The organism is Mesorhizobium sp. WSM4823, assembly GCF_055811195.1.
Map to the genome: position 1 here is coordinate 1 of NZ_JBVVQL010000002.1, position 56,566 is coordinate 56,566.

Here is a 56,566-nt window from a genome sequence, read left to right on the forward strand (position 1 = left end):
GGGGGGGGGGGGCGGCGCGCCCGGCCCTCCCCCCTGTGGGGTTTGTTCCCCCCCCTCTGCCCCCCCCCCCCCCCCCCCCCCCGCGCCCCCCCCCCCCCCCCCCCGCGGTGGCGACAAGCGCGTCCAAATCGGCTATGATGCCGCCTATTCTTGAAGTGGCAGCTGCGGGCGGCCATCCTGGCGGTGACCGCCCCGACACACGGGAGAATGGTCATGGCCAGTTTTCATGTCATGTCGGACGCGCGCGGAATGCACGTGCAGCCCACGGTGCGCCGCATCACCACGGCGGACCTGATGGATGTGCTGCGGCTCGGCGTCGAGGACTTCTGGGCAAAGCCATCGCATTACGTGTTCCTGTGCCTGATCTATCCGGTGGTCGGGTTGATCCTGGCGCAGTGGACGACATCCGGTTCCTATGCCATCCAGCTCCTCTACCCGCTGATGTCCGGCTTCGCCCTGCTTGGACCCTTCGCCGCGATCGGTCTCTACGAGATCAGCCGCCGACGTGAGCTCGGCATGGACACGTCCTGGTGGCACGCGCTCGACGTGCGCCACTCCAAGGCGCTGCCGGCGATCGCGGTCATCGGCGTCATGCTCGTCGCACTGTTCCTGCTCTGGCTGTACACCGCGCAATCCATCTACACCGGCCTGTTCGGCAGTCAGCCGCCGGCTTCGATCGGCGGCTTTGTGCGCGAGGTGCTGACGACGCCCAAAGGTTGGGCGCTGATCCTGCTCGGCAATGCGGCTGGGTTCGTCTTCGCCGCGATCGTGCTGGCGACGACCGTCGTCGCTTTCCCGCTGCTGCTCGACCGCGATGTCGGTGCTGTTTCGGCAATCGAGACATCGGCGCGGGCGGTGATGGCTAACCCGCTGCAGATGGCGCTGTGGGGCCTGATGGTCGCCGTGCTGCTGGTCATCGGCTCGATCCCGCTGTTTGCCGGGCTCGCTGTCGTCATGCCGGTGCTTGGCCATGCGACGTGGCATCTCTATCGCAGGGTGGTCGAGCCGGAGCGGGTGCAGCAGGACCGGCGGCCGATGTAGGCAGGCGCAGGGCTAGCGCTGCGCGTCGGTCGCCATCTTCAGGGCTAGCGCGGTCAGCACCGTGCCCATCATCCAGCGCTGGATCACCAGCCACAGCGGCCGGCCGGCGAAGAAGACGGCGATCGAGCCGGCCGTCACTGCGATGATCGCGTTGACGGTGAGACTGATCGCGATCTGCGTGGTGCCGAGCACCAGAAGCTGCGACAGCACATGGCCCTTGCCGGGGCTGATGAACTGCGGCAGCAGCGACAGATAAAGCACCGCCACCTTCGGGTTGAGCAGATTGGTCATCAGGCCCATGGCGAACAATTTGCGCGGCCCGTCCTTCGGCAGTTCCCGGACCTGGAACGGCGAGCGTCCGCCGGGCCTCACTGCTTGCCAGGCAAGCCATAACAGGTAGAGCGCGCCGGCAAAGCGCAGCACATCATAGGCGTAAGGCACGGCAAGCAGCAGCGCAGTGATGCCGAATGCCGCCGACAACACGTAGAAGACAAAGCCGAGCGCCACACCACCGAGCGAAATCAGGCCGGCCTTCGGCCCTTGTGACAGCGACCGCGAGATCAAATAGATCATGTTCGGGCCAGGCGTCAGCACCATGCCGAGGCAGACCAGCGCGAAAGCGAGATGGTTGGCGGCGTCGGGCACAGGCGCATCTCCGATGGTGGAGGACACTCACCATGTCCGTTCGACCGCCGCAAGGGCAAGGTGACGATAGCCTTTGCGCCAGGCCCGCTATCAGCCGGAAGAACGGTTAGTCAGCGATCCCTTCGCGCCCTCCGCTGCCGGCGATCGCCGGCAGGCCAGAGCGGCGCTGTCCCGCCAGCCTGTGGCTTCTGGGCAATGGCGCGCCGCTCAGCCGACGATGCGCAGGTTCGACAATTCGTTGGCGATTTCCTTGAAATTGTCGGACAGCGTCGCTCCGGTCGCATTCCAGAACAGCTTGGCCGGCTTGGTCGGATCGGCGGGATCCTTGCGAAAGCGCGAGTTCGAGGAACAGGCCTTCAGTGCGTCGAGTGCTTTCTTGTCGCCGGTATCGGTGGTCGACAGGTCGAGCGCAACGGTCATGACGAGAATGTTCGAACGCTTGGCGTTGGCGCAAAGCGTCTGCATCTGCTCGTCCAGCGCGGCCGTGTAGTTGGTGCCGGTGTAGGTGGTCTTGCCGATGTCGCCGCTTGTGTTCATGAACAGGCGCGTCACGCTTCCCGACCCCGGATATGTCAGGCCGGTGTAACCGTAAGCGGCGTAGGTCGACCTGCTATTGGCATAGCCGCTGTCGCTGACGGCGCTGTAGGTATTGGCGCCGTCGGTCAGCACGATGACGACTTTGTCGTTGCCCTTTTCGGTGTTCGGTCGGCCTTCGGTGAAAGGTTCGTTGCTCGACACCGTCCGCCAGCCCCAGGCAAGGCCTTCCGGCACGTTGGTGTTGCCGTTCGGTGCCATGGCGTCGATGGCGTCGTTGATTTCCTTCTTCTGGGCAAGCTGGCTCACGTCCTTGAGCGGCGTGATCGGGTTGGTCGTGCAGGACGAATTCGGGCCGTCGCCCGAGGCAGCCGACCTCGAGCCATAAGGCTTGACCAGAAAATATTTGCGCATGTCCGACTGCCGCTCGGAGGCGGTCGGATTTGCGATGTAGGGCCAGTCGGCCCACCAGTTGTTGCCGTAATTATACGACGTGCTGTTGACGTCGTTGACACCGTCGCGGTTGAAATCGAGCCATAGGGTGCCAGCCTCGTCCGGTGCGAACATCGGCACGAACAGCGTGGCCGGCGTGGCGGCAACAGGCGTCGTGTCGTCGTTATTATACGGGTACGGCCTCGCCTCCACGCAGCCCTGCCAGCTCGCATAGCGGCTGGTGGTGTAGATATATTCCGGGGTGGTCCAATGGCCGCTGCTGCAGTTGCCTTTTTTGTTATAGGTGTCACAGATGTACTGTTTCGTGTTCGGCACTTCTTCGCGGCCTGACTCGACCGTGATGTCGGCGTACAGGCTGAAGCGGGTCAGAGGCTGGTCCTCGGTGTCTCCCCAGCCGGTGCCGCGCTTGTACCAGACGCCGTTGAGCTTCTCGGCATATCTGTTCGGGTCGTTGGCCGCGGTCATCGTCGTCCAGTCGAAATCCTCATGCTGGATCGGGGAGATGCCGTCCTGATCCATCCAGCCATCCTGGTCATGGGTCGGGCCGACATTGACCGACGCGGCGAACGGCACGAGAGAGAACTGCACCGGCTTGTTGACCTGCCTCATCTGCTGTGCCTGCAGCGCCAGCGTATCGACAAGCTGCTTGGCGGCGGTTTTCAACAGGTCTATTCGCTTCGCACCGGTGCCGGAACCAAGGTCGTTCATCGAGCCGGAATTGTCCAGCACAAGGGCTACTTCCAACGTGTTCTTGAGGCGGATCTCCGAGCAGGCCGTGAAGGTTGTATCGCTGGCGGTCCCGCCCGTCAGCATGGCGGCAGCCGGTAGAAAATAGGGGCTATACGTCACGGCGCTGCAAAGCTTCAACGTGCCGCCACCCGCATTGCTGTTGGGCAGGGTGACGGTAAGCGACGTATTCGCCGGATTGACGCGGCCAAGATTGGCTTCGAAGAAGGTCTTGGCATAGGCCTTGGCGTCGTCGTCGCTTGCGCCGGCGACGATCTGCTGAGCGGTGGCGATGCCGGCGGCATCCAGGGCGTTCAGGGTATTGTGCTTCTGGCGAAGCAGTTCCGAGTAGTCGACGCCGAGCGCCAATCCGCCCATCAGCGGCACCATTGTGATGACCGTCATCAGCGCATAGTTGCCACGCCGGTCTCTACCGAATTTCCGGATCATTGCCTTCAGCACCCGCCAGAACCCCTTTGTCGGCGAACGATGCCATGAATGTTTAAATTTCGGATTGCTAAAATGCGTCCAAGATCAGCACACTTTTTCAAAACCTGTTAACCACGCGGTAGTCGGCGACGAACTGGATCGCCGCGAAGCCTCCAGAACGGCCAAGGCTCCGGAAAATGAGGGACTTTTGTGCTTGCGATCCTGCCTTTATCGCTGGCGGCACTCCTGAACGTTTGCAAAAGCTGGTGACAGGCTGAAGAGCTTCGGTTAATGCGGGCATGCCGCGGCGGACCGTCGGCGGCGGCGCTCGCTACCATCATGATTTGGGAAACGATATGGCGGATTCGCCCGATATCATCGGCTCGCTCGCGGCTTTGTCGGGAGCCTATTCTGCCATCCTGTGCGATGTCTGGGGCGTGGTCCACAATGGCGAACGGCATTTTCCGGCCGCGGCTCTGGCGCTGGCCACCGCGCGCGAAGCGAAGATAGCTGTGGTCCTGATCACCAATTCGCCGCGCCGAAGCGCCGATGTGGTGGCGCAGATGGATGCGATCGGCGTTCCCGCGGCGGCCTACGACCGCGTCGTCACCTCCGGCGACGTGACACGCGACCTGATCGCCGAAGGGCCGCGAAAAATCTTCCACATCGGCGCCGATCGCGATTTCACGCTCTATGGCGGTCTCGATGTCGAGCTGGTCGAGGAGTTCGAAGCATCCGGCGTCGTCTGCACCGGGTTGTTCGACGACGAGGTGGAAAAGCCGGAGGACTATGCCGATCTTCTGCGGCGGCTACGCGCCAGGAACCTGCCGTTCATCTGCGCCAATCCCGATATCGTGGTCGAGCGCGGCGAGCGGATGATCTGGTGCGCCGGGGCGCTGGCTCGCGACTATGCCCAGCTCGGCGGGCGCACGCTGATCGCCGGAAAACCTTATGCGCCGGTCTACGACGTCGCGATGAAGGAGGTCGCCGACCTGCTCGGCCGTCCGGTCGAGCGTTCGGATGTGCTGGCCATTGGCGATGGCATGATGACTGACATCAAAGGTGCTGCCGACAACGGCTTCGACGTGCTCTACGTGTCGGGCGGCATCCATGCCCGCGACTACGGCAATCCGCTGCAACCGGATCCGGCCAGGCTAACAGCCTTTCTTGAAAAGCACGGCTATCGGCCGGTCGCGGTCATTCCAAAACTGCAATAGGGCCAAAACTGCAATAGGGCCAAAACTGCAATAGGGCCAAAACTGCAATAGGGCCAAAACTGCAATAGGGCCAAGACTGCAATAGGGTCGCTCGATGACGGAAGCCTCTAAATGACGGAAGCCTTCGAACACGTTTCTGCAATCTCGCCGCTGCCGGCCCCTTTGCGGGGCGGCGTGGTGGCGATCGGCAATTTCGATGGCGTTCACCGCGGTCATCAGGCCGTGCTCGAGCGCGCGCTTGCCGAGGCCCGCCGGCGTGGTGTACCGGCTCTGGTGCTGACGTTCGAGCCGCATCCGAGAAAGGTGTTCCGGCCTGATATGCCGCTGTTCGTGCTGACGCCGCCGCCGATGAAGGCACGGCTGCTGTCGTATCTGGGCTTTGCCGCACTCGTCGAACAGCCGTTCACGCGCGACTTCGCTTCGCTATCGGCGGAAGCATTCGTGACCGACGTGCTGGACAGGAATCTCGGCATCATTCACGCCGTGACCGGCTTCGATTTTCACTTCGGCAAGGACCGACAGGGCGGCCCGGCCTATCTGATGGCGGCCGGCGAGCGCCACGGCTTCGGCGTTACGCTGGTCGACGCGTTTCGCGACGAGGGCGCCGAGGTGGTGTCGTCGAGCCGGATCCGCGCGCAGCTCGGCGAGGGCGCGGTGGCTGAAGCAGCCGGCCTGCTCGGCTATCGCTTCACGGTCGAGAGCGAGGTGATCGGCGGCCAACGGCTTGGCCGGACGCTCGGCTTTCCAACCGCCAATATGAGGCTTTCGCCGGAAGCCTCTCTGAAGGAAGGGATTTATGCCGTCCGCTTCCGTCGCGCCGACGGCACGCTTCATGACGGTGTTGCCAGCTTCGGCCGCCGCCCGACCGTCGACGACAACGGCGCGCCGCTTCTTGAAACCTTCGTTTTCGACTTTTCCGGCGATCTCTACGGTGAGATATGCGCGGTGTCCTTCTTCGGTTTCCTGCGCGCCGAGGTGAAGTTCGAGGGGCTTGATGCGCTGGTCGCGCAGATGAAGCGCGACGAAGCCGAGGCGAGGGCGCTGCTGGCCGGCGTCAGCCCGCTTTCCGAGCTCGACGCAGCCGTTGCTTTCTAAGCATGATCCCGAAAAGTGGGAACCGGTTTTCGGACAAGATCATGCTTAAACAAGACCCTACTTCTTCAGCGCCAGGCCGACCGCAATGAAGGCCCAGCCCTGGAAGATCAGGTCGATGGCGAGAAACAGCCCCAGCACCCATACGCTGTTGACTGGCCAGCCCATGGCGATGACCAGGCCTGCCAGCGCGCTGATCACCCCGGCCGCAACAAGCCAGCCCCAGCCTTTGTCCGGCCTGTGCTTGTACCCGACCCAGGCCCTGAGCGCACCTGAAGCGAGCAGGGCGACTGCCAGCAGGAAGGTCAGCACCGCCGAGGCCAGCAACGGGTTATAGAAGGCGAAGAACCCGGCGACGGCATAGAGAAGACCGCTGAGCAGCCAGTAGAAGAACCGGCTCCATGTCTTCACGCCGAAGGCATGCATGATCTCGATGATGCCGGCCATCAGCATCAGCCAGCCGACGACATAGACCGAGGCGACCGTGGCGATGAACAGATTGCCGAAGGCAATGCCGCCGAGGATCAGCAGCAGCACCCCGAGCCCAACGAACCATCCCCATTTCGCCCGCGTCTGGCCAATCGCATCCTTTAAAGCATCGCCTTGCAGGGTCATTGCCGCCATCTCCACCGAAGTTGCCTGGCATCTTGCCAATTGGAGGGTAGCGCCGAAGGCGTTGCCCGTCCAGCGAGCAGCTTGCGCCGGATCCACGCCAAAAAAGCTAGCCAGCGTTTCGAACTTAAATCAAATTTTACCGAACCGGCCCCATGACTTTTGGCAAAGCCGGTTGTTCTTGCCGGTGTTCCGTGCGTATGGAGTGACGATGCGTTCCGTCAGGGTATTTCAGGCGGCCTTGGCCACCTTCATGCTGGGCGCGCCCGGTGCCGCGGAAGCCGGCGAGGGCGCCTTGGGCTGGCTGTCCGGCGACTGGTATCTGACGGTCGGCGCCACCGGCATGGTCGCGCCGGATTTCGAGGGCAGCAAAAAGTACCTGCTCAGTGCCTCGCCGATCATCTCGCTCGGCAAGGCCGGTCCCGCGGCGCGCTTCACCTCGCGCAACGACAACATCTCGCTGGCGCTGATCGACGGCGGCGGCCTCCGCGCCGGTCTGGCCGGAAAAATCCTGTTTTCGCGCGATGGCGGCGACGCCGACGAGCTGAAGGGCCTAGACCCGGTGCGCTGGGGCGGCGAAGCCGGCGGCTTCTTCGAATTCTATCCTCTTGACTGGTTGCGCGCCCGCGCCGAATTGCGCCACGGCATTCGTGCCCATAGCGGCTTTGTCGCCGACATCGCCGCCGACGCCTTCTACGATGTGACGCCTGAGATCAGGATCTCGGGCGGGCCGCGCGTTTCGTTCGCCTCATCGGACTATTTCGACGCCTATTATGGCGTCAACGCCGAGGAAGCCGTGGCTTCGGGCCTCAGCGAATACCATCCGGGCGGCGGAGTGAAGTCGGCGGGCCTTGGCGGCGCGGTGACCTGGAAGGTGACCGAGCCGATGACAGCCAGCCTGTTTGGCGAATATTCGCGCCTGATGGGCCCGGCGGCCGATTCCAGCCTGGTCAAGGAGCGCGGCGACCGCAATCAGTTCACGATCGGTATTTTAACGACCTATCGGTTTGATTTCTCGATGTGACGTTGCAGGTTGAGCGCTGCGCGCAGCCGCCTAGTTCAGGCGAATATGCCGTAGCCGATGAGGTTCGTCTTCCACGCAATTGGTACACGCTTCTAGGGCAAGCGTCAGAGTTCGGGCTTTTCAATATCGGCCGTCTCGGTTAAAAGCCCTGCGATGACGAGCTTTTCGCGCCTTCTCGCGCTGACGATACGAATTACAAGCCCGGTGTTCCGGGCGGCCTGACCGCCGCCGGAGCAGCCGGGAATTTTGCGCGCGGCCTCTCGCGCTTTTTCCAGATCATGATAGTTCAACACCCGGGCTCTTTTGCCGCCGGGCAATGCGTATGGCAGACCAATGACCGACACCCCAATGACCGACACTGGCGAAACGATCGACTATTCCACGACGCTTTATCTGCCGCAGACGGATTTCCCGATGCGCGCCGGCTTGCCCGAGAAGGAGCCGCTGCTGGTCAAGCGCTGGCAGGACATGGACCTTTACCGCAAGCTGCGCGAAAACGCTGCCGGCCGCGAAAAATACATCCTGCACGACGGCCCGCCCTACGCCAACGGCAACATCCATATCGGCCATGCGCTGAACAAGATCCTCAAGGACGTCATCACCCGCTCGTTCCAGATGCGCGGCTATGATTCCAACTACGTGCCCGGCTGGGATTGCCACGGCCTGCCGATCGAATGGAAGATCGAGGAGCAATATCGCGCCAAGGGCAAGAACAAGGACGAGGTGCCGGTCAACGAGTTCCGCAAGGAATGCCGCGAGTTCGCCGCGCACTGGATCAAGGTGCAGGGCGCAGAATTTCAACGGCTGGGCGTCGTCGGCGATTTCGACAACCCCTACATGACGATGGCGTTCCATGCCGAGGCGCGGATCGCCGGCGAGTTGCTGAAATTCGCCATGTCGGGCCAACTCTATCGCGGCTCCAAGCCGGTGATGTGGAGTGTGGTCGAGCGCACCGCGCTGGCTGAGGCCGAGGTCGAGTACCAGGACTATGAGAGCGACACGATCTGGGCGAAGTTTCCGGTCGTCAGCCTCGCTCGGCAGGTCACCAACATCGAAGACGGGCAGCCAGCCCTGGATCCGAAGCTGACGGAGACGTCACTGGACTTGCTGGAGGCCCATGTCGTCATCTGGACGACGACGCCCTGGACCATCCCCGGCAACCGGGCCGTCAACTATTCGCCACGCATCAACTATGGCCTCTACGAGGTGACGGCGGCCGAGAATGCCTTCGGCCCGCAGCCCGGCGAAAAGCTGATCTTCGCCGACGCGCTAGCCGAGGATGCCGCTGCCAAGGCAAAAGTCACCTTGAATCGTCTCCATAGCGTTTCGGCGGAACAGCTTGGAAGCCTTACGCTTTCCCATCCCTTCAAGGGCTTGAACGGTGGTTATGAATTCCCTGTGCCGATGCTCGCCGGCGACCACGTCACCGACGAGGCCGGCACCGGCTTCGTCCACACCTCGCCAAGCCACGGCCGTGAGGACTTTGACGCCTGGACGGATGCCGTATCGGATCTGCAGGCACGTGGCATCGACACGGCGATCCCGTTCCCCGTTGACGATGCCGGCTTCTTCACCAAGGACGCGCCGGGCTTTGGTCCGGATCGCGAGGGCGGTGCGGCGCGCGTCATCGACGACAATGGCAAGAAAGGCGACGCTAATCAGGCGGTCATCGACGAATTGATCAAGCGCAATGCGCTCTTCGCGCGCGGGCGGTTGAAGCATTCCTATCCGCATTCGTGGCGCTCGAAGAAGCCGATCATCTTCCGCAACACGCCGCAATGGTTCGTCTATATGGACAAGGAGCTGGGCGACGGCACGACCCTGCGCAGCCGTGCCTTGAAGGCGATCGACGACACCCGCTTCGTGCCGGCCGCCGGCCAGAACCGCATCCGCGCCATGATCGAGGAGCGTCCCGATTGGGTGCTGTCGCGCCAGCGCGCCTGGGGCGTGCCGATCGCCGTCTTCGCCGATGAGGACGGAAATGTCCTCCGCGACGAGGCGGTCAACCAGCGCATCATGGACGCCTTCGAGAAGGAAGGCGCCGACGCATGGTTCGCGGCCGGCGCCAAGGAGCGTTTCCTCGGTAATCACGATGCCTCGAAATGGCAGCAGGTGATGGACATCCTTGACGTCTGGTTCGATTCGGGCTCGACCCATGTCTTTACGCTCGAGGATCGTCCGGACCTGAAGTGGCCGGCCGACGTCTACCTGGAAGGCTCCGACCAGCATCGCGGCTGGTTCCATTCCTCGCTGCTAGAAAGCTGCGGCACCAGGGGCAGGGCGCCTTACGACACCGTCGTCACCCATGGTTTCACCATGGACGAAGAGGGACGGAAAATGTCGAAGTCGCTCGGCAACACCGTGGTGCCGCAGGACGTCATCAAGCAGTCGGGCGCGGATATTCTGCGGCTCTGGGTGGTAACGACCGATTATTGGGAAGACCAGCGGCTCGGCAAGAATGTGCTGCAAACCAACATCGACGCCTATCGCAAGCTGCGCAACACCATCCGCTGGATACTGGGCACGCTTGCCCATGACGATGGCGAGGAAGTGCCGCTGGACAAGATGCCGGAACTGGAACGGCTGATGCTGCACCGGCTCTCCGAACTCGATGAAGTCGTTCGCGCGGGCTACGACGCTTTCGAGTTCAAACGCATCACCCGCATGCTGCTCGATTTCATGGTGGTCGAGCTGTCGGCCTTCTATTTCGACATCCGCAAGGACGCGCTCTACTGCGAAGCCCCGTCCAGCGTGAAGCGCAAGGCCTCCGTGCAGGTGGTGCGCCATCTGTTCGACTGCCTGGTGAAATGGCTGGCGCCGATGCTGCCCTTCACCATGGAGGAGGCCTGGCTTGACCGTCATCCGGACGCCGTGTCGGTGCATCTCGACCAGTTTCCGCAGATCCCGGCCGACTGGAAGAACGAGGTGCTGGCGGAAAAATGGCGCAAGGTCCGGCAGGTTCGTCGTGTCGTCACCGGCGCACTGGAGATCGCACGTGCGCAGAAGGTCATCGGCTCGTCGCTGGAGGCGGTGCCGGTCGTCACGCTCGACGATGCGGCGCTAGAAGCGGCGATTTCAGATGTCGACATGGCCGAGATGGCGATCACCAGCGATCTGGTCATTGTCCACGGCAGCGCGCCTTCCGGCGCCTTTACGCTGGATGACGTCAAGGGCGTCGCCGTCGTGGTCGAGAAGGCCGAGGCGAGGGGCCTGGTCAAATGTGCGCGCTCGTGGCGCTATACCGCCGATGTCGGCAGCGACGCGGAATTCCCCGATGTTTCGGCCCGGGATGCCGCTGTGCTGCAGGAGTTGAAGTCGCTTGGTCGTATCTGATGCCTGTCGCCCAAAAGCATGCCCCCGGGCCTGACCCGGGGGTGTGAAGCGGTTTTGGGATAACGACATGCACCAGCCGTCATATCGGTGCACAAATGCCACGGCGGACCGCTGATCGGCCCCCGCGCGTTGCCCTTAACGAGTGGTTGAGATAAACACGCGAAACTCCGGACGACAAATTGTCGCCGGATTTCCGTCGGAAGAGCATAGGCGATGGGGACCGGACCTTTGGCCGGTGGCGATCGAGAGGCTGTCTAGAGTGGGACTTTTTGGCATGACCGAAAGAACTTGCGCGCGCATTGCGCTGCTGGCGCCGCTTGTCGTATCCGGCCTGGCTCTGTCCGGCTGCATGGGCTCGCCGACCTACGGGACCGACAAGCCTGCCGCCGCCCAGCTTGCCGGCGATCTCACCAGCGCCTTTTCAGTCATTCCGAAGAACAAGGAAAGAATCGACTACAAGCCGCGTCCCGAGCTGGTGAAGCCGGCGCCGGGGCAGAAGGAACTGCCGCCGCCGCAGGACAGTATCGCGACGGCGAGCGCCGACTGGCCGGAATCGCCCGAGCAGCGCCGCGCTCGCCTACGCGCCGATGCTACGCTCCATCAGGATGATCCGGCCTACCAGGCGCAGATCGTCGATGACGTCCAGACGGATCCGACGGCGATCAAGGCTGCGATGGCGCAGTCGGGATCCAGCCATCCGCCGGCCTGGACTCCGGCGGATTCGGACAAGGGCCGCGCCGCCGAGGTCAAGCGCCGCCTCGCCCAAGGCAAGCAGGGTGACCCGAACACCCGCAGATATCTGAGCGAGCCGCCGGTGCAATACCGCGCCGCTGCCGACACGGCGCCGACGGGCGATCTCGGCGAGGACGAGTACAAGAAAGAACGCCGCCTCAAGAAGGAAGCGGCCGCCAAGAACAAGAGCGGCGGCATGTTCGACTGGCTGCCGTGGTAAGCTGCCAGGGAGAGCTGGCGACGCTACGGTTCGCGTCGCTCCCTGAAGAAATCCTTCAGAAGCAGCGCCGCGTCGCTTTCGGCCATGCCTGGATAAATGTCTGGCACATGGTGGCAGGTCGGTGAGGCGAAGAAGCGCACGCCGTTGACGACAGCGCCGCCCTTCTCGTCGGCGGCGCCGAAATAGAGCCGGCGCAGCCTGGCGAAGGAAATAGCACCGGTGCACATGGCGCAGGGCTCCAGCGTCACGTAGAGATCGTAACCGGTGAGCCGCTCGCTGGATAGCTTGCTGCAGGCTTCGCGGATCACCAGCATTTCGGCATGGGCCGTGGGATCGGCGAGCTCGCGGGTGCGGTTGCCGGCACTGGCAACGACCGTATCACCGCTGGCGATGACCGCGCCGACCGGCACTTCGCCACGCAAGGCGGCGGTTTCGGCCTCTTTCAACGCCAGCGCCATGAAGTCCGGCCGCTTCAAGCGGTTTCCATTCCTATTATCTCCTCGCTACTCAAGCGTGATCCTGTTATTTACCCGCCCAAACGAGCAAAGGCCACATGGACGACAAAAACAAGAAATTCCCGGGCCAAAAAGGCCCGCGCAAGAGCGGCCCGAAACCGTCGGGCCCGCGTGGTCGTGATGCCGCTGCTGGCAACGGCGGTAAGCCGTCTTTCGGCGCGAAAAAACCCTATGCGCCACGCGGCGAGCGCCCGATGGCGGCTGACGGCGAGCGGCCGAAGCGCGATTTCAAAAGCGGCGATAGGCCGTTCAGCAAGGGACCGCGCCCTGAAAGCAAGCCCTATGAAAAGCGCGAGGGGCCGCGCAAACCCTATGCGCCACGCGGCGACCGACCGATTGCGGCTGACGGCGAGCGGCCGAAGCGTGATTTTAAAAGCGGCGACAGGCCGCTCAGCAAGGGACCTCGCCCTGAAGGCAAGCCCTACGAAAAGCGCGAAAGGCCGCGCAAGCCCTACGCGCCTCGCGGCGAGCGGCCGATGGCCGCCGACGGCGAGCAGCCGAGGCGCGACTTCAAAAGTGGCGACAGGCCGTTCAGCAAAGCGCCGCGTTCAGAAGGCAAGCCTTATGAGAAGCGCGAAGGTCCGCGCAAGCCTTACGCGCCGCGCGGCGACCGGCCGGCGGCTGCCGAAGGCGAGCGCGGCGAGAGGCGCTTCGACCGTCCCAAGTTCGACCGTCCCAAGGGAGACTTCAGTGATCGCCGCAAGCGCGACTTCGGCGACCGGCCCAAGCCCGATTTTGGCGGTGATCGACCCCAGGGAGCATCGGGCGGTGGCTTCAAGCCGCGCCCGCGTCCGGCCGAAGCGGCGGAAGAGGCTGGCGAGCGCATTGCCAAGCGGCTGGCCCGCGCCGGCCTTGCCTCGCGCCGCGATGCCGAGGAGCTGATCGCGGCCGGCCGCGTCAAGGTCAATGGAAGAGTGCTGTCCTCGCCGGCCTTCAATGTGATGCCCGGCGACATCATCCATCTCGACGGCATGGAGATCCCGCCGATCGAGCGCACCCGGCTGTTCCTGTTCCATAAGCCGGCTGGCGTGGTCACCACCAACCGTGATCCTGAGGGCCGCAAGACCGTCTTCGACGTGCTGCCGGCCGACCTGCCGCGGCTGATGACCATCGGCCGGCTCGACATCAACACCGAAGGCCTGCTGCTGCTCACCAACGATGGCGGCCTGTCGCGCGTGCTCGAACTGCCGGCCACCGGCTGGCTAAGGCGCTACCGCGTGCGCGTCCATGGCAAGGTCGAGGAAAGTGCGCTCGCCGGCTTGCGCGAAGGCATCGCCGTCGATGGCGTCTTCTACGGCGCCATCGAGGCGACGCTCGATCGCGAGCAAGGCACCAATGCTTGGCTGACGCTCGGCCTGCGCGAAGGCAAGAACCGCGAAGTCAGGAACATACTGGGCTCGCTTGGCCTCGACGTGACACGGCTGATCCGCATTTCCTACGGGCCGTTCCAGCTCGACGACCTGCCCGAGGGCCATGTGCTGGAGATCAAGGGCCGCGTGCTGCGCGACCAGCTCGGCGAACGCCTGGTCGAAGAATCCGGCGCCAATTTCGACGCCGAGATCACCAAGCCGTTTTCCAACAAGCCGGTGCGGCGTGAAGCGGTGCGGGACGCGGAACCGGAGCGGCCGAAATTCACCCGCGACGGCGAACGCCGTCCGATCGGCGAAGGCGGATTGATCAAGAACCGCAAACGCCGCGAAGGCAGCCGCGACGAGGCGCTGGGCAAGCTGTCGACAAGTCCCGGCAGGAGCTTTGGCCCGGAAAAGAGCTTTGGTGAGCGTGGCCCCAAGTCTGAACGTAGCGGGCCAGGCGGCTTTGGCGGCAAACCGGGCGGTGGGAAAAAGTCCGAGCGCGAGCAGCGCCCGATCGAGCCGCCGGGCCAGCGCAAGGCCAATGTCTGGATGGCGCCGGGCGCGCGGCCGATCGGCAAGGGCAGGGCGGATGCGGATGCCGCCAAGGCAGCCGAAGCCAAGGCGCGCAAGGCCTCGTTCAAGCCGTCTTTCGGCAAGCCCGCCAGTGGAAAACCGGGAGCGGGAAAACCCGGCGGCGCAAAGCCGTTCGGCAAGCCGCGCGGCGAGCGTCCAAATTCCGGCAAGAGTGATGGCGACCGGCCGCGCAGCGGCCCCGGAGGATCAAGGGGAAGCAATGCGGATCGTCGGCGGTGAGTTTCGCGGGCGTCCGCTGGCGACGCCCCGCTCAAGCGCCATCCGCCCGACCACCGACCGGACCCGCGAGGCTGTCTTCAATGTGCTGGCGCATCGCTTTCCCGATCGGCTGGACGGCGCGCGCGTGCTCGACCTGTTCGCTGGCACCGGTGCGCTCGGCCTCGAAGCGCTGTCACGCGGTGCTTCTTACGGCGTCTTCATCGAAGAATCGGCGGAAGGGCGTGGCCTGATCCGCACCAATGTCGAGGCCTTTGGCCTCGCCGGGCGTACCAAGATATTCCGCCGCGACGCCACCGCCCTGGGCGAGGCGGGCACGATGGCCGCGTTCGGCCTGGTGTTCGCCGATCCGCCCTATGGCAAGGGCCTGGGCGAGCTTGCCTTGCGCTCGGCCAAGGCCGGCGGCTGGCTCGCCCCCAAGGCGCTCTGCGTCATCGAGGAGGCAGCGGCGGCGCCATTCGAGGCAGGGCCGGGCTTTTCGGTTGTAGACGAGCGCAGCTATGGCGAGACCGTCATCCGCTTCATCGAAGCTGCCTGAAACTCGTCGCCTGAGTTCGGCCTCCTTTGCGCGCGAAAATGACGAACAAATCACTTTGCCTGTGTCGCCGTCCCCGCCTATCGTCCCACCCCATGACAACCGGAGCCATTGATGACATCTCAGGCTGAATGGCTGCGCGGAACGGTCTTGGCGCTGGCTCTCGTGATGACCGGCCCGGTTCTGGCCGACACCAGGCCGGACGACGGCAAGGTGACGAACTTCCTGCTCGATAACGGCATGGAGGTTGTCGTCATCCCCGATCACCGCGCGCCGATCGTCACCCATATGGTATGGTACAAGATCGGCAGCGCGGATGAGCCGCCGGGCAAGTCCGGCATCGCCCATTTCTTCGAGCATCTGATGTTCAAGGCGACGACCAATCATGCGGCCGGCGCGTTCGATCGCGCCGTCTCCGCCATCGGCGGTTCCAACAACGCTTTCACCTCCTATGACTACACCGCCTTTTACGAGACGGTGGTGCCGCAGGCGCTCGAGCAGATGATGGATTTCGAAGCCGATCGCATGCGCAACCTCATCCTCAATGACGATGTCATCGCCACCGAGCGCGACGTCATCCTCGAGGAACGCCGCTCGCGCATCGACAGCAATCCGCAGGCAGTGCTCGGCGAGGAGATCGATGCCACCCTCTGGCAGAACCAGCCTTATCGCATTCCGGTGATCGGCTGGATGCAGGAGATGGAGAAGCTGAACCGCACCGAAGCCAAGGCATTTTACGACAAATATTACACGCCCAACAACGCCGTGCTGGTGGTGGCTGGCGATGTCGAGCCGGAAGTGGTCAAGGCGCTGGCCGAGAAGACCTATGGCAAGATCGCGCGCGGTCCAGATCTGCCGCCGCGCATCCGTCCGGTTGAACCGGAGCAGAACACCAGGCGCACCGTGACGCTCACCGACGCGCGTGTCAGCGTGCCGAACTTTTCGACGCAATGGGTGGTTCCCTCCTACCACACTGCAAAGCCGGGCGAAGCGGAAGCGCTGGACCTGCTGGCAGAGATCCTCGGCGGCGGCAGCCGAAGCAGGCTCCACCAGCAACTGGTCGTCAAGCAAGGCATCGCCGCCGAGGCCGGCGCCTTCTTTCAGGGCACCATGCTCGATGCCACCAACTTCACCGTCTATGGCGCGCCGCGCGGCGACGCCAAGCTGGCCGATGTCCAGGCGGCGGTCGAGGTCGAGGTCGCCCGCATCGCCAAGAACGGCGTTACGTCAGACGAGCTGGAGAAGGCCAAGGATCGTTTCGTCCGCTCAATGATCTTCGCCCGCGACAAGCAGGATTCGATGGCCAACATCTACGGGGCGACGCTCGCCACCGGCGGCAGCGTCAGGGATGTCGAGGAATGGCCGACCCGCATCCGCAAGGTCACCGCCGACGAAGTCAAGGCGGTTGCCGCGCGCTATCTCAATCTGAACCATTCGACATCAGGCTATCTCTTGCCGCAGACACAGGCAGGGAATTGATTTGATGATGAAACAGCATAGCGGCGCGTTCAGCCTTCTCCCACAAGGGGAGAAGGGAAGGTCGCGCATAGCCGCCACTTTGGCCACCCTCCTTCTCTCCCTGCTCTTTCTCGTCCTGCCAGCGCTTTCCGCTCGCGCGGCGATGAGCATCCAGGAGGTGACGTCCCCAAAGGGCATCACCGCCTGGCTGGTGGAGGACTATTCCGTGCCGCTCGTCGCCATCCGCTTCGTCTTCGACGGCGGCACGACGCAGGATCCGGCTGGGAAGGAGGGGCTCGCCAATCTGATGAGCGGGCTGTTCGACGAGGGCGCCGGCGATCTCGACAGCGAGGCTTTTCAGATCAAGCTGGACGACGTCGGCGCCGAGATGAGCTTCGAAGCGGCGCGCGACGGCACCTACGGCTCGATGCGCATGCTGGCCGAGCAGCGGGACGCGGCGTTCGACCTGTTGCGGCTGGCGGTCACGAAGCCGCGCTTCGACCAGGCGCCAATCGACCGCATCCGCGCCCAGGTGCTGTCAGGCATCATCGCCAACGAGCTTGACCCCGACACGGTCGCCCAGCGCAAATGGCTGGAAGCACTGTACGGCACCCATCCCTATGCGCGACCCGACCAGGGCACCAAGCAAAGCATCGCCACGATCGCACCGGCCGATCTCATCGCCTTTCACAAGGCGAACTTCGCCCGCGACGGGCTGCATGTGGCGGTCGTCGGCGCCATCGATGCCGAAACGTTGAAGAAAAAGCTCGACATGGTCTTCGGCGACCTGCCGGCACACCAGGCCCTCGGCGCGGTTGCCGATGTCGAGCCGAAACTCAACCAGCAGCTCGAGGTCAATTACGACCAGCCGCAGACCTCGTTGCAGCTGGCCTATCCCGGCGTCAAACGCAGTGCGCCGGACTTCTTCGCCGCGGCGCTGATGAATGAGATCCTCGGCGGCAGCGCCTTCACCTCGCGGCTGTTCGACGAGGTGCGCGAAAAGCGCGGCCTCACCTATGGCGTCAGTTCCGACCTGGTCGACCACCAGCATGCCAACGCGTTGACCATCACCACGGCGACCCGCTCGGACCGGGCAACGGAGACGCTGGCCGTCGTGCGCGAAGTGGTGAGGCGCATGGCCGAGGAGGGGCCGACCGAAGCGGAACTGGCGGCGACCAAGCAATACATGATCGGCGCCTATGCCATCAACAATCTGAACTCCTCCGGCGCCATCGCCGCAACGCTGCTCGAACTGCAGCTCGACAAGCTCGGCATCGACTACATGCAGCGCCGCGCCGCCCTCATCGACGGGGTGACGCTGGATCAGGTCAAGGCGGCGGCGAAAAAGCTGCTTTCCGCCGAGCCGGCCATCATGGTCGTCGGGCCGAAACCCGGCGAGGCCAAAAAGGAATGAGCCCGAGCTTCGGCATCGCCTTTGGCGGCGGCGGCGCGCGCGGGCTGGCGCATATCCATGTCATCGAGACGCTCGACGAGCTGGGCATACGACCGGTCGCCATATCAGGCTCGTCGATCGGCGCCATCATGGGCGCCTGCATGGCCTCGGGCATGACCGGCAAGGACATGCACGCCTATACGCGCTCGATCCTCAGCCGCCGCGCCGAGGTGGCGACGCGTATGTGGCGGGCACGGCCCGGCACCTTCGCCGAGGTGTTGCAAGGCGGACTGCGGGTCAGCCAGTTCAATGTCGAACGCATCCTCAAGGCATTCCTGCCCGACGCCATTCCCGAAACCTTCGCCGAACTGTCCATACCGCTGAAGGTGACTGCGACGGATTTCTTCGGCCATAGCCTGGCCGTGCTCGACGAGGGCGACCTGCACTCGGCGCTGGCCGCTTCGGCGGCTATTCCTGCGGTGTTCCGCCCGGTGATGCGCGACGGCACGCTGCTGATCGACGGCGGCATCTACAACCCGGTGCCGTTTGACCTGATCGAGCTCGACGCCGACATCATCATCGCCGTCGACGTCGTCGGCGCGCCGACCGAAGGCGGGCGCAAATACCCGACTTCCGTCGACCTGATGTTCGGCGCAACTCAATTGATGATGCAGTCGATTATCGCCAGCAAGCTGATGCAGAGCCGGCCCGACATTCTGGTCCGCCCGGCAGTATCGAAATACCGCGTGCTCGATTTCATGAAGATCGACGCCTTGATGGCCGAAACGGCCGATATCAAGGACGAGCTGAAGCGGGAAATCGAGAAGGCGGTGGAGGCGCGGGCCAAGGCTGACACAGGCAAGCGCACCAAGCAGGTGGAGGCGGGGGTAGCGCGGAAAGTCTGACGCTTGCTGGCCTCAATGGAACGAGCGCAAGCGAGTAGCATCTGGACATCTGCGGTCCGACAAACTCTCCGCGGCATGACTATTCCGCCGCGGAGTGAACCGTTTGCGGGTCGATCGAACGGTTGAGGATCAGCGCCGCGGCATCGCTTTCGCACGCCGCTGCCTGTGGCTGTTGCCGCACATCAGGGCAGATCGCCGCCAGTCCCTCCATCGTCAGCACGTCGGGTATTCGCGTGCGGCTGACGCAAAGCGCGCCGTCGGCACCCCACGCCGCCTCGAACGACATATCAGGCGCGGCCTCGTCCTGTTGAATGCCCTTGCGATCATAGATGATGATCGGCGTCCCGTTGCGGGTATGGCCGACGCCATCGCCGCAATAATCGGCGCGGATCATGCGGGTGCATGCCTGATGATGATCCCACAGCGATGTGCCGTCCGACGACGTCTCCCAAGGCCGATATCCAAAGCGCACGCATTTCGCCTGGGCGCCGCCAGTACAGGTAATGCTGAACGCCGTGTCGGACGGCAGATGGCGACCGTCCTGCGTCCAGGTGCCGGCAAGCGGAAAACCCATGCGCCGGCCCTCTATATCCGGCTCGCAGATGTTGCGCCATGTACCGCTGGCCGGGTCGCGGGTCGCCATGGCGTAGAGCATGATCCCGCCATCCGGATTCCTCGGATCGATCTCGACCGCGTCGATGCGCAGCGGCATCCGGTCCTGTCCGTCACCACCAATCGTCAGAACGGCGCCGACGAGATCCTCTTGAGCGACAATGCGACCATTTTCCATCGCCACCTCGAACCTTGTGCCGACAACGGAGATCGAGCCGATCGCTTGCCCGGTGCCGGCCTTGGCAAAAGGCACCGCGGCCATGCTGGAAATGGCTACGGCGACCGCGAGCAATGCGCGGCGGCTGATATGGGCGAAGCGGTTTCTGCGAGCTGACATGGTTGGTTCCTGACGGCGTATCTTGGGATGAAAGCGCAGCCAATGAGAACGGACGGCACGACGCCATCCGTTCCATTGATCACGCGGATATCAACGCCTCGGCGAAGGGGTTGGCCGGTCATGGTTGGTCCCGGCGCCGCTACCGGTTCCGTGCTGGCCAGACGGAAGGCCGTTGCTTTTCTTACCAGCCGTCGATGTCCGGACATTGTCCTTCTGGACAGCCGGCAGATTGCCGAAATTAGGATCGACCACCGAGCCGCTGCCGTGCTGGACAGCCGGTAGACTGCGAATATTTGGGTCGATGACGGAGCGGACATTCGGGTCGACGATGGACTTGCTGGCCGGAGCGAGACTCTTCGCCAGAACGATGCCGTCAGCATGCACGCCGTTGAGCGCAAGGACGCCGAGGCCGTTGCTGGTCAACGAGTTGCTGGTGAGCGAGTTACTGGTCAGTGAGTTGTTCTGCAGGCCGTTCAGCGATTTGCCGTTCGCGCCGATCGGACCCGAAGCGCTGGCCGGTGCGACGAGGCAGGCCATCGCCACGGCTGCGGCCATGTAAATTGTAGAGCGATTCATCTTGATTTCCTTTTTCGTTTTCAGCGGAGCCGTCCCGTCGGGTTCGCTCCATGGCGCGGCTTTTCGCTCCCGACTGTTTCGGACGAATGCCGAAATCCGTCCGAATTGTTTCATTTGTTGCGATCCCTCGGGCGCTGCGCCTGGTGCGCACGGCGCGACGACACAAAGGAAACCTTCAGCCGGCAAATCGGCAAATCCGCGCAACACCCCTGCCTCATCGATAACGCCAGAACGAGGAGATTTCTGGCGATGCAAGCTTTGCGAAAAACCAATGGCCAACCGACCGGCGAGGCGACGGCGGCCCGGACTGCGCGTCTGGCGGTGCTGGCGGGCACCCCGGGCTTGCTGCTGACCGCATATGCAGCGGCGACATCCACGTCGCTGACCATCCGTGCCGATCTCGCCCTGACGCTGATGGACATGCTGGTGCTGGTCTCAGTCATGGTTGTGGCTGGCGGCAGCAAGAAACTGGGCATGAACAAGCGGCGAGCAGCCCTGGCCGAGACGCTAGTCAATGGGCTAGCCACCGTCGGCATGTGCTTTTCCATGGCAGTCGTCGCCGGCATCGCCATCCAGCGGATGGCCGTCGGCGGCGTCGAACCCCACGGTCCCGGCATTGTTCTCGCCATGAGCCTGAACGGGGCCTACGCGGCGATCAATTTCTGGATCCTGCGCCGGTGGAAGGCCCGCAACAATGCTGCCGCTTCCGCGCTGGCCCGCACGCAAATCTGCCTGTTCTCGGACAAGCTTTCGTCGAACCTGCTTATCACCGCATCGCTCGCAACAGCCTTGATTTGGGAAGGCACGATCATCGCCCGCTTCGTCGATCCGGTTGCCGGTCTGCTGATCGCAACGATGACCGCGCGCTGGACCGTGCCGGTCGTGCGGGACACCGTGCGAAGCCTGCGACGGGAATTTCGCAAGCGTGCAGGTCTGTCGCATAAGGCGCAATGACCGGTAGCCCGCAGCCCCTTCTTTCTTGGCAACGCCCTTTTTCTAGCGGCGCCGGCCTTCGTCGTGAGCAGGCTCATAGACATAGCCTTCGCCGCGAACCGTCACCAGGACCACCGGCGCGTCGGGTTCGGTCTCGAACTTCTTGCGCAGCCGCGTGATGCGGATGTCGATGCTTCGGTCGCCCGGCTCGAGGTCGCGGTTGTGGGCCAGCCTGCACAGCTGGTCGCGCGACAATATCTGCCGGGGGTGGCGCGCGAACACGCATAGCAGGTCGAATTCCATCGACGTCAGCTGCACGTCGGCGCCGTCCGGGTCGACCATCGTGCGGCCGGCCATATCGAGGACGCAGCCGCCAAAACGGATGCGGTTTTCCGGCGTCCGCTCTTCCTCGCCAAGGCGCCGGATGACACTCCTGACACGCGCCAGAAGTTCGCGCGGCTCGAACGGCTTGGCCATATAGTCGTCGGCTCCGGCGGCGAGACCTTCGAGCCGATGCGGCAGGTCACCGACGGCGGTCAGCATCAGGATGCCAGCGCGGCTGCGTTTGGCGATTTCGCGGGCGAGGTCATAGCCGCTTTCACCAACGAGATTGACGTCGAGAATGACCAGGTCGGGGCCAAAGCGGTCGAGTTCGGTTAGCATTCCCGTTCCATCCGGAACGGAACGGACGTCGAAGCCGTGCGCGAGCAGGTAATCCGACAGCATCTCGCGCAAGGGCGCTTCGTCGTCGACGATGAGCAATTTCTGTTTTGTCACGCTTTAGCCTCTTCCATTGCGCTGGTCTCCATCGCCCTCAGGCGCTCCATCACCAGTCTGCGAAAGGTTTGCGGATCGAGCGGTTTCTCGATCACCGGCGCGCCCGTTTCGCCGATGAAGCGGTCGATCTCGGGCGCCAGCGTGTCGCCGGTCACGAACAGCAGCCGGCGGGTGAGTCCGGGGCGCAGTTGCTCCAGCGCGCGGTAAAGGCCGGGGCCGTCGAGGCCGGGCATGCGTATGTCGCTGATCAACAGGTCGATCCCATCCTCACGCACAGCTTTGAGGGCGGCATTCGCGTCGTCGGCGATGGTGACATCGTGGCCGTCGCGGCGGAGCATTTCTGCGATCATCGAGGCAATGTCGGCATCGTCATCGACCACCAGAATTCGTGCGGCCGATGGGGCAGGCGGCATCTTGCCTGCAGCTTCGGGCGGAGCAACGATTTCGGCTCTGCCGCTCGGAAGCCGGACCGTGAAGCGTGCGCCGCCGCCCTGCGTCGAATCCAGCTCTATGCTGCCGTCGTGAGCCGTCACGATGCCCTGGCAGACGGATAGCCCGACCCCGGTGCCTTCGCCGGCCATCTTGGTCGTGTAAAAAGGCTCGAAAGCACGCGCGCGCACCGTTTCCGGCATGCCTGGACCATTGTCGGCGACAACAATTTCGACGGCATCGTCTTCCCCTGACGTGACGATGGTCAGCCGCCGCGGGTGCGGGACCTGCAGCAGAGCTTGCTGCGCATTGACCACAAGGTTGGTGATCACCTGATGAAGCTGGTCCCTGTCGCCCCAGATGTTGGGAAGCGGTTCCGCCAGCTCAGTGCGGATCTCGACGCCAGCCGAGCGCAGGCTGTAGGCGGCGAGCTCGAGCGAAGCGGCGACGACTTCATTGATGTCGACAGCGCCTCTGGTCGGCGGCTTCTTGCGGGCCATCGCCAGAAAGGTGCGGACGATCCGCGAGCATCGCTCGGCCGCCGCGTGGATCTTGTCGGCGCGCCCCACAGTTACCTTGTCCGTCGAGAATTCCTTCAGCATCGAACTGTAGCCGATGACGACCGAAAGCGGGTTGTTGAGCTCATGCGCCACGCCGGCCAGCAGCGAACCGAGGGCGGAGAGTTTTTCCGACTGGTACAGCGTCTCGCGCTGGCGGGCGATCTCCGCCTCGGCTTCGCGCTGGCGGGTGATGTCGGTGACGGCGGCAAGCATGGCCGAACGGCCGGCCTGCGTGATCAGCCGCGCCGAAACCAGCGTATCCATTCTCGAGCCTTGCATATTGGTCATGCCGGCTTCGAATGCATCGACGATGCCATCTCTCAGCAAAAGCCGCATGAGATCGTCTCGCTGCGAGAGATCTTCCCAGGTCGATGTCGCTTCGGCCCCGATCTGGCCGACTTCGATGCCGAGCGTCCTGCGCGCCGGTTCGTTGACGAACAGGATTTCGGGGCCTTCTATTGCCGAGATGGTGATCGGCAGCGGCACGCCTTCAGCTATGGCGCGAAACTGAGCCTCCCGTTCGGCCAACAGTTTCTCGGCTTCAATTCTGGCTTGCTCGGCCAGGACGCGGTCGGAGATATCGCGGCCGACGGACTGCACTTCGACAAGGCGCCCGTCGCTGTCGAAAATGCCATGATCGTTCCAGGCGAGCCATCGGCGCGCGCCATCCGGCATCGCATTGACAAGTTCTATGCTGGCATCCGGCGCTTGCGGTGTCAGGCGGGCAAGGTGGTCTAGAAACCGGCGCCGTTCGTCGGGCGGCAGCACATCGAGTTCGCACCAGGACGGGTCGAGAAGCTGTTCGCGCGTCATCCGGCACGCCCGGCAATAGGCGTCGTTGACGAAGCTCAAATGGCCCTCCGGCGACATCCGGACGACGAACTCGGTCTGCAGCTCGACCACGCTGCGGTAGCGCTGCTCACTGGCCTCGAGTGCCTGACGGGCGAGCTTCTGCTCGGCAATATCGCGACCGATGGACTGTATTTCGATGAGCTTGCCGCTGTTGTCGAAGATACCGCGATCGGTCCAATGGATATGGACCTCGCGGCCATCGCTCAGAGCGCCGGCCTCTTCCACTTCGCAGACAGGCCGTTCGGGGGTGACGCGACCGATGATCTCGTCGAAGCTGCCGAAATCGGCGGAAAACGAGTTGAAATAGTGCCAGTCCGGGCTCAGCAACTCTTCGCGCGTCTTGCCGACAAGACGGCAGTAGGCGTCATTGGCAAAGCTCATGCGCCCATCCGGCGCGACCCGGATGATATATTCCGTCTGTGCCTCGACAACGTTGCGGTAGCGCTGCTCGCTGTCGGCCAGTTCGCGCAGTGCCCTGCGGTTTTCGGCGAAGATGCTCGAAGCCATGTCGATCCAGGGCTGCCAAAGCGCCGACGTTTTGATGGCGGTGCCGGAATTGTCGGTGGTTTCGCCGGCGGCGCCGGAGCGCACATGGTCGACGAGTGAGATCGCCGGACCGACGATCTCCCTCAGAAGCACCCTGTGCAAAGCGTATACGCAGACAAGCAACCCGACCAGAATGAGCGCATAGGGAAGCAACGACTGTTGCAGGGCGTAGGACTGGTAGAGGCCGATGCCGGCGACAAGCACGAGGAGCGGCAAAACGCAGGCCGCCATCAACGATGCGTAATGGCTGGACAGCTTCGAGGAGGTCGGCACGGCGAGGTCTCCACAGACGGATGCGCCGTCACGACGGTTGCTGTTCCCGTACGGGACAGTGGACTGAACGGCCCGCGGCCTGTCAAGCCGGCCTGCCGGCCACCGCCCGACGTCTTTCGACACTAACCGCGGGATGTTTCACGATGATGCCGTGAGCCGGGTTTCCTGGCTTGGATTGTTTCAATTGTGTCGAGCCCGCCCGGAAGCGGCAGCAGACGGGCCGATTGACCCGGGGTTGATGCGCCCTGTAGGTTTGCCGCGTCGCTCGCCGCGGGGGAAACGCATGGCCGACATCATTGTCGTGGACGACGAGACCGACGTGGCGTTCATGATCGCCGACTATTTGCAGGCGAAAGGCTATCGCATACGCACGGCGTCCGGCGGCGCCGAACTGCGCGAGGCGATCGCGGCGGCGAGCACGGATCTTGTCGTGCTCGACCTCAACATGCCGGGCGAGAACGGTTTTAGCCTCGCCCGCTGGCTGCGAGAGCATCACGACACCGGCATCCTGATGCTGACAGGCGCCGATTCGGTCTTCGACAAGGTGGCGGGCCTCGAGGTCGGCGCCGACGACTATCTGGCAAAGCCCTTCGCGCCGGTCGAGCTGGAAGCGCGCATCGCCGCGGTATTGCGCAGGCGCAAGCCGAAAGGGCCGAACGACGCCGACGCTTTGCCGGCCGGGCATTTCGCCTTCGGAACCTATGCGTTCGATGCCCGCGCGAGGAACCTCATCGATGCCGACGGCGTGGCCATTGCGCTGACGCCGATGGAGCTCGATCTGGTGGCGGCCTTCGCTACCCGGGCTGGCCAGGTCATCGGCCGCGACGAATTGCTCGATCTGGCACCGCCCAGGGGCGACGAGCCCTTCGACCGCAGCATCGACAGCCGCATCACCAGGCTGCGCCGCCGGCTCGAAAAGGATCCGGCCAAGCCGGACCTGATCAAGACGATCCGCGGCGTTGGATACCTGTATCCAAAGCGGTGAACGAGTGTGCGGTTCAGGGAACGGGCTGCCCCGCGGGCGGAACGATCTGCATGACGAGGCGCATCAGATCGGCCTGGCGGGAGACGCCGGTCTTCTGGAAGATATTGTCGAGATGCGTCTTCGTCGTCGTGCTGGCAATGTGAAGGCTGGCGGCGGTTTCGGCCAGCGTGTGCCCGGCGAGAAGGCTGGCGAGCACGCGGGTTTCGGCCAGCGTAAGCCCAAAGGCTGTCGCCAGCATGTCGGCGGCGTCGCGCTCGTCCAGTGCATTGCCGATGAACACCGCTGCTGCCGCTGCGGGTTCCATGCCGGCGCGCAGATCGCCGCCGGGCATCGGCAGCACGCGGGCGAAAATGGGAGGCAGGCCGGGTTCGGTGAGGAGGACAGCAAGCCCTGTCTTGCCGATGCTTGGCGCATCCTCAGCCGCAAGCATGATGGCGCTGTGAAGCTCCTTGGAAGCCGACGGGATCTTCGCTTGCACAATGCCGTGGACATCCTGGATCGGGGCGCCGCTCCGCAGCATGCGCTTGGCCGAATGGTTGGCGTGCAGGAGGGCGCCACGTTCGTCGGTGAGGACCACGGCGCATGTGAGCGCATCGAGCGCCTCGGCCACCCGTGCGCGCTCGATCGTGCCGATGTCGAGCATGTTGCTGATTATCAAAGAACGACGGACATGCGGCAGCAACAGTCCGCCAAGCTTGATTTCGCGCTCGGTGATGATGCCTTGCCGCTCATGCCGGGCAACCGCGAAGCCGGCAAATCGGGTCGGGGTGTGGATCAGGAAGAACGACATGATGTCGACCACGCCTTGCGGCTTCAGGCACTCCTGAAAATATCGGGAGGTCTCCAGATAGGTTTGAGGGACATGGCGTGAGACCACATGCGGCATATCGAGGGAAGGCCATTTCGAGAGATCCTCGATCAGCCGGGCGTGGATCTCGGGGATGTGTTTCGCCTGTTGCTCCAGCCAGTATGGCTCTATCCCAACAGTCCTGTAGATCAGCAGCCGGTCGTTGGTAAGGTCGTCAAGGTGCAGGACCGCAGTCTGCGCGTTGAGCGCATCCCTGATCCCGGCAAGCGCGTCCTCCCATCGCTCCGGGTCGAGTACGCAATCGTAAATCGAGCCGATCAGCTTCGACAGCTCATGGTTCGACAATGCCTTGGCCATCGACGGCCCCCCGCATGTCGACAGCGCTCCGACGCGGAAAGCCGCGCGCTCTCACAGGTGCTCTCGCCTCTCCAAACTTTAGCGATCGCTTAAATTACGACTATCTCCCCCAAACAGGGGATGCGCAAGCAACCGGGCGGTGAAATACTCGTGGCAAGAAGAAAAGGTCAAACTTGACTTTGACGACCAGTGGGGTTCAGCGCCGTTCCCGGCTCGCGGGCCGTCGCCACTGCGAAGCAGCCGGGGGGATAATCAAGAATTCTTCCTGTGTGCGCCGATTGTTTCGGCGCGCCACCGTCTATTGCTGAAACCTTGAGCCGGGTTCGACCCCGGCCAATTCGGGATGGAGCAGCATTATGTACAAGTACATTGCTTTTGCAGCATTTTGCATGACGGCCATAACAGCGCATGCCGGCGAGCTTGGGGCCATGAAGGCCGAAAGCATCGATCTCGCCGGCTTCCTCGGTGTCGTCTATTACACGCCGCAGGAAGACGGCTATCGGGTGGTCACCACAATCGCGCAGGGCGAGGCGGGCTTGCCCGTGCGGTTCGTGGCGACACTGACCGAGAACCAGACGGTCGCACTCTCCGTGCCGGGCAAGCTGGGAGAGTCGGACCAGATCCTCGAGATATCGCGTGTCGGCGGCAAGCTCGTCGTCAGCCCGCAACCGATAGACGGGATCGTGGTTTCTTCTCCGAAGCTCGCCGTCGACTGATGACCGCCGCCGCGTGATCCAAAGTCGAGTGATCCCAAGGTCGAGTGATCCAGGGGCATGCGCGTTGCGGCGGTGCTGGATGAGCCTGCAGCGTGGGCGACAGACGATGTCCCTGTGGCTCGTCCTCCCGTCTGTCGTCGTCTTTACCGTCGGCGCCGGGCTCAGTGCGCCTTCGCAAGCTGAGCTGGCCACGGGCAAGTTCTACGAAATTGTCGGCGGCAAGGTCGATGCGCGAACCTATAACGGCTTCCGTCGCTACCATGGCAGCTGCAATCACTGCCATGGCCCCGACGGCATGGGCTCGACCTTCGCCTCGGCCCTTGTCGACCGGCTGCCCGGCATCGAGGTCTTCCGCAGCAACGTTCGCGATGGCGTGCGCAGCGGCCCCTCGGTCATGAAGGGCTTCGCCGACGATCCCAACGTCGCCCCTTACATCGACGACATTTACGCCTACCTGCAGGCCCGCGCCGACGGCGCGCTTGGCCGAGGACGGCCGCAGAGGCTTCAACCCTAAGTACCGCAGGCTGCTGACGTACCCTCATAGTCGGAGACCACAGCCAGATCGTGCAGGACGAGGCGCAGCGCTCCGGTATCCGGAGAACCAAGAGCACCTGGGGCGGATTCAGAATGTTGGGTGAGGGGCGGCGTGCCGTTGGCGATTGGCGAAAGCCGAGGCGACATCCAATCTCCCCCCTTGCGGGGGAGATGTCCGGCAGGACAGAGGGGGGTGGGAAGGATCGCAACGTCCGGTTTCAGCCATTTCCAACGAGAAATCAGTCCAAGGGCTTGGCTGTGACTGGTTGATAGGTCGGAGGGACAGCACCCCCCTCTGCCCTACCGGGCATCTCCCCCGCAAGGGGGGAGATTGGCAGCTTCACCGACGGCATCCCTGCGGATCAGATCGAGATTGGCCCTCAGCCCCACTTCATCTCGCCGGTGGCGACCTTGGAGCCGATGTCGAGCGCGACGCCCATGCCGAGGCCGGGGAAGCGGGCTTCCATGGCGGCCTTGAGCGCGGCCGCGTCCTTGGCCTTGGCCAATTCTTCCTCGAAGGCGATGAGATAGGCCCTGGTGTGCTCGACGCCCGAAAGGTCGGTGGCGGCTTGCGGCGTCATGTGGCCGGGCACGACGATTTCAGGCTTGGCGGCCGCGATCTTTTCGAGATTGGCGACCCAGGCGGCGCGCTGTTCCTTGCTCGATGTGTCGGCGGTCCAGACATGAACGCCCGAAAAAATCATCACCCCGCCGAACACTGCATTCAGCGACGGCACCGAGAGATAGCGCCGGTTGGCGAGGCCGTCCGCATCGACGATCTCGACGGTCTCGCCATCGACGGTGAGCGTCTTGCCGTCGAACACTTCGGGGATGACGATATCGGCGAGCGCCTGCGGACCATTCTCCTTGAGCTGCGGCCCCCAGACGGCGATTTTCTTGTCGACGCTGCCGTTGATGGCGGCCACCGTCTCGGCTGCGGCGATCACCCGTGCCTGCGGAAAAACCTCCTTGATCGGCTTGAGGCCGAAATAATAGTCCGGGTCGGACTGGCTGACATAGATGGCGGTGAGCGTCTTGCCGGTCGCCTTGATCGCCTCGGCCACGGCGCGGCCGTCGGAGTAGGTGAAGCCGCCGTCGATCAGCAGCGCCTCGGAAGCGCCGGTGATCAGCACGGGGGCGCGAAAGAAGCCGTTTTCCCCGGCGGGAAAATGTTTCCAGGAAAGCCCTGCGGCTGCATGGCCAAGCCCGGCGGGAGCGAAGACTGCAGCGGCGCCGGCGGCGAGGGTGGTTTTCATGATGGCTCTCCGTGTGAACATGGATATCTCCTGGGCTTGAGAATGCGGACTTCGGGCGGCTCCCGCGCAGCCTCGATCTCAGCAAGATGGCGAAAGCGGAATGCGTATTGAAGGCCAACAAAATAGACGTAATGTATGCTTTCGCCTGACAATGAGGTCGCATTTGCCATGAGCCAAGCATGAACCTGAACCGGCTGGCCTATTTCGCGGCGGTGGTCGACGCCGGCTCCTTCACGCGGGCCGCCGAGCGGCTGGGCATCACCAAGGCGGTCGTCAGCCAGCAGGTGGCGCGGCTGGAGCGCGATGTCGGAACGACACTGCTGATCCGCACGACGCGGCGCGTCCATCCGACCGAGGCCGGCCGGACATTCCATGCCCGCTGCCTGCAGGTCCTGCAGCAGGCCGAGGATGCCTTCGACGAGCTCGCGCAGGCGGCCACCGAGCCGACCGGCACGCTGCGCATCGCGGCGCCCAACGACTACGGCACGTCGGCGGTGGTGCCGGTGGTCACCGCCTTCGGCGCGCGCTATCCCGCCTGCCGGGTGGAGCTGACGCTGGGCGACGGGACCATCGATCTGGCTTCTGGTGGGATGGACGTGGCGATCCGCGTCGGCTGGCTGGCCGATTCCAGCCTGCAGGCGCGGCGGATCGGCACCTTCCGGCAATTCATGGTGTGCGGCGCCGAGTTTGCCGGCCGGTTCAAGGCTGGCGAGCCGCAAGACTTGGCCGCACTGCCCTTCGTCGCCAACATGGCGCTGCGCGAACCGCTGCTATGGCAATTTTCGCGCGACGACGGGCACCGCGCCGTGCGCATGCAGGCAACGATCGCCATCGACGCGACGCCGGCAGTGCTGGCGGCCGTCCGCGCCGGCGCCGGCCTGTCGGTCCTGCCGGACTTTTTGGTGCGGGATGAACTCGCCGCAGGCCGGCTCGTCCACATCCTGCCCGAATGGCGGCTGCCCTCCGGAGGCATCTACACAGTCTACCCCGCAGCACGCTTCCGCCCGCCCAAGGTGGCGAGGTTTGTTGAGATGCTGATTGCGGCTGAGCAGAAGATGGGGTCAAGCGGGGAGGGACGGGCGCTGTAAGCCAGGGCCGAAGCTGCCGATCTCCCTCCTTGTGGGGGTTGAGGAGTGGTCCGCGAAGCGGACGGAAAGCCAATTGCTTGGCTTTCCGAACGACGAAAGCCGGCAGGCCAGAGGTCTCGCGTGATGCGCCAACCTCCACTGTCGCAAGAGAGGAGGCCGCGCCCGGTCGAACCGACCCCCTCTGCCCTGCCGGGCATCTCCCCCTCAAGGGGGGAGATCGGATATCACGACCGCTTTCGCCAATTTTCAACGATGGAGAAAAGGCGAGGGGCCGAAGCTGCCGATCTCCCCCCTCGAGGGGGAGATGGCCGGCAGGCCAGAGGGGGGCGCTGTCCCGCCAACCTATCCACAAAATCGCAACTGTACCAAAGCCCCTCACGCCTTCCCCGGCGCATACTCCAGCGCCACCACGCCGTTGCTGAATGGCGCGGCCGAGATCAGCGCGAGCGGCACCTTCTCGCCGGCCGGGAACAGCCTCTTCCCCTCCCCAACAGTGCCGGGATAGCTGAGCAGCCTGACGCGGTCGACCAGGCCATGGCGCAGCAATTCCTGCGCGACGCTGAGGCTGCCATGCACATAGATGTTGCCGCCGCTGCCTTGCTTCAGCTCCCTGACCGCATCCGGCAAAGCGCCCTTCAGCAGCTCGGCCGGTTTCCAGTCGAGCGCCTTCAGGCTGGTCGACACGACATATTTCGGCAGCGCGTTGAACCGCTCGGCGAAGTCTCCGGTTTCCTCAGGCCACGAGCCGGCAAAAATCTCATAGGTCGTGCGCCCCAGAAGCATGGCGCCGCTGTCGGCAAGCTCGTCCTCCTTGAACCTTTGCATTTCATCGTTCCAGGTCACGCCGGGCAGCTTCTCGACCTCGGCAATGCCATCGACGCTGATGAATTCGGTGACGATAAGTTCCCGCATGGCGCTCTCCTTTGGTCAGAGGACGGGTGGCGCGGGCTGGATGCGACAGGCGCGCCGTGAAAAATAGCGCGGTGTCTGTTGTTTTTAGCCGATGTCAGGGGCGAGTCGACCTTTGTTGACCTGTGCGGCGGGTAAGGGAAGCTGCGGTGTGGCGATCGGTACTTATTCGTCAACGATGGTCGCTTTTGATCCGCAGCTGACATATGCATACCAGATCACAGATGGCTGCTTCGCGCCTCAAGATCGTCGTTCGAATTACCGGCACCCGTAGCTCAAAGCCGGCGTTCGCAGTGCGAATTTCAGGCCGGCGGCTCTGCAAATAGTGAGCCTGCCGGTCCATTTCTGTGCAAGTCGCTGACTTGCAGTCCGCGTCGATCCGAGACAATATTGACGTGAGGGGGATCGAATATGCCACCCGAGGCACCGCCATCAGCTGGACCTGCGGAAGCGCCGGATAAGACCGTTCGCCGGAAGATCCCGGGCGGTCTTCCCTATACGTCGAGTCCCGGCGTTTTGCGCCGAGTTTTGGAGAAGATCCCGACCTCGGAGAAACCCGGTATCTTCAACAATGACTTCCTCGGCACCGTAATGGGAGCCACAGGCGGCGCCGCGCGCCCCATCATCCCTATTTTGAAGGCGACCGGCCTACTCAATCAGACGGGTGCTCCAACCGAGCTATATGCACAGTTTCAGACCGATGCTGGTCGTCCTGCTGCTGCCCTGCAGGCTCTTCGGAACGGGTTCGGAGAGGTATTCCGGCGCAACCAGTATGCTCACAGAGCGGATGAAGCGGCACTGCTCGACGTGATCGTTGCCATCACGGGTCTTCCGAAGAAGGAAGGTATCGTCCGGTACATCCTGACGACATTCCAGGCCCTTCAGGACTACGCCAAGCAAGCGCGAGAGGATGCAAAGAAGGACGAGCAGGGCGACGCGGCCCCCGCGCACGATGCTCCTCCACCGGCCACTGAACAAAACGGCGGCAGCGCTGGACGGCTTCAGCTCGCCTACAACATCAACGTAATCTTGCCACAGACGACGAGCGTCGAAGTGTACAACGCCATATTCAAGAGCCTTAAGGCGAACTTGCTCGCATGAGTGATCACACCGTAGAGCTATTTGTGCTCAAGTGCGCAGTCATCGAAACTGGCCTCAGAGCCACGCTGGCAGAGTTCGACACAGGCGGGCCGGGCGCACTCAGCCAAGCCGACAACGAGCAGCTCGAACCCTTTATAAAGCAGTTCGATCTCGCCAACCGCAAGAACGCGGCGCATATGTCTCGCTACTATGAGATATTTTACCTACTTGAGAACGATATCCGTCGCCTGATTGTGGAGACGATGGAAGCTGCCCACGGCGCGAAGTGGTGGGACACTCGCGTTCCGGCGGGTGTCCTTGAACAGGTTCGCAAGAACCGTCAACGTGAGGCCCAAGCCGCCGTCTCGATTCGATCTGAGGACGATATTGACTACACGACCTTCGGCCAGCTTGGCGACATTATCCGGGAGAACTGGTCGGATTTCGCGGGTATGCTGAGCAACCAGTCTGCAGTGTCCCGAGTGCTAGCAGCCCTGAACATGCTGCGCGGCACGATAGCGCATTGCGGCGTTCTGGCGGATGACGAGGTGGATCGGCTCAAGCTCGCGATCCGCGACTGGTTCAGGGTCTTGGAGGGACCGAAAGGCTGATCGGTTCGCCTACAGCTGACGAACAGGCAAGGTTCGGGGCCAGTAGGCCTTCAGAGTTTGAGCTGGCCACATCGTCGTGCAGGGGTACCGCCCATTAAAATCAATGCCTGCTAAATATCACCTAAGTGCTAATCGTCAGTCCGCATCGGGTGGGGGCCGGTCTTTTTTGCCTATCCCCGATTGGATCTGGTTCGTAGTTACGGGCTGGCTACAGGTGGGCAATACCGGCTTTCAGCAGTCCTTCGCGGACGTGCCGCACATCAGCCTCCTGGGCATAGTGCAGGGTGGCGATGAATGAATCGAGGTCGAATTGGGGATCGAGCGTTCTGATCTTGGCTAGATGCGCCGCGGCCGCGATTTCGTCGCCGAGCCAGCCGTAGCAGGCCGCGGCGAAAGCATGCTGAACCGAGTCCATGGATGACAGATGCATGAAAGCTTCGATCGCCTCGCCATATTGGCGCGCGGCGAAATGCGCCTTTCCCAGATGGCTCCAGAACCTCTCCGGGTGATGCGGGTTCAACTGCATTGCCTTGCGGATCCATTCAATTCCCTCTTCCGGCCTCCCCAGCCACGTCAATAACTCGCCTTGCTGCACCACCACGAGGTCGTAATTGGGATTGAGGGCGAGGGCGCGCTCTTGATGGTAGCGCGCTGTGGTCAGCTCATTGTTGTTCACGTTCACTGCGGCGAGGATGCGGTGGACATCGGCATCGTTGTCGTCCAGCGCCAGCGCCCTGTCGAGCGCTGCCATGATCTCGCTCCAGACGGCATCCCTGTCTTCGCACCAGTTATGGACCCAGGCCTGGCCAAGAATGCAGGCGCGCCAGGCATGGGCATGGGCATAATCGGGGTCGAGCGCGACGGCCCTGCCTATCAAGGTTTGGGCGCGTTCATTATCCGCAATCGTGCTTCGGTGATGCAGCACCTTGGCGGCAAGCACACATTCATAGGCGGCCATGTTTGCAGGTTTCGCCCGCGCGAGCTGGTCCCGCTGAGCCGCCTCGACACGACCGGGCAGGGTGGCTGCTATCGCTGCGGTCACCTCATCCTGAATCGCGAATATGTCGTCCAGCTTCCGGTCATATTTGTCTGCCCAAATATGAGCGTCATTCGCCGTGTCGATGAGCTGAACCGTCACGCGCACCCTGTTGCCGATCTTGCGGACGCTTCCCTCCACCAGGTATTGGACGTCGAGTTTCTCGGCCACCTCGCGCACATTCACGGCGCGGTTCTTGTAGACGAAGCTGGAATTGCGCGAGATGACGAACAGCTCATGGTGGCGGGACAGTTCGGTTATGATGTCCTCGGTCAGACCGTCCGCGAAAAATTCCTGCTCGGGGTCGCCGCTCATGTTGTCGAATGGCAGCACCACTATCGAAGGTTTCGAGATGGATCGCTTTGCCTCGACTTCCGGCAGGACAGCGCTGTCAAACCCAACGCGATAGAGGCGAACCGGGCGGCTGATGTTCTTTAACGTCTTCTCGCCCAGGTCCTCCATGGCAATTTCGAGACGGTCGGCAATCTGGGTCGCCACCGCTGCGGTCACGCAGATACCGCCGACGTCAGCAAGTTGCTCGATGCGCGAGGCTATATTGACGCCGTCGCCGAAAATGTCGTCGTCGTCGAAAATGATGTCGCCGAGATTTATGCCGATCCTGAATTCGATACGCCGTTCTTGCGGCACATCCGAATTGCGCCGTTTCATACGCTGTTGGATTTCCACGGCGCATTTCACGGCATCGGTCACGCTCTGGAACTCGACGAGCATGCCGTCTCCGGTGGTCTTGATGATCCGGCCCTTGTTCTTCGCGATGGCGGGATCGACCAGTTCTATGCGATGGGTCCGAAGGCGTGCGAGCGTGCCGGATTCGTCGGCCTCCATTAGCCGACTGTAGCCCGCCATATCGGCAGCCAGAATTGCGGCTAGTCTCTGTTCCATCGCTTGTACCAAAACCAAGCCTATCCTTCCTGGGCTGCCAAATCCAGCAATTTGGGCTGGTGGCTGAATCAAGGAGTTTCCTACCGCAGCAGCGAGAAGGGGGCGGAAGCTTCCGCTAGATGGCTTCGAACCCGATCGCATCAAATGGCGGGGGAATCCGCGCGGCGTCAGACCGGAAACGTCCGATATGAACACGGACCATAGTGGCTCACTGACGTCTGCAAATGGCGCAAAGCGTCGTAGATCACGGCACCTAACAAGAAATCTTGGAAATGCTCAAAACCAAATCCATCCCTCTTGCCATCCCCGCATCCTTCCCCTAATCTCCTATGAGAAAACCTTTTCCCAAATCGCCCCGCATCCGCTGACCTCACCAATCAGCGCCCTGCAGGCCAACAAGAGAAAACCTTTTCTCAGCTAAGGGATTCGCCTCGCACCATGGCATCCGACGCGCAGCCAGCCTTCACCAAGCCGGTCACCCTCCGTGAGGTGGCCGCCCTTGCCGGCGTCAGCGTCGCCACGGCCTCAAAAGCGCTGAACGGGCAGGGGCGGATGACTGCCGAGACGCGCGAGCGCATTCGCGAGACGGCGCAGCGGCTGGGCTTTCGCCCGAACAGCCTGGCGCAGAGCCTGTTGCGGCGGCGCTCCTTCACCGTCGGGCTGTTGACCAACGACACCTATGGCCGCTTTTCGCTGCCGGTCATGTCGGGCATTTCGGATGCGCTGGTCGACAAGGGCGTCTCGGTGTTTCTCTGCAATGTCGAGGACGACCAGCGCCTCGGCCAGCTCCATGTCGATGCCATGCTCGACAAGCGCGTCGACGGCATCATAGCCACCGGCAAGCGCATCGATCGCCATCTGCCGGTCGACCTGTCCAATCTCGGCGTGCCCGTGATTTATGCCTTCACCCAGCCCGATCCCGACGCCATCGCTTTTGTATCTGACGATGCCGGCGGCGCGCGCCTGGCGGTCGAGCACTTTTGGCGGCTTGGGCGGCGGCGCATCGCCCATGTCAGCGGTCCTGCGAGTTTTGCGGTGGTGCACGCGCGGGCGCAGGCCTATCGTGACGTGCTGACCGAGAAAGACTTGCCGGTCATGGAACCATTGCTCGGATCGTGGTCGGAAGCGTGGGGTCACGAGGCGGTGAAGACGCTCTTCGACGGCAAGCTGTCGAAGGGTGGGGGCGAAAAGCCCGATGCCGTTTTTTGCGGCAACGACCAGATCGCGCGCGGCGTCATCGACGCGCTGCGTGAGCGCGGGCTTGACGTGCCTGATGATGTCGGCGTCATCGGTTTCGACAATTGGCAGATCGTGGCCGAGGCAACCCGCCCGCCGCTGACCTCCGTCGACATGAACCTGGCGGCACTCGGGCGCGAGGCCGGCCTTACTTTGCTTTCGCTCGTCGGCGGCCAACCCGCCGCGCCGGGCATCCGAAAACTGCCGTGCCGGCTGGTGGTGCGTCAGTCATGCGGCCGTCCGCCGGACGGCTGAGACCAATGCATGTCGCCCAAAAGTGCGCAGCGGTTTTGGGATCACGACATGCATCAAAGCGAAACGACGCTGCGCGGGGAGCGCGGCCGAGGAAGAACCATGAGGAGGAGAACATGAGGACTGTCATTACCGGGCTCGCCTTTGCCGCGAGCATTTTTTCCAGCCTGGCAGCAACAGTCGCGCCGGCTGCCGCCGAGACCGCCAATATCTGGGTTCGCGCTGACGGCTCGAACTTCATGCCTCGCATCGTCGACGCCTTCAACAAGGGGCATGAGAACCAGGTCAAGCTGGACATCATCCCCAATGCCGAGATCATCCCGAAATACGGTGCCGCCGCCGCCGGCGGCACAGCACCCGATGCGCTGTCGCTCGACCTGATCTACACGCCGTCCTTCGCTGCCGCCGGCCAGCTGGAAGACATCACCGACTGGGCGAAATCGCTGCCTTATTTCGCCAGCCTGTCGCCGGCGCATGTCAAGACCGGCACCTACAAGGACCGCATCTACGGGCTGCCGTTCTCCGCCGATAGTTCGGTGCTGATCTGGAACAAGAAGCTGTTCAAGCAGGCCGGTCTCGACCCTGAAAAAGGCCCGACCAACTGGGCCGAGATCGAAGCCTATGCCGAGAAGGTCAACGCGCTCGGCGGCGACATCAAGGGCTTCTATTTCTCCGGCAATTGCGGCGGCTGCAACATCTTCACCTTCACGCCGCTGATCTGGGCCTCGGGCGGCGATATCCTCACCGAGGACGGCTCGAAGGCGACGCTCGACAGCCCGCAGCTGCGTGGCGCCATCGACCTCTACCGCTCGATGGTCAAGAAGGACCTGGTGCCTTCAGGCGCGCAGACCGACACCGGCTCCAACTTCTTCGCCGCGTTTGCCGGCGGCAATATCGGCATCTCGCCGTCCGGCGCCTTCGCCATCGGCGCACTGAACACCCAGTATCCTGATATCGACTACGGCGTCACCTTCCTGCCTGGCAAGGATGGCGGCTGGTCGTCCTTTGCCGGCGGCGACAATTTCGTCGTCACCAAGGGCACCACGAAAATCGAGGTGGTGAAGGAGTTCCTCGATTTCGCCTACTCGCTGGAAGGCCAGACCATACTGGCGAAATACGGCAGCCTTCCGGTGCGCGGCGACATCGCCAATGAGGCGTTGAAGGATCTCGACCCGCGCTACAAGGTCGCCGCAGAGGCCATGGCCAAGGGCCGCACGCCCTATTCGGTGGTGTTCAACGACCTGATCAACTCCGCCAACGGTCCGTGGAACCAGATGGTCAACGAGGTCTTCTTTGGCGAGGACGTCGATGGCGCGATCGCTAACGCGCAGGAAACCATGCAGTCGATCATAGATTCGGCACCGCAGCAGTAAGCGCCGGGTTTACCTCCCCCTCGAGGGGAGGTCGGACCGCAGGTCCGGGTGGGGTCGTTGCGGCAGTGCTCGACGTTCTTTTGCGTCGGCGCGTTTCACAGGTGACCCCACGCCCGGCCTTCGGCCGGAGCCTCCCCTCGAGGGACGCAGCGCTAACGGAAGACAGGCATGACCTTAATCGCTACAACCACCGCGGCGGATGAGCGCCAGCCCCACCTCCCCCTTGAGGGGAAGTCGGACCGCAGGTCCGGGTGGGGTCGTCTGCGAAGTGCTCGACGTTCTTTTTCGTCGGCGCGCTGCAGGCAGGACCCCACCCCCGGCCTTCGGCCGGACCCTCCCCCCGAGGGGGAGGGGGACGTAGAGCCATGACCTCCATCGCAGCAACCTCCGCCCCAGCACGCCGCCGCAAACTGGTCGGCGCCGGTCGCCGGCAGTGGATCGGCCTGCTCTATGTCGCGCCGGCCGTGGCGCTGGTCGTCGTCTTCTTCATCATCCCGCTCGGCATGACGGCGTGGATGTCGCTGCACAACTGGCCGCTGATGGGGGCGCATTCCTTCATTGGCCTCGACAATTACTGGGCGATCCTGCGCGACAACAGGTTCTGGAACGCGCTCAAATTCACCGGCTATTACACTGTGATCGTCACCATCGCGATCTTCGTCGTCGCCTTTCCGCTGGCGCTGTTCATCGAAAAACCCAGGCAGATGACCGGCTTCTACCGGACGTCCTTCTTCATGCCGGCCGTCATCGGGTTCGCCTCGGCCAGCCTGCTCTGGTCGTGGCTGCTCAATGTCGATTCCGGCCTGTTCAGCCCGGCCGCCTTCGAGCTCGGCCTGACCGAAAGGAAGGTCAATCTGCTGGCGACCTTCCAGCCGGCGTTCTGGTCGATCATCGCCATGGTCGTCTGGAAGGTGGCGGGCTTCACCATGATCATCCTGATGACCGGCCTGCAATCCATCCCGCCGGATCTGCAGGAGGCGGCGATGATCGATGGGGCAGGGCCGCTGGCGCGGTTTCGCGCCATCACCTTGCCGCTGATGCGCCGCACGCTGGCGCTGGCGCTGATCCTGTCGGTTGCCGGCTCGGTGCTCGCCTTCGACCAGTTCTACATCATCCTGCGCGGCGGGCCGCGCAACCAGACGCTGACCGCCGTCTACTGGATCTTCAACCAGTCATTCGTGTCGTTCAAGCTCGGCTATGGCGCCGCCCTGTCGATGGTCCTGCTGGTCATCCTGGTCGCGCTCAGCCTCATCCAGCTGCGGCTGCTGCGCCAACCGGAGGGCGTTGACTGATGGCGCAGGCACGCAGCCGCAAACGCCGCATCGGCATGCAGATTGCCGAGCACGCGACGGGCATCATCGCCTCGCTGCTGTTCCTGGCGCCGATCGTCTGGACCGTGCTTTCGGCCTTCAAGCCGGCGCAGGAGTCGCGCCAGCCGCCGCTGCCGCCCTGGCCGACGACGGGCTTTTCGGTCGAGAATTATGCCACGCTCAACACGTTCGGCGACGGACTGTGGCTGCCGGCGCAAAACAGCATCTATGTCTCTGTGATGACGGTGGTGCTGTCGGTGATCGTCAGCGTGCTGGCCGGCTACGGTTTCTCGCGCTTCCGTTTTCCGCTGAAGAACCTGCTCTTCGTCGTCATCCTGTCGACGATCATGATCCCGTTCCAGTCGATCCTGACGCCGATCTTCCTGGTGCTGACCAAGATCGGCCTGCACAACACGCTGACCGGGCTGGTCTGCGTCTATGTCACGCTGCAGCTGCCGTTCTCGATCTTCATGATGCGCAACGCCTTCGACGCGGTGCCGCGCGAGATCGAGGAGGCCGCCCGCATGGACGGCGCCAACAATGTCACAATGCTGCTGAGGGTGATGCTGCCGCTGGTCTGGCCGGGCATCGTCACCATCGCGCTGTTCGCGTTCCTCGGCGCCTGGAACGAGTTCCTGGCAGCCCTCGTGCTGATGACGGACCAGTCCAAATTCACGCTGCCGATCATGATGACGGCGCTGCAGTCCGGCCGCTTCGGCGCCATCGACTGGGGCGCGGTGCAGGCCGGCGTCACCGTGATGATGGTGCCGTGCCTGGTGCTCTTCCTGCTGCTGCAGCGCTTCTACATCCGCGGCCTCATGGCAGGGGCCGTGAAGTGACCAATCGAATCGAACCGGAGTAAATTGATGACCGCATCGCAATCCGCCAAACCGGCCGCCAATCCGCGCAAGCCAAAGCTCGCCTTCCGTCCGCTGCCGGTGCCGCAGGTCGATATCAGAGGGTTCTGGGGCGACCGCGTCGACGCCGTCGCCACCAGGACCGCCGACATCCTCTATGACCGCTGCGTCGAGGCGCGCATGCTGGAGCAGATCGACCCGGACCGGCCATCGCCCGGCGTCGTCATTCCGTTCCACTCACCTTCGCCGGACGAGGCCGCCGCCGCCGGCAACGAGTTCACCGGCTCGACGGTGACGACCCAGATGTTCTGGGACTCAGATTGGGGCAAGACCATCGAGACCGCGGCCTATTCGCTTTACCGCCGCCGCAATGACGAGCTGGAGAAGAAGATCGACGCCGTCATCGACATGTACGGCAAGCTGCAGCAGCCAGACGGCTACCTCTCCAGCTGGTATCAGCGCATCCAGCCCGGCAAGCGGTGGACCAATCTGCGCGATTGCCATGAACTCTATTGCGCCGGTCATCTGATCGAAGGCGCGGTCGCCTACTACCAGGCCACGGGAAAACGCAAGCTGCTCGACATCATGTGCCGCTATGCCGATCATATCGCCGAGACCTTCGGTCCCGAGCCCGGCAAGAAAAAGGGCTATTGCGGCCACGAAGAGATCGAGCTGGCGCTGGTCAAGCTCGCGCGGGCCACCGGCGAGCAGAAGTACATGGACCTGGCAAAATACTTCATCGACCAGCGCGGGCTTGAGCCGCATTATTTCGACGAGGAGGCGCGTGCCCGCGGTGAAGACCCGAAGGCCTATCATTTCAAGACCTACGAATACAGCCAGTCGCACAAGCCGGTGCGCGAACAGGACAAGGTGGTCGGCCATGCGGTCAGGGCGATGTACCTCTATTCGGGCATGGCCGATATCGCCACCGAATATGGCGACGACACGCTGCGGGTGGCGCTCGACCGGCTGTGGGACGATCTCATGACCAAGAACCTCTACATCACCGGCGGACTCGGACCGTCGTCGCACAATGAGGGTTTTACATCAGACTACGACCTGCCCAACGAAACCGCCTACGCCGAGACCTGCGCTTCGGTCGGCCTGGTGTTCTGGGCCAGCCGCATGCTCGGCATGGGGCCTAACGCGCGCTATGCCGACATGATGGAGCGGGCGCTCTACAACGGCTCGATCTCGGGCCTGTCGCTGGACGGCTCGCTGTTCTTCTATGAAAATCCGCTGGAAAGCCGCGGCAAGCACAACCGCTGGAAATGGCATCGCTGCCCCTGCTGCCCGCCCAATATCGGCCGCATGGTCGCCTCGATCGGCAGCTATTTCTACAGCCTGTCGGATGACGCGCTGGCCGTCCACCTCTATGGAAACGGAACGGCTCGTTTCGATATCGCAGGCCGGCCGGTAGAACTCATCCAGACCAGCAACTATCCATGGGACGGCGCGGTCTCGATCAGCGTCGAGCCCGAGGCGCCGACCGAATTCACTCTGCACCTGCGCCTGCCGGCTTGGTGCCGCAAGGCGGCGCTCAAGGTGAACGGAGAGGCGGTCGATCTGGATGACATAACCAGCGACGGCTATGCCGCAATCCGCCGCGAATGGCGCAAGGGCGATCAGGTCGAACTCGACCTCGAAATGGCGGTCGACCGCCTCTACGCCAACCCGGAGGTGCGCCAGGATATCGGCCGCGTCGCGCTCGCGCGCGGCCCGTTGATCTATTGCGTCGAGGAGACCGACAATGCCGGCCAGTTGCATCGCATAGCTCTGCCACGTTCGGCAAAGATCGAGGCGCGTGAGGAGCCGAACCTTCTGGGTGGCATCGTCACGCTTTCAGCCGTCGCCAGCAAGGAGGCCTTCGAAAACTGGGAAGGCGGACTTTATCGCACCGAACCGCCGGCGGTGGAGGAGGCGAAAGTCACCGCCGTTCCCTATTTCGCCTGGGACAACCGCGATCCCGGCGAGATGCTGGTCTGGCTGAGGGACTCCTGATCCGGATCTTGAGCCGGCAAACGGCAGCGTCTTGAATTTGCCGCCACTGCGCTAATTTAGAAGGGAGAGTGGCGACAGCCGCTCGAATGGGTGGAGGCACAGTTGGATGTCGCGCGTTCGAACGCCGGCGGTCGCTCTATAGCGATGGCCGTGGCGGCGGTTCCGCTCCTGTTCGTCGTCAGCGGCTTAGCCATACGCTATGCGGCATTTGCTTCGGTATCGGAGGAAACAGGTTTCGCGGCTTATGCCCGTGCGCTCTGCCGGTGGGATTGCGCCTGGTACATTGACATCAGCGAACAAGGTTACGAACGCTTTCCCATTCCAAACCAAAGCAATGTCGGTCGCTGGGGCTTCTTTCCACTCTATCCGATGCTGGTGGCGGCGATCCGGGTCGTTTTCCCTTTTCAGACGATACTGGTCGCCACCATCACCTCCATCGTTTGCAGCTACGCCGCCTGTCTGGTGGCATGGCCGCTGCTGGAGAAGAACATCCGCGCCTATGTGCTGTATTGCGCCTTTCTGCTGAGCGGCCCGTTCTCCTTTCACTTCACGACGTTCCTGACCGAACCTCTTTTCGTGCTCCTGACCTCATGCGTTTTTCTGGCGCTCAAACGCTCCAGCTATCTCGCCGCGGGCGTTTCATCCGCGCTCCTGTCGGCGACGAGGCTGGTCGGGGTGCTCGTCGTATTTGCGACCGTCATTCAAATGTTCAGGGAGCACCGCGAGCAGGGCGGATCGGCGCTGTCTTTTCCACGCTGGCTGCTTGGCCGGCCGGATCTGCTGGTCGCTATCCTCATCTCGCCCGCCGGCTTGTTCGCCTACATCCTGTTTCTTTACCTTACGATCGGGGACGGCTTTGCATTCTTGCATGTCCAGCGCGCGTTCGGACGGGTGGCGGGCAATCCGCTCGTCTTTCTATGGGACGGGCTCTCCGCCGTTCCGGCCACAGGATGGCTGCCCACCGCGCCGCAATGGAGTGCGCTCACCGCGATCACTGGACTGGCGCTGTCGGCCGTTCTGGCGGCTCGCAGGCAATATGGCGCTGCACTGTTCTGCGCGCTCTGCATTATCCTGCCACTGATCACCAATCTGGCTTCCATGGTCAGATACGTCATCGGGCTTGCACCTCTGACAATGTTGCTCGCCGTCCTGCTATCGGCGTCGAGGCTGACTTATCTGGCGGCTTTGGTCATCTTCCTGGGTGCCTGTTATTTCATGACTGTGGCATGGATCGGAGGCTACCTTGCCCTGGTCTGACATTCCGGCCCCGTATCGGCGCGTCGCCTGGCTCAGCGGCTACGCGCTCGCGGCGGTTCTGGCCGGGTCCGAGATCGTCATCCTTGCGCTTGCACTCAATCCGAACGTCAACGCCGACTATCGCGCCTATTACATCGATCGGACGACGACCTGCCTCAACCGCGACGCGATCGGCGGCTACGTACTTGGCCAGACGGTGTCGTTCCGCAGCGACGGCGCCAAACAGGCAGCCAGCATGAAGGTCTGCGGCTGGTCGGGGCCGGCAGGCGACGGCACCCATTCGCTGGGAGAGACCTCGCGGCTTCGCGTGGGGATACCGCCGCTCGGTCACGGCTTGGCTGCCACGCTGCAAATGGCCGCCGTCATTCGTCCGCCACAGATCACGCAGAGGGTTGTGATCTCGGTGAACGGCGTTCGGGCGCATGCGGTGACGCTGTCTGGCAAGGAAGCACGAATGGTCTCGTTCGTCATCCCACCGGCGGCTCTCGGCGAGAGCAAGGCACTCGACATCGCCTTCGATTATCTCGACGGCATTCCGCAAACTCCGGCCGCCAGCAACATATACAACCGCGCCATCAAACTGGTGTCGTTCCGGCTGGATGCCGTCGAGACGGATTAGCGGTCGCCTTGCCGGCCGGGTCTTCCCTGCGCAAAAACCCATCGGTCGAGCATGAGAAGATTGATCGCCGGAATGAGCAAGCATGTAACCAGAATGCCAATGATGGGCGACAGGCCGAGTTTCATCGTCAATAGCGCCGGCGCGGCGTAAGCCATGGCGAAGCCTGTCGCCGTCAGCAGGACAAAACGCGCAGCTTCCGATCGATGCGAGCCGCTCGACATGAAGGTCACTGATTTGTGGGCAAGATACGAAAACACGGCGGCCACGGCGTAAGCCGCAAGCGACGCCTGGACCGGCGTGACGCCGATCCATTCCGATTTGACCAAAACGGTAGCCAAGACAGCGTAAAGGATCGTCGCAGCGATGCCGACCAATCCGAAGCGTGCCAGCAGCTTCAGCCCGGCGCTGGCCGTCGAACGGCCCTCAGACATGCGCGCTGCACGCATACTGGGCTCCGAGTGGTAGGCGCGCGAGCACGCGCTCGACGCCTCTGGCGAAAGACCTGGCCGAGGGCAGCAGCAGGAAGTGCTCGGATCGGATGTCCCGAAAACCCGACTCCTTAAACAGGGACCTTGCCTTGGCGGCGTTGAGCAGAATCGCGTCCTGGTCGAATGGACACCGCAACACCGCAAGACGCGTCAGCGGATTATAGGGATTGTGCTCGATGATGCAGGCGACGCCACCCGGCCGCACGACGCGCCGCATTTCCCGGAAGAAATCGAGCCAGGAGACTGGGGGAACGTGATGGACGACGCAACTGGCGAAAGCCAGATCGAACGTGCCGTCTTCATAAGGCAGGCCCGGCGTGGTGCAGGCCCTGTAGGCCACAAATAGATTGTCCTGCCTGGCGCGCAGGATCGATTCCTCCGAGACGTCGCAGCCATCCAGGCGCTCGAAGACGTCTTCGAGATAAGGGTGGAGCGACCCGACGCCGCAGCCGACATCCAGCGCACGCACATCAGCACCGCCCTGTCGAAGCCCTCGCTCCACCACGAGGCGCCGCAGCAGGTCGGCCTTGGCGGCCAGAAAGAAGTCGTGCTTGAGTCCGGAAAACCGGACAGATCCCGCGACCAACTCGCCATAGTTTGATTTATAGCTGTCGAAGAGTTCGGCCATCAGCCGAGGCTCCGTTCCTGGGTTTTCGGATCGAACGACGGCTCTCACCAGGGGTGGCGATACGCATCGCCTTGTCGAAGCCGGTGGCCCGATCGATCACGTAAAGCGGACGGCGTTTCACCTCGGCGTGGATGCCGCCGACATAAAGCCCGACTACGCCGGTCATGAAAAGATTGATGCCACAAAGGAGCGACACGATCACCACGGTGGATGTCCAGCCGGCGATGATGCCGGTTTCAAAAATCCAGGCGAAGATGGCGTAAGCACCGAACAGTACCGCAAGCGCGGAGATGGCCAATCCGCCCCACAGCGCCATTCGCAGCGGCTTCTCGGAGAAGCTGACGATGCCGTGAACGGCAAGGTGCATCATCTTCCAGAAGGGGTATTTGGTCTGGCCAAGGGTCCGCGCGGGGCGTTCGAAAGGCACCGCCGTCTGCTTGAACCCCATCCAGGCAAACATGCCCCTGACGAAACGGTCGTGTTCGGGCATTTGCTTGAAGGTTTCCAGCGCCTTGCGGCCGACCAGGCGGAAATCGCCGACGTCGCGCGGGATGTCGACCGACGTCATCTTCTCCAGCAGACGGTAGAAGAGATTCGCCGTAACACGCTTGAACCAGGATTCGCCCTCACGCTTGACCCGACGGGCATAGACGATCTCGAAACCCTCCTTCCACTTCGCCACCAGATCGAGAACCACCTCCGGCGGGTCTTGCAGGTCGGCATCCATGACGATGACCGCATCACCCGCAGCCGCGTCCATGCCGGCCGTGATCGCGACCTGGTGGCCGAAATTGCGGGAAAGCTCGATCAGCCGGAAGCGCGGCTCGGCAGCGACCACCTTCTGAAGGTATTCGACGCTTCCATCGAGGCTTCCGTCATCGACGAAGATCGCCTCAGCCTCTCCGTCCAATCGGCAGATCAGCCAGCTGATCCGCTCGATCAGTTTAGGCAGCACCTGCTCTTCATTGTATATGGGAAGGACCAGCGAGTACCGCGGCGGCGACACGTTCACCGCAGTCCTGATGCTTTGGATCACAGAGTCTCGCATGCGGTTGAAAATGGAACGCAAGCTACAAAGTTCCAAGGATGCACAAGAAATTGCTAATTTAATGGTTGGGTCAGAGGTCGATCATGAGTGGAAAAGGACGAGGGCGACGTTACCGCAATCGAACGTCCACACGTGATCGAGATACGGCATCAAAGGGGCCGCCGGCCAGTCCGCACCTGACGCGAAGCAGCCTTTGAGGAGCCGCTTCGATCATGCCCCCTAAAGCCGATGTCCGCTGGCCGATCTATTCTGCTCGCCACTTCTGCCATTGCACAAGCCACATCGGAACAATAGATGGTGCGGAGCGGCCGCCACTTATGTCAGGCGGAAAAACAGGACTATGTGCATGACCGATACGCTGGACTCAGCGAAATTGACCGACCGCGTCGCGGCCCTGGTTGAGGCTGCCAAGCGGGTCGGCGCCGACGCCGCCGACGCGGTTGCGGTGCGTGGCCGCTCGACCGGTGTGTCGGTGCGGCTTGGCAAGGTCGAGGGGACCGAAGCGTCCGAGAGCGAGGATGTCTCGCTGCGCGTCTTCGTCGGCAAGCGAGTGGCGAGCGTCTCGGCAACCGCTGCATCGGATCCGAAGACGCTGGCCGAGCGCGCTGTTGCGATGGCGAAGGTTTCGCCCGAAGATCCCTATCAAGGCCTCGCCGATCCGGCTTTGCTGGTCAAGAAGCCGCGCGACCTCGATCTGTTCGACGCGACGGAAGTTTCGGCCGACCAGTTGAAGGAAGCAGCGCTGGCTGCGGAAGCGGCGGCACTTGCCGTCAAGGGCGTCACCAATTCGGCCGGCAGCGGCGCCAGCGCCGGTCTTGGCGGGCTGGTGCTTGCCACTTCGCACGGTTTTGTCGGCCACTATGTCGCGTCGCGTTTTTCGCGCTCGGCCAGTGTCATCGCCGGCGAGGGCACCGGCATGGAGCGCGATTATGAATTCTCCTCGCGCCAGCATTATTCCGATCTCGACGCGCCGGAGGACATCGGTCGCAAGGCCGGCGAACGCGCTGCCCGGCGCATCGGCGCGCGCAAGGCGGCGACCGGGCCGGTCAATGTGGTGTTCGACCCGCGCGTCGCCCGCGGCATCGCCGGCCATCTCGCCAGCGCCATCAACGGCGCGTCCGTCGCACGCAGGACCAGCTTTCTGCGCGACATGATGGGCAAGCAGGTGGCGGCGGCCGCCATCACCGTCACCGATGAGCCGCTCCGGCGCCGTGGCCAGGCGTCGCGTCCGTTCGACGGTGAAGGCGTCGAGGGCGAAAGACTGCTCATGGTCGAAAAAGGCATTTTGAACCACTGGTTCCTCTCGACCTCGGCCGCGCGGGAATTGGGACTGACCACAAACGGGCGCGGCTCGCGCAACGGCTCCTCCGTCTCGCCGTCATCGACCAACCTCGCCATCGAGCCGGGCGAGCGGACGCCCGAAGACCTCATCAAGTCGCTCAAGTCAGGTTTTTACGTCACCGAAGTGTTCGGCCAGGGCGTCGACATGGTGACCGGCGAGTACAGCCGCGGCGCTTCCGGCTTCTGGATCGAGAACGGCGAGCTCGGTTATCCGGTTGCGGAAGTGACCATCGCCTCGAACCTGAAGACCATGTTCCTCAACATGGTTCCGGCGAGCGATCTCGATCGCAATTTCGGCACCGCCGCACCAACGCTTCTGATCGAAGGCATGACCCTTGCCGGAGCTTGACCAAGTCACCTCCGCCGGAGCCCGCGAGGATCTGCCGCTGCTGCGCGACGCTGCCCGCGAGGCGGGCATCATTGCCATGCGCTATTTCGGCAACAACCCGCAAGTGTGGATGAAGGGCGGGACCTCGCCGGTGAGCGAGGCCGATCACGCTGCCGACGCCTACCTGCGCCAGACCTTGCTTGCGGCACGGCCGGACTATGGCTGGCTCTCGGAAGAGACGGCCGACGATCCCGCAAGGCTTGCTGCCCGCCGCACCTTCGTCGTCGATCCGATCGACGGCACGCGCGGCTTCCTCGAAGGGCTTCGCTGGTGGTGCGTCAGCGTCGCCGTGGTCGAGGACGGCCGCACGCTTGCCGGCGTGCTCGAATGTCCAGCCACTGAGGAGACCTATTGGGCGTTGCCCGGTGAGGGGGCGTTCCTGAATGGCGGTCGCATTGCCGTGCGCCGCCCGGCAGCCATGGTCGAAATTGGCGGGCCGAAGCCGTTGATCAGCCTGATGCCGGCGGAATGGCAGGGCCGGCTGAGCCGCGTGCCCTATATTCCCTCGCTCGCCTACCGGCTGGCGATGGTCGCTAATGGCGTGCTCGATGCAACCTTCGTCAAACCCAACGCACATGATTGGGATATCGCCGCGGCGGACCTCATTTTGCGCGAGGCAGGCGGCGCATTGCTCGACCAGAAAGGCCGCGCACCGCGCTATGCCGGCGAAGTGATTAGCCATGGCCCCTTGGTTGCCGGCAGCGGCGAACTGCTTGCCGTCCTCTCCGGCATCATCGCCGGGCTGGACGGTTGAACATATCATCAATGGTTCCAAAGTCGGCGGCTTTGGTCTAGACCTGTCACAAACTCACGATATGTGAAGGACCGACATGACCGCGGAAGACGGAAAGAAGCAGCTTTTGCACCTGGTGTTCGGCGGCGAACTGAAGACGCTGGGCGGGACCGAATTCCGTGATCTCGACGCGCTCGATATCGTCGGCATCTATCCGGATTATCAATCCGCGCAGACGGCATGGAAGGCCAAGGCCCAGGCCAGCGTGGACAATGCCCATATGCGGTATTTCGTCGTTCACCTGCACCGGTTGCTCGACCCCGACACCAAGGCTGCCGATTGAAATCGATGGATCATGAAGCGGTGAAAGGACCGGCGACGAGGTCCGGCGTCAGAAGGCATCCTGGCGGCACCCCGCGGACATTCTGGCGCAAGATTCGCGAACCGCTGGCGCAATCGCGATTCGTCAAGAACGCCATCGCCAGCCTGTTTGCGCAGTTCGTTCGTCTCATCCGCCTGACCAACCGTATTGTCGACGGATCGGCTCAGATATCGGGCGGCGCTTATTCGCAGTTCGAGCCGGGCATCATTGCGCTGTGGCACGGCCAGCATCTTTTGACTCCGGCCTACTATCCAAAGGGGCGGCCGCTGGTCGCCATGGTTTCGCGCAGTGCCGATGCCGAGCTCAACGCGCTGATGATCGAGAAATTCGGTATCGAGGCGGTGCGCGGCTCGGGCGGGCGCGAAAGCTCGAAGCATCTCGACAAGGGGGGCGCCAAGGCGCTGATTGCCCTGAAAAAGTCGCTCGCTACCGGCAAGAACGTCGCCATGATCGCTGACATTCCGCATGGCACGCCGCGCGATGCGGGGCTTGGCATTGTTCTCCTGGCGCGGCTTTCGGGCCGGCCGATCCTGCCCGCCGCCATCGCTACCAGCCGCCGCAAGGTGCTCGAGCGCAGCTGGGACAAGACCACGATCAATCTGCCGTTCGGCCGCTCCTCGATCGTCGTGGGAACGCCGGTGTTCGTTCCGGCCAATGCGGACGAGGCCGAAATGGAACGCAAGCGCCAAGAGGTCACGGACGCGCTCAACGCCGCGACCGCCGAAGCCTACCGCCTCGTGGATAGCCCGAAATGAGCGGGCGCTGGGCGCGGACCTTCCTGACGGCGTATCGTTTCGCAGGCGCAGCCGCCTATCCGCTGGTCGGGCCTTATGTTGCCTGGCGCACCTCCAGGGGCAAGGAGGACCGAGTTCGCCGGCGTGAGCGCTATGGCATCGCCGGGCGTGAGCGCCCCGAGGGGCCGGTGATCTGGATCCATGCGGCGAGCGTCGGCGAGACCATTGCCGTCGTGCCGCTGGTTGAGAGCATTCTCGACTACGGCGTCAATATTGTGCTGACGACGGGGACCGTCACTTCGGCTCAGGTTGCCGAAGAGCGGCTCGGCGATCGCATCATCCACCAATATGTGCCGCTCGACCTCAAGCCGGCGGTCAGCCGTTTCCTCGACCATTGGCGGCCGGATCTGGCGATCATCGCCGAATCGGAGATCTGGCCGATGACCATCCTGGAGCTCGGCGCGCGCCGTGTGCCGCAAGTGCTGGTCAATGGAAGGCTGTCGGACCGTTCCTTCAAATCCTGGAAAAAGCGCGCCAACATCGCCGAGGCGTTGTTCGAAAATCTCGCCCATGTCGTCGCCCAGTCGGAAATCGACGGCGAGCGCTTTCTGTCGCTGGGCGCCCGGCCGGTCACCGTATCCGGCAACCTCAAGGTCGACACCACGCCGCCGCCAGCCGATGAAAAAGCGTTGTACACGCTTAAGCGTCAGATCGGCGCGCGCCCGACCTGGGCGGCGATCTCGACCCATGAAGGGGAAGAGACGGTGGCCGCCGAAGTTCACGCAATGCTGCACAAGCGGCACCATGGCCTTTTGACGATCGTCGTCCCGCGCCATCCCGATCGCGCCGAAGCGCTTGCCGCGCAGATTTCCGGGATGGGCCTGAAAGTCGCTCGGCGCAGCAAGGGCGACAGGATCACCGCCGATACGGACATTCTGCTCGGTGATACGATCGGCGAGATGGGGCTTTATCTCAGGCTGACCGAAATCGCCTTCGTCGGCCGTTCGCTCACCTCAGAGGGTGGCCAGAACCCGCTGGAGCCGGCCATGCTCGACACCGCCGTTCTGGCCGGCCGCAACGTTCAGAATTTTCGCGAGACCTATCAGCGCCTGCTCGACAGCGGCGGCGCCAAGCTGGTGCGCGACCGCGACATGCTAGCCGGCGCCGTCAATTTCCTTTTGAGCAACGAGGTGGCTCGCCACGAGATGATGGCAGCCGGTGCGGCGACCGTCGAAGAGATGCGCGGCGCGCTGGCGTGCACGCTGAAATCGCTCGAGCCCTACATCCAGCCGTTGGTCGTCAAGTCGCGCCTCAAGGGCGCCAACGGCCGCTAAGGTGGCCAGCGAAGCACCACCCTTCTGGTGGGAAGAACCGGACTGGCGCGCGCTGGCGCTGGCGCCGCTGTCCGCGATCTATGCCTTCGTTGCCGGCCGCCGCATGCGCTCGGCGGCACGTGAAAAAGTTGGGGCGCCGGTGCTGTGCGTCGGCAACTTCACCGTTGGCGGCACCGGTAAGACGCCGGTGGCGATCGCGCTCGCCGGACAGGCCAGGCGCATGAAGCTCAATCCCGGTTTCCTGTCGCGCGGCCATGGCGGCTCCTTCGCACAGCCTCATGTCGTCGATCCGCATCACGACGCCGCCAAGCATGTCGGCGACGAGCCGCTGCTTTTGGCTGAGCACGCACCGGTCGCGGTGACGCCGAACCGGGCCGCCGGCGCGCGTCTTCTGCTGGAAAAGCATGGCTGTGATTTCCTGATCATGGATGACGGCTTCCAGAGCGCGCGCATCCATATCGATTACGCGCTGGTCGTCGTCGACGCACGCTATGGCGTCGGCAACGGCCGCGTCATTCCTGGCGGGCCGCTCAGGGCTGGTATCGTCGACCAGCTGGTTTTCACCAGCGCGCTACTGAAGATGGGCGAGGGCCTTGCCGCCGACGCGGTCGTGCGCCAGGCGGCGCGTGCCGGCCGGCCGATCTTCGAGGCGTATACGCGGCCAAGCAGCACCGCGGGGCTTGCCGGCAAGCGGTTTCTGGCCTTTGCCGGCATTGGCCATCCCGACAAGTTCTTCGACACGGTCCGTGAAGCTGGCGGTGAAGTCGTGCTGACCCGGTCGTTTCCGGACCATCATTTCTATGGCGAGGACGAGCTTGCCGAACTGGCAACGACAGCGCGAGGTGCCGGACTTGCCCTCATCACCACCGCCAAGGACGCCGCCCGGCTACGCCACGATGCCGCGCTCGCTGATTTCCTCCGACGGCTCGATGTGCTTGAGATTGAAACCGTGTTCGATCCCGACCACGTGCCCGAACGCATCATCGAAGAGACGCTGGATGCCTGGCGGCAGCGCAAGCTGCAAGGCTGACTTTGGAGCCGATCCGGAAGCTGGTCTAACGGCGGCTGCGCAATTCGGGATGTGCCTCGATCTCGCGGCGCAGCGAGGCCGCGGCACTCACATAGGGCTCCTGCCTGGCGACGCTCCAGTATTTGAGTTCATCGAGCGGGATGCTTTCGCCGGTGACCGCGCAGCGCACGAAAGCGCCGGGGCTGGTCACCTGGAAGTCGCCGTCGAGGTAGCGGATACGGGCTTCCTTGCCGCCGGGGCCTTCGAAACGGTTCATCATGGGGTGGTGCCGAAATTCATGACGATGTCATCGCCATAAATCCCGGCGAGGTCAAGCTTGGAGCAATTCACAGGCCCATTGTTAGCCGAATATCGCTCGCGAGGAGTGGAGCGAAGCGAAAAGAAGTGCTCGGCGCAGACGGCTTGGTCATTTGAAGCTACCGGATTACTGTCGCATTGATGGGATAAGGGAGACGTTATGGGCGTCGTATTCAACGTGCTGCATCTGACCGAAGATGCCGCCGGCGAAAGTCGCTTCGGTCAATTCGATTTGACCTTGAAGGAGACCCCCTTTGCGCCGCCGGCACTGCCGTTCCTGGTCTCGCCCATCATGCCGGCCAAGGGCTATGTCGCGATCCGTATACCGGTCGGATGGATCGGCGAATTGCATCAATCACCGCATCGCCAGATCCTGTTTTGCATGGCAGGGGCATTGAAGGTCACGGCCAGCGACGGCGAGGTTCGTCTCGTGGAGGCCGGATCGGTCTGGCAGATGGAAGATGTGAACGGCAAGGGTCATTGGAGCGAAGTGCCAAGTCCGGTTCCGTTCGATGCCGTCATTCTGCTCCTGGATGGCTAGGCTGAGCTAGCTCTCTATCTCAAGGAACGCTTCCATTTTCTCCATTGCCAGTCCGGCCTGGACCGCGATGCGCCGCGCAAGTTCCGCAGCGGCGGCGCGAGGCCGCCCCAGCGGCCGGTCGAGCCAATAGGATATCGGGCTTAGCACGCTGCGCTCGTCGGCTGCGACAATGCGGCCCGACTTCAACTGATCCACTGTCAGCGGCGGCCGTGCCAGCGCGATGCCGAGGCCGTGGGCTGCCGCATCGAGCACCAGATTATAGTCCTCGAAGCGGCGGTCCTGCGGGCGCGGGCGATAGTCCATGTCCTGCGCGGCAAACCAGGCGCGCCAGGCCGAGGCGTCCGAATCGTTGACCAGCGGGAATTTGAGCAGCCGGGCCGGGTCGCCGCGACCGATTTCCTTAGCGAGCTCCAGCGAGGCGACGGGGAAAACATGTTCCTCGAAAAGCCGCACCGAGACGCGGCCCGGAATACGGCCGCGTCCACAACGGACCGAAAGATCGATGCCCTCGTCGGCAAGGTCGGCCTGGCGGTTGTCGACGTCGAGCACGATGCGCAGTTTGCTGGGGTTGTTCTCAAGCGCGGCCATACGCGGCATCAGCCACAAGCCGCTGACCGACGGGATCGAGGCCAGCCGTACCACCGCGGTGCCGCGCGGCTCGATCCGACGGTCCGAATTGCTGGCGATCAGTGCGAAGGCTTCGGTGGTGCGCAGATGCAGGCGAGTTCCCTCGATGGTGAGTGAGACGCCGCGCGCGCCACGGTCGAACACTTTCAGCCCGAGCCAGTCCTCGAGCTTGGCGATCTGCCGGCTGACGGCACCATGGGTGAGGTTGAGCTTTTCTGCGGCGGCCGAAAAGCTCCCTGTTCGCGCTGCGGCGTCGAAGGCGCGCAAGGTCTCGAGCGGCAGCATCGGTTCTGAGCTGTGATCCATGCTCACAGGTGGCTCTCGATTTGATCGTTTGTCAACCGCCCCAGAATGGCATTTTCTCACTTCATGGCATCGAAGAGCGAGGACAGCGAGATGAGCGTCTACACCGGAACGTTGAATCCGACACAGCGCATGGATACCACGGCGGCCATCGCGGTGGCGCTCACAGTCATCGGCTGGGCCTCCGCTTTCCCGGCCATCCGCGCAGGTCTCGCCGCCTTCGATCCGCTGGAACTCGGCGCTCTGCGCTTTGCCATCGCTGCGGTGCCGGCGGCGATCTTCCTTGCCGTCAAGCGGCCGGCGCTGCCCCGGCTCGACGAATTGTGGCGGTTTGCCTTCGGTGGCGCCATCTTCGTCGCGCTCTATACGGCAATGCTCAATTTCGGCGAGCTGACGGTCTCGGCGGGTGCTGCCGGCTTCATCATCAATGTCAGCCCGATCTTCACCGCCATCATGGCCATGGCGCTGCTCGGCGAGCGCTTTTCGGGCATGGCCTGGGCCGGCACCGCCATCTCCTTCGCCGGCATCGGCATTATAGCCATGGGCGAGGGGCAGGGCCTGCATTTCAACACCGGCGCGCTGCTGGTGCTGGGTTCAGCCCTGTGCTCGGCCGTCAACACCATCGTCCAGAAGCCGCTGTTTGCCCGCCATCACCCGCTGACCATCGCCGCTTCCAACATGGTGCTCGGCGCGCTCTGCCTTGCGCCATTCCTGCCGAACGCACTCTCGCAAGCAGCGGTCGCCGACGCCGCCGGCCTTGGCGCCGTCATCTTTCTCGGCATCGTGCCGAGCCTCATCGCCTACGCCGCCTGGGCAACAGCACTTTCCCGGCTGCCGGCGGCGCGTGCCTCGAACTTCCTCTATCTGGTTTCGCCGGTGGCGACGCTGATCGGCTTCTTCTGGCTGGGCGAGGTACCGACACTGCTCGGCATTCTGGGTGGAGTGCTGGCGCTTGGCGGCGTGATCGTGGTGAATTTGAAGAGGTGATTCAAACGCTTGGGGTGGTCTTGACTCAAAAGGGCCGCCGCAGAGCGGCTTTTTTTTATCCCAAGCTAGCGCCTGCCGAACAGTCTCTCAATATCAGCGAGTTTGAGCTCAATATAAGTCGGGCGGCCGTGGTTGCAGGTGCCGGAGCCCGGCGTTGCCTCCATCTGCCTCAGCAGCGCGTTCATCTCTTCGGGCTTCAGCAGGCGGCCGGAACGCACCGAGCCGTGGCAGGCCATGGTCGCGGCTATCCTGTCCAGCTGCTCTTTCAGTGTGTCGACCGTGTCGTTGTCGGCGATCTCGTCGGCAAGGTCGCGCACCAGCTGCTGGACATTGGTTTCGCCGAGCATCGACGGCGTCTCGCGTACCGCGACCGCACCCGGGCCGAAGCGCTCGACGGCGAGGCCGAAGCGGGCCAGCGTTTCGGAGTGCATGGCAAGCCGCTCGGCATCCTCTTCCGGCAGATCGACGATCTCGGGCAGCAGCAGCATCTGCGACGGCACGGCGCGCGCATGCAGCGCGTTCTTCAGTGCCTCGTAGACCAGCCTCTCATGCGCCGCGTGCTGGTCGACGATGACGAGCGAATCCCTGGTCTGCGCGACGATGTAGTTCTCATGCACCTGGGCGCGTGCGGCGCCCAGCGCCATGCCGAGCAGCGTCTCCACCGCTTCGTCCTGCCCGGCACGCGCGTCGGCGCTGTGAAGCGGTCCGGCGTCGAACGCCGCCTGATCGTTTTCGCCGAAGCCGCCATTTGCAAAACCGGTGCCTTGGTATCCCACGTCGAGCGGCCGCTGCGGCGAGCGGGCCGGATCGAAACCGGCGGAGCCGGAGGCCCGGTAGGCCGCCTCATAACTGCGATGGCCATTGGCCGGTCCGGCATGCGCATAGGACGCCGCGCCCGGCCGGAATGCCGCCATCATGCCGGCCGCCCCCGTGGTGGCAGCCCGGATGCCGGCATTGGCCAGCGCCTCACGGATGGCGCCGACGATCAGCCCGCGCACGAGGCCAGGATCGCGGAAGCGGACATCGGCCTTGGCCGGATGGACATTGACGTCAACGATGGCCGGATCGAGCGTCAGGAACAGCAAAGTCACCGCATGGCGGTCGCGCGGCAGCACGTCGGCAAAGGCGCCACGGATGGCGCCTGCGATCAATTTGTCGCGCACCGGCCTGCCGTTGACATAGGCATATTGCTGCAGAGCGTTGGCACGGCTGAAGGACGGGATCGAGACGTGGCCGGCAAGATGCACGCCGTCACGCACGGCGTCGATGGCGATGGCATTCTCCGGAAAGTCGGCGCCCATCACTTGCGCGACGCGGCGCAGCCGGCCTTCCTGGCTGTCGTCGGTCGCGGGCAGCTCCAGTGTCGAGCGGTCGGAACCGGCCAGCGTGAAGCGTACGGCGGGAAAGGCGATGGCGATGCGTTTGATCACGTCGCTGGTCGCCGAGCTTTCGGCGCGCTCGCCTTTCATGAATTTGAGCCGCGCCGGCGTGGCGAAGAACAGGTCGCGCACCTCGACCGTGGTTCCGCGATTGGCGGCAGCCGGCTTGACCGAGGAGACACGGCCGCCCTCGATGCCGATCTCGGCGGCGCCATCG

52 protein-coding genes (1 of these 52 cut by a window edge) are annotated in these 56,566 nt (G+C 63.4%); 33 read left to right on the forward strand and 19 right to left on the reverse strand.

All coding sequences use genetic code 11. From position 1 onward, the window contains the following. The first annotated feature begins 213 nt into the window (after positions 1-213). On the forward strand, positions 214-1,041 hold the full coding sequence (locus AC0L26_RS04900) for a DUF2189 domain-containing protein (RefSeq protein ID WP_473631548.1): 828 nt from the start codon (positions 214-216) through the stop codon (positions 1,039-1,041). Between the two features lie 12 nt (positions 1,042-1,053). Here AC0L26_RS04900 and AC0L26_RS04905 read toward each other — a convergent pair whose 3' ends face one another. After that, the gene (locus AC0L26_RS04905) at positions 1,054-1,638 is read right to left on the reverse strand and encodes a LysE family translocator (protein WP_473632127.1); all 585 of its coding nucleotides are present in this window, start codon (positions 1,636-1,638) and stop codon (positions 1,054-1,056) included. Between the two features lie 255 nt (positions 1,639-1,893). Further along, entirely contained in the window at positions 1,894-3,849 is a 1,956-nt protein-coding gene (locus AC0L26_RS04910) for a pilus assembly protein TadG-related protein (RefSeq protein WP_473631549.1), read from the reverse strand. A 335-nt stretch (positions 3,850-4,184) separates the two neighbouring features. On the opposite strand from AC0L26_RS04910, the gene AC0L26_RS04915 reads away from it, so the two are divergent. Both AC0L26_RS04915 and AC0L26_RS04920 read left to right on the forward strand, forming a co-directional pair. After that, positions 4,185-5,045 carry a TIGR01459 family HAD-type hydrolase gene (locus AC0L26_RS04915; protein ID WP_473631550.1) on the forward strand — a complete coding sequence of 287 codons (861 nt, stop codon included), beginning with the start codon at positions 4,185-4,187 and terminating at the stop codon, positions 5,043-5,045. A gap of 111 nt (positions 5,046-5,156) precedes the next feature. Beyond that, positions 5,157-6,140 (forward strand): bifunctional riboflavin kinase/FAD synthetase, encoded by a 984-nt coding sequence (locus AC0L26_RS04920; RefSeq protein WP_473631551.1) that lies wholly within the window; start codon positions 5,157-5,159, stop codon positions 6,138-6,140. A 57-nt stretch (positions 6,141-6,197) separates the two neighbouring features. Here the strand turns inward: AC0L26_RS04920 and AC0L26_RS04925 are convergent, their stop codons facing one another. Further along, positions 6,198-6,752 (reverse strand): HdeD family acid-resistance protein, encoded by a 555-nt coding sequence (locus AC0L26_RS04925; RefSeq protein ID WP_473631552.1) that lies wholly within the window; start codon positions 6,750-6,752, stop codon positions 6,198-6,200. Positions 6,753-6,960: 208 nt separating this feature from the next. Between AC0L26_RS04925 and AC0L26_RS04930 the strand changes: the two genes are divergently transcribed. Continuing rightward, positions 6,961-7,773, forward strand: coding sequence for a MipA/OmpV family protein (locus AC0L26_RS04930; protein ID WP_473631553.1), 813 nt, complete (start codon positions 6,961-6,963; stop codon positions 7,771-7,773). A 104-nt stretch (positions 7,774-7,877) separates the two neighbouring features. On the opposite strand, the gene AC0L26_RS04935 is transcribed toward AC0L26_RS04930, so the two are convergent. Further along, complete coding sequence (locus tag AC0L26_RS04935; RefSeq protein WP_473631554.1) at positions 7,878-8,063, reverse strand: hypothetical protein; 186 nt, start codon at positions 8,061-8,063, stop codon at positions 7,878-7,880. A gap of 58 nt (positions 8,064-8,121) precedes the next feature. Here AC0L26_RS04935 and ileS point away from each other — a divergent pair, with 58 nt between their 5' ends. Together ileS and AC0L26_RS04945 are read left to right on the forward strand one after the other, a co-directional pair. Further along, entirely contained in the window at positions 8,122-11,106 is a 2,985-nt protein-coding gene (gene ileS, locus AC0L26_RS04940; protein WP_473632128.1) for an isoleucine--tRNA ligase, read from the forward strand. 274 nt (positions 11,107-11,380) lie between these two features. Beyond that, positions 11,381-12,058, forward strand: coding sequence for a hypothetical protein (locus AC0L26_RS04945; protein WP_473631555.1), 678 nt, complete (start codon positions 11,381-11,383; stop codon positions 12,056-12,058). A gap of 23 nt (positions 12,059-12,081) precedes the next feature. Here the strand turns inward: AC0L26_RS04945 and AC0L26_RS04950 are convergent, their stop codons facing one another. Continuing rightward, positions 12,082-12,534 (reverse strand): nucleoside deaminase, encoded by a 453-nt coding sequence (locus tag AC0L26_RS04950; protein ID WP_473631557.1) that lies wholly within the window; start codon positions 12,532-12,534, stop codon positions 12,082-12,084. Between the two features lie 77 nt (positions 12,535-12,611). On the opposite strand from AC0L26_RS04950, the gene AC0L26_RS04955 reads away from it, so the two are divergent. The 5 genes from AC0L26_RS04955 to AC0L26_RS04975 all read left to right on the forward strand — a co-directional run bounded on the left by AC0L26_RS04955 (position 12,612) and on the right by AC0L26_RS04975 (position 19,026). Then, entirely contained in the window at positions 12,612-14,738 is a 2,127-nt protein-coding gene (locus AC0L26_RS04955) for a pseudouridine synthase (RefSeq protein WP_473631558.1), read from the forward strand. Next, positions 14,719-15,273 carry a 16S rRNA (guanine(966)-N(2))-methyltransferase RsmD gene (rsmD, locus tag AC0L26_RS04960; RefSeq protein ID WP_473631559.1) on the forward strand — a complete coding sequence of 185 codons (555 nt, stop codon included), beginning with the start codon at positions 14,719-14,721 and terminating at the stop codon, positions 15,271-15,273. The genes AC0L26_RS04955 and rsmD overlap by 20 nt, the downstream gene beginning before the upstream one ends. A gap of 111 nt (positions 15,274-15,384) precedes the next feature. Next, positions 15,385-16,749 (forward strand): M16 family metallopeptidase, encoded by a 1,365-nt coding sequence (locus AC0L26_RS04965; protein ID WP_473631560.1) that lies wholly within the window; start codon positions 15,385-15,387, stop codon positions 16,747-16,749. After that, on the forward strand, positions 16,745-18,142 hold the full coding sequence (locus tag AC0L26_RS04970) for a M16 family metallopeptidase (RefSeq protein WP_473632129.1): 1,398 nt from the start codon (positions 16,745-16,747) through the stop codon (positions 18,140-18,142). The genes AC0L26_RS04965 and AC0L26_RS04970 overlap by 5 nt, the downstream gene beginning before the upstream one ends. Continuing rightward, positions 18,139-19,026 (forward strand): patatin-like phospholipase family protein, encoded by an 888-nt coding sequence (locus AC0L26_RS04975; RefSeq protein ID WP_354493890.1) that lies wholly within the window; start codon positions 18,139-18,141, stop codon positions 19,024-19,026. Before AC0L26_RS04970 ends, AC0L26_RS04975 begins: the two co-directional genes overlap by 4 nt. 79 nt (positions 19,027-19,105) lie before the next feature. Here the strand turns inward: AC0L26_RS04975 and AC0L26_RS04980 are convergent, their stop codons facing one another. Then, positions 19,106-19,975 (reverse strand): ADYC domain-containing protein, encoded by an 870-nt coding sequence (locus AC0L26_RS04980; protein WP_473631561.1) that lies wholly within the window; start codon positions 19,973-19,975, stop codon positions 19,106-19,108. A gap of 90 nt (positions 19,976-20,065) precedes the next feature. Continuing rightward, positions 20,066-20,755 carry a hypothetical protein gene (locus tag AC0L26_RS04985; RefSeq protein ID WP_473631562.1) on the reverse strand — a complete coding sequence of 230 codons (690 nt, stop codon included), beginning with the start codon at positions 20,753-20,755 and terminating at the stop codon, positions 20,066-20,068. Positions 20,756-20,800: 45 nt separating this feature from the next. Between AC0L26_RS04985 and AC0L26_RS04990 the strand changes: the two genes are divergently transcribed. Beyond that, complete coding sequence (locus tag AC0L26_RS04990) at positions 20,801-21,505, forward strand: cation diffusion facilitator family transporter (protein ID WP_473631563.1); 705 nt, start codon at positions 20,801-20,803, stop codon at positions 21,503-21,505. A gap of 42 nt (positions 21,506-21,547) precedes the next feature. Here the strand turns inward: AC0L26_RS04990 and AC0L26_RS04995 are convergent, their stop codons facing one another. Continuing rightward, complete coding sequence (locus tag AC0L26_RS04995) at positions 21,548-22,261, reverse strand: response regulator transcription factor (RefSeq protein ID WP_352932601.1); 714 nt, start codon at positions 22,259-22,261, stop codon at positions 21,548-21,550. Next, positions 22,258-24,921, reverse strand: coding sequence for a hybrid sensor histidine kinase/response regulator (locus AC0L26_RS05000; protein ID WP_473631564.1), 2,664 nt, complete (start codon positions 24,919-24,921; stop codon positions 22,258-22,260). Before AC0L26_RS05000 ends, AC0L26_RS04995 begins: the two co-directional genes overlap by 4 nt. A gap of 283 nt (positions 24,922-25,204) precedes the next feature. On the opposite strand from AC0L26_RS05000, the gene AC0L26_RS05005 reads away from it, so the two are divergent. After that, positions 25,205-25,906, forward strand: coding sequence for a response regulator (locus AC0L26_RS05005; RefSeq protein WP_473631565.1), 702 nt, complete (start codon positions 25,205-25,207; stop codon positions 25,904-25,906). A gap of 13 nt (positions 25,907-25,919) precedes the next feature. Here the strand turns inward: AC0L26_RS05005 and AC0L26_RS05010 are convergent, their stop codons facing one another. After that, the gene (locus AC0L26_RS05010; protein ID WP_473631566.1) at positions 25,920-27,071 is read right to left on the reverse strand and encodes a helix-turn-helix transcriptional regulator; all 1,152 of its coding nucleotides are present in this window, start codon (positions 27,069-27,071) and stop codon (positions 25,920-25,922) included. Between the two features lie 389 nt (positions 27,072-27,460). On the opposite strand from AC0L26_RS05010, the gene AC0L26_RS05015 reads away from it, so the two are divergent. Continuing rightward, positions 27,461-27,787 carry a hypothetical protein gene (locus tag AC0L26_RS05015; protein ID WP_473631567.1) on the forward strand — a complete coding sequence of 109 codons (327 nt, stop codon included), beginning with the start codon at positions 27,461-27,463 and terminating at the stop codon, positions 27,785-27,787. A gap of 106 nt (positions 27,788-27,893) precedes the next feature. Next, positions 27,894-28,301, forward strand: coding sequence for a cytochrome c family protein (locus AC0L26_RS05020; RefSeq protein WP_473631568.1), 408 nt, complete (start codon positions 27,894-27,896; stop codon positions 28,299-28,301). A gap of 400 nt (positions 28,302-28,701) precedes the next feature. Here AC0L26_RS05020 and AC0L26_RS05025 read toward each other — a convergent pair whose 3' ends face one another. Further along, on the reverse strand, positions 28,702-29,598 hold the full coding sequence (locus tag AC0L26_RS05025; RefSeq protein WP_473631570.1) for an MBL fold metallo-hydrolase: 897 nt from the start codon (positions 29,596-29,598) through the stop codon (positions 28,702-28,704). Between the two features lie 158 nt (positions 29,599-29,756). Here AC0L26_RS05025 and AC0L26_RS05030 point away from each other — a divergent pair, with 158 nt between their 5' ends. Then, positions 29,757-30,665 (forward strand): LysR family transcriptional regulator, encoded by a 909-nt coding sequence (locus tag AC0L26_RS05030; RefSeq protein ID WP_473631571.1) that lies wholly within the window; start codon positions 29,757-29,759, stop codon positions 30,663-30,665. A 375-nt stretch (positions 30,666-31,040) separates the two neighbouring features. Here AC0L26_RS05030 and AC0L26_RS05035 read toward each other — a convergent pair whose 3' ends face one another. Continuing rightward, positions 31,041-31,577, reverse strand: a complete 537-nt coding sequence (locus tag AC0L26_RS05035) for a dihydrofolate reductase family protein (protein ID WP_473631572.1) — start codon at positions 31,575-31,577, stop codon at positions 31,041-31,043. Positions 31,578-31,985: 408 nt separating this feature from the next. Here AC0L26_RS05035 and AC0L26_RS05040 point away from each other — a divergent pair, with 408 nt between their 5' ends. Together AC0L26_RS05040 and AC0L26_RS05045 are read left to right on the forward strand one after the other, a co-directional pair. Beyond that, entirely contained in the window at positions 31,986-32,675 is a 690-nt protein-coding gene (locus AC0L26_RS05040; protein ID WP_473631573.1) for a DUF5343 domain-containing protein, read from the forward strand. After that, positions 32,672-33,265: a Swt1 family HEPN domain-containing protein gene (locus AC0L26_RS05045; protein WP_473631574.1), complete on the forward strand. Its 594-nt coding sequence runs from the start codon at positions 32,672-32,674 to the stop codon at positions 33,263-33,265. The genes AC0L26_RS05040 and AC0L26_RS05045 overlap by 4 nt, the downstream gene beginning before the upstream one ends. A 208-nt stretch (positions 33,266-33,473) precedes the next feature. On the opposite strand, the gene AC0L26_RS05050 is transcribed toward AC0L26_RS05045, so the two are convergent. Beyond that, complete coding sequence (locus tag AC0L26_RS05050) at positions 33,474-35,204, reverse strand: adenylate/guanylate cyclase domain-containing protein (protein ID WP_473632130.1); 1,731 nt, start codon at positions 35,202-35,204, stop codon at positions 33,474-33,476. A gap of 438 nt (positions 35,205-35,642) precedes the next feature. Between AC0L26_RS05050 and AC0L26_RS05055 the strand changes: the two genes are divergently transcribed. The 7 genes from AC0L26_RS05055 to AC0L26_RS05085 all read left to right on the forward strand — a co-directional run bounded on the left by AC0L26_RS05055 (position 35,643) and on the right by AC0L26_RS05085 (position 44,109). Continuing rightward, a complete protein-coding gene (locus AC0L26_RS05055) occupies positions 35,643-36,695 on the forward strand; it encodes a LacI family DNA-binding transcriptional regulator (protein ID WP_473631575.1) in 1,053 nt (350 codons plus the stop codon). A gap of 113 nt (positions 36,696-36,808) precedes the next feature. Then, positions 36,809-38,065, forward strand: a complete 1,257-nt coding sequence (locus tag AC0L26_RS05060; protein WP_473631576.1) for an ABC transporter substrate-binding protein — start codon at positions 36,809-36,811, stop codon at positions 38,063-38,065. A gap of 365 nt (positions 38,066-38,430) precedes the next feature. After that, a complete protein-coding gene (locus tag AC0L26_RS05065) occupies positions 38,431-39,357 on the forward strand; it encodes a carbohydrate ABC transporter permease (protein ID WP_473631577.1) in 927 nt (308 codons plus the stop codon). After that, positions 39,357-40,214, forward strand: coding sequence for a carbohydrate ABC transporter permease (locus AC0L26_RS05070; RefSeq protein ID WP_473631578.1), 858 nt, complete (start codon positions 39,357-39,359; stop codon positions 40,212-40,214). Before AC0L26_RS05065 ends, AC0L26_RS05070 begins: the two co-directional genes overlap by 1 nt. A 27-nt stretch (positions 40,215-40,241) precedes the next feature. Continuing rightward, positions 40,242-42,233: a glycoside hydrolase family 127 protein gene (locus AC0L26_RS05075; RefSeq protein ID WP_473631579.1), complete on the forward strand. Its 1,992-nt coding sequence runs from the start codon at positions 40,242-40,244 to the stop codon at positions 42,231-42,233. 102 nt (positions 42,234-42,335) lie between these two features. After that, on the forward strand, positions 42,336-43,490 hold the full coding sequence (locus AC0L26_RS05080; protein ID WP_473631580.1) for a hypothetical protein: 1,155 nt from the start codon (positions 42,336-42,338) through the stop codon (positions 43,488-43,490). Continuing rightward, positions 43,477-44,109: a hypothetical protein gene (locus tag AC0L26_RS05085; RefSeq protein ID WP_473631581.1), complete on the forward strand. Its 633-nt coding sequence runs from the start codon at positions 43,477-43,479 to the stop codon at positions 44,107-44,109. The genes AC0L26_RS05080 and AC0L26_RS05085 overlap by 14 nt, the downstream gene beginning before the upstream one ends. Here the strand turns inward: AC0L26_RS05085 and AC0L26_RS05090 are convergent. From AC0L26_RS05090 to AC0L26_RS05100, 3 genes are read right to left on the reverse strand one after another with little or no spacing between them, the layout of a single operon-like run. Continuing rightward, positions 44,106-44,555, reverse strand: coding sequence for a GtrA family protein (locus AC0L26_RS05090; RefSeq protein WP_473631582.1), 450 nt, complete (start codon positions 44,553-44,555; stop codon positions 44,106-44,108). The genes AC0L26_RS05085 and AC0L26_RS05090 overlap by 4 nt on opposite strands. Next, the gene (locus tag AC0L26_RS05095) at positions 44,533-45,225 is read right to left on the reverse strand and encodes a class I SAM-dependent methyltransferase (RefSeq protein WP_473631583.1); all 693 of its coding nucleotides are present in this window, start codon (positions 45,223-45,225) and stop codon (positions 44,533-44,535) included. Before AC0L26_RS05095 ends, AC0L26_RS05090 begins: the two co-directional genes overlap by 23 nt. Then, positions 45,200-46,273 (reverse strand): glycosyltransferase family 2 protein, encoded by a 1,074-nt coding sequence (locus AC0L26_RS05100; protein WP_473632131.1) that lies wholly within the window; start codon positions 46,271-46,273, stop codon positions 45,200-45,202. Before AC0L26_RS05100 ends, AC0L26_RS05095 begins: the two co-directional genes overlap by 26 nt. 346 nt (positions 46,274-46,619) lie before the next feature. Between AC0L26_RS05100 and AC0L26_RS05105 the strand changes: the two genes are divergently transcribed. From AC0L26_RS05105 to lpxK, 6 genes are all read left to right on the forward strand, one after another. Beyond that, positions 46,620-47,963, forward strand: a complete 1,344-nt coding sequence (locus AC0L26_RS05105; RefSeq protein ID WP_473631584.1) for a TldD/PmbA family protein — start codon at positions 46,620-46,622, stop codon at positions 47,961-47,963. After that, on the forward strand, positions 47,950-48,756 hold the full coding sequence (locus AC0L26_RS05110) for a 3'(2'),5'-bisphosphate nucleotidase CysQ (RefSeq protein WP_473631585.1): 807 nt from the start codon (positions 47,950-47,952) through the stop codon (positions 48,754-48,756). Before AC0L26_RS05105 ends, AC0L26_RS05110 begins: the two co-directional genes overlap by 14 nt. A gap of 76 nt (positions 48,757-48,832) precedes the next feature. Next, the gene (locus AC0L26_RS05115; protein ID WP_095485661.1) at positions 48,833-49,078 is read left to right on the forward strand and encodes a DUF4170 domain-containing protein; all 246 of its coding nucleotides are present in this window, start codon (positions 48,833-48,835) and stop codon (positions 49,076-49,078) included. Positions 49,079-49,083: 5 nt separating this feature from the next. Beyond that, positions 49,084-49,872, forward strand: coding sequence for a lysophospholipid acyltransferase family protein (locus tag AC0L26_RS05120; protein ID WP_473631586.1), 789 nt, complete (start codon positions 49,084-49,086; stop codon positions 49,870-49,872). Continuing rightward, on the forward strand, positions 49,869-51,185 hold the full coding sequence (waaA, locus tag AC0L26_RS05125; protein ID WP_473631587.1) for a lipid IV(A) 3-deoxy-D-manno-octulosonic acid transferase: 1,317 nt from the start codon (positions 49,869-49,871) through the stop codon (positions 51,183-51,185). The genes AC0L26_RS05120 and waaA overlap by 4 nt, the downstream gene beginning before the upstream one ends. 1 nt (position 51,186) lies before the next feature. Beyond that, positions 51,187-52,215 (forward strand): tetraacyldisaccharide 4'-kinase, encoded by a 1,029-nt coding sequence (gene lpxK, locus AC0L26_RS05130; protein ID WP_473631588.1) that lies wholly within the window; start codon positions 51,187-51,189, stop codon positions 52,213-52,215. Between the two features lie 25 nt (positions 52,216-52,240). Here the strand turns inward: lpxK and AC0L26_RS05135 are convergent, their stop codons facing one another. Next, complete coding sequence (locus AC0L26_RS05135; RefSeq protein ID WP_027153867.1) at positions 52,241-52,474, reverse strand: DUF2093 domain-containing protein; 234 nt, start codon at positions 52,472-52,474, stop codon at positions 52,241-52,243. Positions 52,475-52,672: 198 nt separating this feature from the next. On the opposite strand from AC0L26_RS05135, the gene AC0L26_RS05140 reads away from it, so the two are divergent. Then, positions 52,673-53,053, forward strand: coding sequence for a cupin domain-containing protein (locus AC0L26_RS05140; RefSeq protein WP_473631589.1), 381 nt, complete (start codon positions 52,673-52,675; stop codon positions 53,051-53,053). Positions 53,054-53,059: 6 nt separating this feature from the next. Here AC0L26_RS05140 and AC0L26_RS05145 read toward each other — a convergent pair whose 3' ends face one another. Next, positions 53,060-53,986, reverse strand: a complete 927-nt coding sequence (locus AC0L26_RS05145; protein ID WP_473631590.1) for a LysR family transcriptional regulator — start codon at positions 53,984-53,986, stop codon at positions 53,060-53,062. A 90-nt stretch (positions 53,987-54,076) separates the two neighbouring features. On the opposite strand from AC0L26_RS05145, the gene AC0L26_RS05150 reads away from it, so the two are divergent. Next, positions 54,077-54,970, forward strand: a complete 894-nt coding sequence (locus tag AC0L26_RS05150) for a DMT family transporter (RefSeq protein ID WP_473631591.1) — start codon at positions 54,077-54,079, stop codon at positions 54,968-54,970. Positions 54,971-55,035: 65 nt separating this feature from the next. Here AC0L26_RS05150 and mutL read toward each other — a convergent pair whose 3' ends face one another. Then, a protein-coding gene (mutL, locus tag AC0L26_RS05155; RefSeq protein ID WP_473631592.1) for a DNA mismatch repair endonuclease MutL crosses the window boundary here: on the reverse strand, positions 55,036-56,566 show its 3' portion. The gene runs 344 nt beyond the window's last position; the window shows 1,531 of its 1,875 coding nt (coding positions 345-1,875); its start codon lies beyond the right edge, outside the window; it ends in the stop codon at positions 55,036-55,038.

Bases quoted from the DNA above. Each gene is read 5' to 3' on its own strand.
- AC0L26_RS05120 (WP_473631586.1), top strand. From the start codon at position 49,084: ATGGATCATGAAGCGGTGAAAGGACCGGCGACGAGGTCCGGCGTCAGA.
- AC0L26_RS05015 (WP_473631567.1), top strand. From the start codon at position 27,461: ATGACGGCCATAACAGCGCATGCCGGCGAGCTTGGGGCCATGAAGGCC.
- AC0L26_RS04925 (WP_473631552.1), bottom strand. From the start codon at position 6,752: ATGACCCTGCAAGGCGATGCTTTAAAGGATGCGATTGGCCAGACGCGG.
- waaA (WP_473631587.1), top strand. From the start codon at position 49,869: ATGAGCGGGCGCTGGGCGCGGACCTTCCTGACGGCGTATCGTTTCGCA.
- AC0L26_RS05070 (WP_473631578.1), top strand. From the start codon at position 39,357: ATGGCGCAGGCACGCAGCCGCAAACGCCGCATCGGCATGCAGATTGCC.
- AC0L26_RS05050 (WP_473632130.1), bottom strand. From the start codon at position 35,204: ATGGAACAGAGACTAGCCGCAATTCTGGCTGCCGATATGGCGGGCTAC.
- AC0L26_RS04990 (WP_473631563.1), top strand. From the start codon at position 20,801: ATGCAAGCTTTGCGAAAAACCAATGGCCAACCGACCGGCGAGGCGACG.
- AC0L26_RS05140 (WP_473631589.1), top strand. From the start codon at position 52,673: ATGGGCGTCGTATTCAACGTGCTGCATCTGACCGAAGATGCCGCCGGC.
- rsmD (WP_473631559.1), top strand. From the start codon at position 14,719: ATGCGGATCGTCGGCGGTGAGTTTCGCGGGCGTCCGCTGGCGACGCCC.
- AC0L26_RS05045 (WP_473631574.1), top strand. From the start codon at position 32,672: ATGAGTGATCACACCGTAGAGCTATTTGTGCTCAAGTGCGCAGTCATC.
- AC0L26_RS05035 (WP_473631572.1), bottom strand. From the start codon at position 31,577: ATGCGGGAACTTATCGTCACCGAATTCATCAGCGTCGATGGCATTGCC.
- AC0L26_RS04900 (WP_473631548.1), top strand. From the start codon at position 214: ATGGCCAGTTTTCATGTCATGTCGGACGCGCGCGGAATGCACGTGCAG.
- AC0L26_RS04980 (WP_473631561.1), bottom strand. From the start codon at position 19,975: ATGTCAGCTCGCAGAAACCGCTTCGCCCATATCAGCCGCCGCGCATTG.
- AC0L26_RS05100 (WP_473632131.1), bottom strand. From the start codon at position 46,273: ATGCGAGACTCTGTGATCCAAAGCATCAGGACTGCGGTGAACGTGTCG.
- AC0L26_RS04905 (WP_473632127.1), bottom strand. From the start codon at position 1,638: ATGGTGCTGACGCCTGGCCCGAACATGATCTATTTGATCTCGCGGTCG.
- AC0L26_RS05105 (WP_473631584.1), top strand. From the start codon at position 46,620: ATGACCGATACGCTGGACTCAGCGAAATTGACCGACCGCGTCGCGGCC.
- AC0L26_RS05040 (WP_473631573.1), top strand. From the start codon at position 31,986: ATGCCACCCGAGGCACCGCCATCAGCTGGACCTGCGGAAGCGCCGGAT.
- AC0L26_RS05020 (WP_473631568.1), top strand. From the start codon at position 27,894: ATGTCCCTGTGGCTCGTCCTCCCGTCTGTCGTCGTCTTTACCGTCGGC.
- AC0L26_RS04945 (WP_473631555.1), top strand. From the start codon at position 11,381: ATGACCGAAAGAACTTGCGCGCGCATTGCGCTGCTGGCGCCGCTTGTC.
- AC0L26_RS05150 (WP_473631591.1), top strand. From the start codon at position 54,077: ATGAGCGTCTACACCGGAACGTTGAATCCGACACAGCGCATGGATACC.
- AC0L26_RS05010 (WP_473631566.1), bottom strand. From the start codon at position 27,071: ATGGCCAAGGCATTGTCGAACCATGAGCTGTCGAAGCTGATCGGCTCG.
- AC0L26_RS05115 (WP_095485661.1), top strand. From the start codon at position 48,833: ATGACCGCGGAAGACGGAAAGAAGCAGCTTTTGCACCTGGTGTTCGGC.
- AC0L26_RS05060 (WP_473631576.1), top strand. From the start codon at position 36,809: ATGAGGACTGTCATTACCGGGCTCGCCTTTGCCGCGAGCATTTTTTCC.
- AC0L26_RS04975 (WP_354493890.1), top strand. From the start codon at position 18,139: ATGAGCCCGAGCTTCGGCATCGCCTTTGGCGGCGGCGGCGCGCGCGGG.
- AC0L26_RS05090 (WP_473631582.1), bottom strand. From the start codon at position 44,555: ATGCGTGCAGCGCGCATGTCTGAGGGCCGTTCGACGGCCAGCGCCGGG.
- AC0L26_RS05145 (WP_473631590.1), bottom strand. From the start codon at position 53,986: ATGGATCACAGCTCAGAACCGATGCTGCCGCTCGAGACCTTGCGCGCC.
- AC0L26_RS05030 (WP_473631571.1), top strand. From the start codon at position 29,757: ATGAACCTGAACCGGCTGGCCTATTTCGCGGCGGTGGTCGACGCCGGC.
- AC0L26_RS04910 (WP_473631549.1), bottom strand. From the start codon at position 3,849: ATGATCCGGAAATTCGGTAGAGACCGGCGTGGCAACTATGCGCTGATG.
- AC0L26_RS04965 (WP_473631560.1), top strand. From the start codon at position 15,385: ATGACATCTCAGGCTGAATGGCTGCGCGGAACGGTCTTGGCGCTGGCT.
- ileS (WP_473632128.1), top strand. From the start codon at position 8,122: ATGACCGACACTGGCGAAACGATCGACTATTCCACGACGCTTTATCTG.
- AC0L26_RS05065 (WP_473631577.1), top strand. From the start codon at position 38,431: ATGACCTCCATCGCAGCAACCTCCGCCCCAGCACGCCGCCGCAAACTG.
- AC0L26_RS05025 (WP_473631570.1), bottom strand. From the start codon at position 29,598: ATGTTCACACGGAGAGCCATCATGAAAACCACCCTCGCCGCCGGCGCC.
- AC0L26_RS04920 (WP_473631551.1), top strand. From the start codon at position 5,157: ATGACGGAAGCCTTCGAACACGTTTCTGCAATCTCGCCGCTGCCGGCC.
- AC0L26_RS05005 (WP_473631565.1), top strand. From the start codon at position 25,205: ATGGCCGACATCATTGTCGTGGACGACGAGACCGACGTGGCGTTCATG.
- AC0L26_RS05135 (WP_027153867.1), bottom strand. From the start codon at position 52,474: ATGATGAACCGTTTCGAAGGCCCCGGCGGCAAGGAAGCCCGTATCCGC.
- AC0L26_RS05055 (WP_473631575.1), top strand. From the start codon at position 35,643: ATGGCATCCGACGCGCAGCCAGCCTTCACCAAGCCGGTCACCCTCCGT.
- AC0L26_RS04955 (WP_473631558.1), top strand. From the start codon at position 12,612: ATGGACGACAAAAACAAGAAATTCCCGGGCCAAAAAGGCCCGCGCAAG.
- AC0L26_RS05075 (WP_473631579.1), top strand. From the start codon at position 40,242: ATGACCGCATCGCAATCCGCCAAACCGGCCGCCAATCCGCGCAAGCCA.
- AC0L26_RS04930 (WP_473631553.1), top strand. From the start codon at position 6,961: ATGCGTTCCGTCAGGGTATTTCAGGCGGCCTTGGCCACCTTCATGCTG.
- AC0L26_RS04915 (WP_473631550.1), top strand. From the start codon at position 4,185: ATGGCGGATTCGCCCGATATCATCGGCTCGCTCGCGGCTTTGTCGGGA.
- AC0L26_RS05095 (WP_473631583.1), bottom strand. From the start codon at position 45,225: ATGGCCGAACTCTTCGACAGCTATAAATCAAACTATGGCGAGTTGGTC.